At 37.2% G+C, this 57,671-nt stretch carries 60 protein-coding genes and 1 tRNA gene (1 of these 61 running past the window's edge); 50 read left to right on the forward strand and 11 right to left on the reverse strand.

Annotation, left to right across the window (positions count from 1 at the left end; translation table 11 throughout):
- Positions 1–21: 21 nt before the first annotated feature.
- Positions 22–93 (forward strand) — tRNA-Glu (locus tag BLP98_RS02780).
- Between the two features lie 57 nt (positions 94–150).
- Here the strand turns inward: BLP98_RS02780 and BLP98_RS02785 are convergent.
- The 3 genes from BLP98_RS02785 to recX all read right to left on the reverse strand — a co-directional run bounded on the left by BLP98_RS02785 (position 151) and on the right by recX (position 1,911).
- Positions 151–462 carry a DUF960 domain-containing protein gene (locus BLP98_RS02785; protein ID WP_074481811.1) on the reverse strand — a complete coding sequence of 104 codons (312 nt, stop codon included), beginning with the start codon at positions 460–462 and terminating at the stop codon, positions 151–153.
- A gap of 53 nt (positions 463–515) precedes the next feature.
- The gene (locus BLP98_RS02790; protein ID WP_074481812.1) at positions 516–1,049 is read right to left on the reverse strand and encodes a nucleoside tri-diphosphate phosphatase; all 534 of its coding nucleotides are present in this window, start codon (positions 1,047–1,049) and stop codon (positions 516–518) included.
- An 85-nt stretch (positions 1,050–1,134) separates the two neighbouring features.
- Positions 1,135–1,911 (reverse strand): recombination regulator RecX, encoded by a 777-nt coding sequence (recX, locus tag BLP98_RS02795; RefSeq protein ID WP_074481813.1) that lies wholly within the window; start codon positions 1,909–1,911, stop codon positions 1,135–1,137.
- Positions 1,912–1,970: 59 nt separating this feature from the next.
- Here recX and BLP98_RS02800 point away from each other — a divergent pair, with 59 nt between their 5' ends.
- From BLP98_RS02800 to BLP98_RS02810, 3 genes are all read left to right on the forward strand, one after another.
- Positions 1,971–2,873: a tetratricopeptide repeat protein gene (locus BLP98_RS02800; protein ID WP_234792778.1), complete on the forward strand. Its 903-nt coding sequence runs from the start codon at positions 1,971–1,973 to the stop codon at positions 2,871–2,873.
- Positions 2,873–4,225 (forward strand): 23S rRNA (uracil(1939)-C(5))-methyltransferase RlmD, encoded by a 1,353-nt coding sequence (rlmD, locus tag BLP98_RS02805; RefSeq protein WP_074481815.1) that lies wholly within the window; start codon positions 2,873–2,875, stop codon positions 4,223–4,225. Before BLP98_RS02800 ends, rlmD begins: the two co-directional genes overlap by 1 nt.
- A 136-nt stretch (positions 4,226–4,361) precedes the next feature.
- Positions 4,362–4,940 carry a GNAT family N-acetyltransferase gene (locus BLP98_RS02810; RefSeq protein WP_074482226.1) on the forward strand — a complete coding sequence of 193 codons (579 nt, stop codon included), beginning with the start codon at positions 4,362–4,364 and terminating at the stop codon, positions 4,938–4,940.
- Between the two features lie 301 nt (positions 4,941–5,241).
- Here BLP98_RS02810 and pnuC read toward each other — a convergent pair whose 3' ends face one another.
- The 3 genes from pnuC to BLP98_RS02825 all read right to left on the reverse strand — a co-directional run bounded on the left by pnuC (position 5,242) and on the right by BLP98_RS02825 (position 7,775).
- Positions 5,242–5,973, reverse strand: a complete 732-nt coding sequence (gene pnuC, locus BLP98_RS02815; RefSeq protein WP_074481816.1) for a nicotinamide riboside transporter PnuC — start codon at positions 5,971–5,973, stop codon at positions 5,242–5,244.
- Between the two features lie 6 nt (positions 5,974–5,979).
- On the reverse strand, positions 5,980–6,618 hold the full coding sequence (locus BLP98_RS02820; RefSeq protein WP_074481817.1) for a deoxynucleoside kinase: 639 nt from the start codon (positions 6,616–6,618) through the stop codon (positions 5,980–5,982).
- Positions 6,619–7,007: 389 nt separating this feature from the next.
- Entirely contained in the window at positions 7,008–7,775 is a 768-nt protein-coding gene (locus BLP98_RS02825) for a nucleoside phosphorylase (protein WP_074481818.1), read from the reverse strand.
- A 255-nt stretch (positions 7,776–8,030) separates the two neighbouring features.
- On the opposite strand from BLP98_RS02825, the gene BLP98_RS02830 reads away from it, so the two are divergent.
- From BLP98_RS02830 to BLP98_RS02845, 4 genes are all read left to right on the forward strand, one after another.
- On the forward strand, positions 8,031–8,285 hold the full coding sequence (locus BLP98_RS02830) for a DUF1912 family protein (protein WP_004230643.1): 255 nt from the start codon (positions 8,031–8,033) through the stop codon (positions 8,283–8,285).
- A 2-nt stretch (positions 8,286–8,287) separates the two neighbouring features.
- Entirely contained in the window at positions 8,288–8,605 is a 318-nt protein-coding gene (locus BLP98_RS02835) for a helix-hairpin-helix domain-containing protein (RefSeq protein WP_074481819.1), read from the forward strand.
- A gap of 249 nt (positions 8,606–8,854) precedes the next feature.
- A complete protein-coding gene (locus BLP98_RS02840) occupies positions 8,855–9,433 on the forward strand; it encodes a GNAT family N-acetyltransferase (protein WP_074481820.1) in 579 nt (192 codons plus the stop codon).
- A 59-nt stretch (positions 9,434–9,492) separates the two neighbouring features.
- Positions 9,493–12,144: a valine--tRNA ligase gene (locus BLP98_RS02845; RefSeq protein WP_074481821.1), complete on the forward strand. Its 2,652-nt coding sequence runs from the start codon at positions 9,493–9,495 to the stop codon at positions 12,142–12,144.
- A 176-nt stretch (positions 12,145–12,320) separates the two neighbouring features.
- On the opposite strand, the gene BLP98_RS02850 is transcribed toward BLP98_RS02845, so the two are convergent.
- Both BLP98_RS02850 and BLP98_RS02855 read right to left on the reverse strand, forming a co-directional pair.
- Positions 12,321–12,527: a helix-turn-helix transcriptional regulator gene (locus tag BLP98_RS02850; RefSeq protein WP_074481822.1), complete on the reverse strand. Its 207-nt coding sequence runs from the start codon at positions 12,525–12,527 to the stop codon at positions 12,321–12,323.
- 3 nt (positions 12,528–12,530) lie between these two features.
- Complete coding sequence (locus tag BLP98_RS02855) at positions 12,531–12,836, reverse strand: DUF6442 family protein (RefSeq protein ID WP_074481823.1); 306 nt, start codon at positions 12,834–12,836, stop codon at positions 12,531–12,533.
- 157 nt (positions 12,837–12,993) lie between these two features.
- Between BLP98_RS02855 and BLP98_RS02860 the strand changes: the two genes are divergently transcribed.
- The 5 genes from BLP98_RS02860 to asnA all read left to right on the forward strand — a co-directional run bounded on the left by BLP98_RS02860 (position 12,994) and on the right by asnA (position 19,234).
- Positions 12,994–13,557 carry a TetR/AcrR family transcriptional regulator gene (locus BLP98_RS02860; RefSeq protein ID WP_074481824.1) on the forward strand — a complete coding sequence of 188 codons (564 nt, stop codon included), beginning with the start codon at positions 12,994–12,996 and terminating at the stop codon, positions 13,555–13,557.
- A gap of 111 nt (positions 13,558–13,668) precedes the next feature.
- The gene (locus tag BLP98_RS02865; RefSeq protein ID WP_074481825.1) at positions 13,669–15,447 is read left to right on the forward strand and encodes an oleate hydratase; all 1,779 of its coding nucleotides are present in this window, start codon (positions 13,669–13,671) and stop codon (positions 15,445–15,447) included.
- A 72-nt stretch (positions 15,448–15,519) separates the two neighbouring features.
- Positions 15,520–16,602, forward strand: coding sequence for an MmcQ/YjbR family DNA-binding protein (locus BLP98_RS02870; protein ID WP_074481826.1), 1,083 nt, complete (start codon positions 15,520–15,522; stop codon positions 16,600–16,602).
- A 101-nt stretch (positions 16,603–16,703) separates the two neighbouring features.
- Positions 16,704–17,909, forward strand: coding sequence for an MFS transporter (locus BLP98_RS02875; protein ID WP_074481827.1), 1,206 nt, complete (start codon positions 16,704–16,706; stop codon positions 17,907–17,909).
- A 332-nt stretch (positions 17,910–18,241) separates the two neighbouring features.
- Complete coding sequence (gene asnA / locus BLP98_RS02880) at positions 18,242–19,234, forward strand: aspartate--ammonia ligase (RefSeq protein WP_074481828.1); 993 nt, start codon at positions 18,242–18,244, stop codon at positions 19,232–19,234.
- Between the two features lie 109 nt (positions 19,235–19,343).
- Here asnA and BLP98_RS02885 read toward each other — a convergent pair whose 3' ends face one another.
- Positions 19,344–20,183 carry a hypothetical protein gene (locus tag BLP98_RS02885; protein ID WP_081341156.1) on the reverse strand — a complete coding sequence of 280 codons (840 nt, stop codon included), beginning with the start codon at positions 20,181–20,183 and terminating at the stop codon, positions 19,344–19,346.
- Positions 20,184–20,316: 133 nt separating this feature from the next.
- On the opposite strand from BLP98_RS02885, the gene rsmD reads away from it, so the two are divergent.
- The 22 genes from rsmD (at position 20,317) to trpA (ending at position 41,813) form a co-directional block, all read left to right on the forward strand.
- Positions 20,317–20,856, forward strand: a complete 540-nt coding sequence (rsmD, locus tag BLP98_RS02890; protein ID WP_074482228.1) for a 16S rRNA (guanine(966)-N(2))-methyltransferase RsmD — start codon at positions 20,317–20,319, stop codon at positions 20,854–20,856.
- A 31-nt stretch (positions 20,857–20,887) separates the two neighbouring features.
- Positions 20,888–21,385, forward strand: a complete 498-nt coding sequence (gene coaD, locus BLP98_RS02895; RefSeq protein ID WP_074481829.1) for a pantetheine-phosphate adenylyltransferase — start codon at positions 20,888–20,890, stop codon at positions 21,383–21,385.
- Complete coding sequence (locus BLP98_RS02900; RefSeq protein WP_074481830.1) at positions 21,363–22,448, forward strand: SepM family pheromone-processing serine protease; 1,086 nt, start codon at positions 21,363–21,365, stop codon at positions 22,446–22,448. The genes coaD and BLP98_RS02900 overlap by 23 nt, the downstream gene beginning before the upstream one ends.
- Positions 22,449–22,586: 138 nt before the next feature.
- A complete protein-coding gene (locus BLP98_RS02905; RefSeq protein ID WP_074481831.1) occupies positions 22,587–22,835 on the forward strand; it encodes a DUF3923 family protein in 249 nt (82 codons plus the stop codon).
- A 111-nt stretch (positions 22,836–22,946) separates the two neighbouring features.
- Positions 22,947–24,275 carry a bifunctional metallophosphatase/5'-nucleotidase gene (locus BLP98_RS02910; RefSeq protein WP_074481832.1) on the forward strand — a complete coding sequence of 443 codons (1,329 nt, stop codon included), beginning with the start codon at positions 22,947–22,949 and terminating at the stop codon, positions 24,273–24,275.
- Positions 24,276–24,304: 29 nt separating this feature from the next.
- Complete coding sequence (locus BLP98_RS02915; RefSeq protein ID WP_074481833.1) at positions 24,305–24,865, forward strand: YutD family protein; 561 nt, start codon at positions 24,305–24,307, stop codon at positions 24,863–24,865.
- Between the two features lie 20 nt (positions 24,866–24,885).
- Entirely contained in the window at positions 24,886–25,986 is a 1,101-nt protein-coding gene (rlmN, locus tag BLP98_RS02920; protein ID WP_074481834.1) for a dual-specificity RNA methyltransferase RlmN, read from the forward strand.
- Positions 25,987–25,995: 9 nt separating this feature from the next.
- Entirely contained in the window at positions 25,996–26,502 is a 507-nt protein-coding gene (locus tag BLP98_RS02925; protein ID WP_074481835.1) for a VanZ family protein, read from the forward strand.
- Between the two features lie 114 nt (positions 26,503–26,616).
- The gene (locus BLP98_RS02930; RefSeq protein WP_074481836.1) at positions 26,617–28,362 is read left to right on the forward strand and encodes an ABC transporter ATP-binding protein; all 1,746 of its coding nucleotides are present in this window, start codon (positions 26,617–26,619) and stop codon (positions 28,360–28,362) included.
- Entirely contained in the window at positions 28,352–30,097 is a 1,746-nt protein-coding gene (locus BLP98_RS02935) for an ABC transporter ATP-binding protein (RefSeq protein WP_074481837.1), read from the forward strand. The genes BLP98_RS02930 and BLP98_RS02935 overlap by 11 nt, the downstream gene beginning before the upstream one ends.
- Positions 30,098–30,249: 152 nt before the next feature.
- Complete coding sequence (locus BLP98_RS02940; protein ID WP_074481838.1) at positions 30,250–31,128, forward strand: ABC transporter ATP-binding protein; 879 nt, start codon at positions 30,250–30,252, stop codon at positions 31,126–31,128.
- Positions 31,125–31,856, forward strand: a complete 732-nt coding sequence (locus tag BLP98_RS02945) for an ABC transporter permease (RefSeq protein WP_074481839.1) — start codon at positions 31,125–31,127, stop codon at positions 31,854–31,856. Before BLP98_RS02940 ends, BLP98_RS02945 begins: the two co-directional genes overlap by 4 nt.
- Complete coding sequence (locus tag BLP98_RS02950; protein ID WP_180366622.1) at positions 31,853–32,944, forward strand: sensor histidine kinase; 1,092 nt, start codon at positions 31,853–31,855, stop codon at positions 32,942–32,944. The genes BLP98_RS02945 and BLP98_RS02950 overlap by 4 nt, the downstream gene beginning before the upstream one ends.
- Before the next feature lies 1 nt (position 32,945).
- Positions 32,946–33,542, forward strand: coding sequence for a response regulator transcription factor (locus tag BLP98_RS02955; protein WP_074481840.1), 597 nt, complete (start codon positions 32,946–32,948; stop codon positions 33,540–33,542).
- Positions 33,543–33,669: 127 nt separating this feature from the next.
- The gene (locus tag BLP98_RS02960) at positions 33,670–34,827 is read left to right on the forward strand and encodes a permease (RefSeq protein ID WP_074481841.1); all 1,158 of its coding nucleotides are present in this window, start codon (positions 33,670–33,672) and stop codon (positions 34,825–34,827) included.
- A 728-nt stretch (positions 34,828–35,555) separates the two neighbouring features.
- On the forward strand, positions 35,556–36,911 hold the full coding sequence (gene trpE, locus BLP98_RS02965; protein ID WP_074481842.1) for an anthranilate synthase component I: 1,356 nt from the start codon (positions 35,556–35,558) through the stop codon (positions 36,909–36,911).
- Complete coding sequence (locus BLP98_RS02970) at positions 36,908–37,477, forward strand: aminodeoxychorismate/anthranilate synthase component II (protein WP_074481843.1); 570 nt, start codon at positions 36,908–36,910, stop codon at positions 37,475–37,477. Before trpE ends, BLP98_RS02970 begins: the two co-directional genes overlap by 4 nt.
- A 15-nt stretch (positions 37,478–37,492) precedes the next feature.
- Complete coding sequence (gene trpD, locus BLP98_RS02975) at positions 37,493–38,497, forward strand: anthranilate phosphoribosyltransferase (protein ID WP_074481844.1); 1,005 nt, start codon at positions 37,493–37,495, stop codon at positions 38,495–38,497.
- The gene (gene trpC / locus BLP98_RS02980) at positions 38,494–39,261 is read left to right on the forward strand and encodes an indole-3-glycerol phosphate synthase TrpC (protein ID WP_074481845.1); all 768 of its coding nucleotides are present in this window, start codon (positions 38,494–38,496) and stop codon (positions 39,259–39,261) included. The genes trpD and trpC overlap by 4 nt, the downstream gene beginning before the upstream one ends.
- Positions 39,248–39,829: a phosphoribosylanthranilate isomerase gene (locus tag BLP98_RS02985; RefSeq protein ID WP_074481846.1), complete on the forward strand. Its 582-nt coding sequence runs from the start codon at positions 39,248–39,250 to the stop codon at positions 39,827–39,829. The genes trpC and BLP98_RS02985 overlap by 14 nt, the downstream gene beginning before the upstream one ends.
- Positions 39,826–41,028, forward strand: coding sequence for a tryptophan synthase subunit beta (gene trpB, locus BLP98_RS02990; RefSeq protein WP_074481847.1), 1,203 nt, complete (start codon positions 39,826–39,828; stop codon positions 41,026–41,028). The genes BLP98_RS02985 and trpB overlap by 4 nt, the downstream gene beginning before the upstream one ends.
- Before the next feature lie 2 nt (positions 41,029–41,030).
- Positions 41,031–41,813, forward strand: a complete 783-nt coding sequence (gene trpA, locus BLP98_RS02995; RefSeq protein ID WP_074481848.1) for a tryptophan synthase subunit alpha — start codon at positions 41,031–41,033, stop codon at positions 41,811–41,813.
- A 33-nt stretch (positions 41,814–41,846) separates the two neighbouring features.
- On the opposite strand, the gene BLP98_RS03000 is transcribed toward trpA, so the two are convergent.
- On the reverse strand, positions 41,847–43,187 hold the full coding sequence (locus BLP98_RS03000) for an Nramp family divalent metal transporter (RefSeq protein WP_074481849.1): 1,341 nt from the start codon (positions 43,185–43,187) through the stop codon (positions 41,847–41,849).
- Between the two features lie 226 nt (positions 43,188–43,413).
- On the opposite strand from BLP98_RS03000, the gene BLP98_RS03005 reads away from it, so the two are divergent.
- Complete coding sequence (locus BLP98_RS03005; protein WP_074481850.1) at positions 43,414–44,040, forward strand: class I SAM-dependent methyltransferase; 627 nt, start codon at positions 43,414–43,416, stop codon at positions 44,038–44,040.
- 215 nt (positions 44,041–44,255) lie between these two features.
- Here BLP98_RS03005 and BLP98_RS03010 read toward each other — a convergent pair whose 3' ends face one another.
- The gene (locus BLP98_RS03010) at positions 44,256–44,906 is read right to left on the reverse strand and encodes a prepilin peptidase (protein ID WP_074481851.1); all 651 of its coding nucleotides are present in this window, start codon (positions 44,904–44,906) and stop codon (positions 44,256–44,258) included.
- Between the two features lie 136 nt (positions 44,907–45,042).
- Here BLP98_RS03010 and BLP98_RS03015 point away from each other — a divergent pair, with 136 nt between their 5' ends.
- From BLP98_RS03015 to BLP98_RS03080, 14 genes are all read left to right on the forward strand, one after another.
- A complete protein-coding gene (locus BLP98_RS03015; RefSeq protein WP_074481852.1) occupies positions 45,043–45,567 on the forward strand; it encodes a Dps family protein in 525 nt (174 codons plus the stop codon).
- 133 nt (positions 45,568–45,700) lie between these two features.
- Positions 45,701–45,910, forward strand: coding sequence for a YqgQ family protein (locus tag BLP98_RS03020; RefSeq protein WP_074482230.1), 210 nt, complete (start codon positions 45,701–45,703; stop codon positions 45,908–45,910).
- Positions 45,903–46,871: an ROK family glucokinase gene (locus BLP98_RS03025; protein WP_074481853.1), complete on the forward strand. Its 969-nt coding sequence runs from the start codon at positions 45,903–45,905 to the stop codon at positions 46,869–46,871. Before BLP98_RS03020 ends, BLP98_RS03025 begins: the two co-directional genes overlap by 8 nt.
- A gap of 13 nt (positions 46,872–46,884) precedes the next feature.
- A complete protein-coding gene (locus tag BLP98_RS03030; RefSeq protein ID WP_074481854.1) occupies positions 46,885–47,265 on the forward strand; it encodes a rhodanese-like domain-containing protein in 381 nt (126 codons plus the stop codon).
- Positions 47,266–47,448: 183 nt separating this feature from the next.
- Positions 47,449–49,293, forward strand: coding sequence for a translational GTPase TypA (gene typA / locus BLP98_RS03035; RefSeq protein WP_074481855.1), 1,845 nt, complete (start codon positions 47,449–47,451; stop codon positions 49,291–49,293).
- 89 nt (positions 49,294–49,382) lie between these two features.
- Entirely contained in the window at positions 49,383–49,655 is a 273-nt protein-coding gene (locus BLP98_RS03040; protein WP_074481856.1) for a DUF3165 family protein, read from the forward strand.
- Between the two features lie 142 nt (positions 49,656–49,797).
- Positions 49,798–51,153 (forward strand): UDP-N-acetylmuramoyl-L-alanine--D-glutamate ligase, encoded by a 1,356-nt coding sequence (gene murD / locus BLP98_RS03045; protein WP_074481857.1) that lies wholly within the window; start codon positions 49,798–49,800, stop codon positions 51,151–51,153.
- 2 nt (positions 51,154–51,155) lie between these two features.
- The gene (locus BLP98_RS03050) at positions 51,156–52,256 is read left to right on the forward strand and encodes a UDP-N-acetylglucosamine--N-acetylmuramyl-(pentapeptide) pyrophosphoryl-undecaprenol N-acetylglucosamine transferase (RefSeq protein ID WP_074481858.1); all 1,101 of its coding nucleotides are present in this window, start codon (positions 51,156–51,158) and stop codon (positions 52,254–52,256) included.
- Positions 52,234–53,466 carry a cell division protein FtsQ/DivIB gene (locus BLP98_RS03055; protein ID WP_074481859.1) on the forward strand — a complete coding sequence of 411 codons (1,233 nt, stop codon included), beginning with the start codon at positions 52,234–52,236 and terminating at the stop codon, positions 53,464–53,466. Before BLP98_RS03050 ends, BLP98_RS03055 begins: the two co-directional genes overlap by 23 nt.
- A gap of 135 nt (positions 53,467–53,601) precedes the next feature.
- On the forward strand, positions 53,602–54,969 hold the full coding sequence (gene ftsA / locus BLP98_RS03060) for a cell division protein FtsA (RefSeq protein ID WP_074481860.1): 1,368 nt from the start codon (positions 53,602–53,604) through the stop codon (positions 54,967–54,969).
- Between the two features lie 20 nt (positions 54,970–54,989).
- Positions 54,990–56,315, forward strand: a complete 1,326-nt coding sequence (ftsZ, locus tag BLP98_RS03065; RefSeq protein WP_074481861.1) for a cell division protein FtsZ — start codon at positions 54,990–54,992, stop codon at positions 56,313–56,315.
- Positions 56,315–56,989 (forward strand): YggS family pyridoxal phosphate-dependent enzyme, encoded by a 675-nt coding sequence (locus tag BLP98_RS03070; protein ID WP_074481862.1) that lies wholly within the window; start codon positions 56,315–56,317, stop codon positions 56,987–56,989. Before ftsZ ends, BLP98_RS03070 begins: the two co-directional genes overlap by 1 nt.
- 12 nt (positions 56,990–57,001) lie before the next feature.
- Positions 57,002–57,610, forward strand: a complete 609-nt coding sequence (locus BLP98_RS03075; protein WP_074481863.1) for a cell division protein SepF — start codon at positions 57,002–57,004, stop codon at positions 57,608–57,610.
- A 3-nt stretch (positions 57,611–57,613) separates the two neighbouring features.
- A protein-coding gene (locus BLP98_RS03080) for a YggT family protein (protein ID WP_074481864.1) crosses the window boundary here: on the forward strand, positions 57,614–57,671 show its beginning. Its footprint extends 200 nt past the window's final position; the window shows 58 of its 258 coding nt (coding positions 1–58); it begins with the start codon at positions 57,614–57,616; its stop codon lies beyond the right edge, outside the window.

The following is a 57,671-nucleotide window of genomic DNA, read 5'->3' on the forward strand; positions in this document are numbered from 1 at the left end:
CTTGTGCCCATTTCTAAATATGGTCCGTTGGTCAAGGGGTTAAGACACCGCCTTTTCACGGCGGTAACACGGGTTCGAATCCCGTACGGACTATTTTATTTATTTTTGTTTAGAAGGTTTAAAAAAAGAAGGCTTTTAAGCCTTCTTTTTTTAATCTAATTCGTGTGGCAATAGTAGAGTTTCCGTTCCTGATTGATCAATAAGGTAGACAATGTTTGGAAAATAGGGATCGTAAGGGTAGTTGTAGTCAAAAGCAATTGCATTTTGGCGTTTTTGGTCTTGGTATTGTATTGTTAATTTTCCTTGTTTTTCAGTTAATCGAAAGCTGATAATAGAGTCGAGTGAGAAGACTCCCCTGAGATAGTTATCTAGAATATCCCAAAAAGTATCAATAATTTCATGTGGAAGGCTTGTCGCAACGCCAAAACTGGCATATCTTTCTTTACTGATTTCAAATGCCATATAGTAACTCCTTTCTTTAGCGTAAAAGCACCCCTTGTGGAGTGCTCGCAACTTTAACGATTCTTAAGTTCAAGATAACGTTTGTACCAAATGTTAATATAGGCTTCTGAGAATGGTCCTTTTCCATTGTTAATCCAATCAACAAGTATTTTGACATTCTCTTTTAAAATAAAATCAATGTCAGGGGAGTAACCCATCTCTTCTTTGTGTATTTCGTATTCATCGACATCAAGTAGTCTTTTCTCACCGTCCGCAAAGACTTTGACGTCTAAATCATAATCGATATACTTGAGGGCTTCCTCGTCCATGACGTATGGACTAGCAAGATTGCAGTAGTATGAAACACCGTTATCTCTTATCATTGCAATGATATTAAACCAGTATTTTTTATGGAAATAAACAATGGCTGGTTCTCGCGTAACCCAACGTCTCCCATCACTTTCTGTTACTAGTGTGTGATCGTTAACTCCTATAACAGCATTGTCTGTTGTTTTTAGTACCATAGTGTCGCGCCATGTTCGGTGCAAACTACCATCATGCTTATAACTTTGAATTGTAATAAAGTCGCCTTCCTTAGGTAATTTCATGCCTTACCAACTTTCTACAATTAAACTTATCTGTTATAGTTTATCATAATTTTCTGAAAAAGGACACTTAGAAATGCAATTTATTTCACAAATAATCTCTAAGGGCATTCTTGATGTCATCATAGGAGAAGCCTTTTCGAGCAAGAGCTTGTGTCAATCGTTGCTTTAGTTCATAGCCTTCATATTTTTTACTAAATTTCCGATATTGTTTATCAAGTTCTTTATTTAATAGCTCGAATTCTTGTTCTTCATCTTTTTCGATATCAAGTGTTTCAAAGGCATCTTTTGCTTCGGAGTAAGAGAAACCTTTGTTCATCATATTTTGGATGATTTTATCTTTGAGTGTTTTTGTTGAGAGTTTATTTTGGTACTTTCGTAAAAGTTTTTGAGCTGTTTTTTCTGCAAGGTTTGAAAAGTCTAAATCTGCTAATTGTTGGTCAATAAGCTGAGCATCAACTCCTTTTTGAAGTAATTTTTGTTTTAAAACATAGCCGCCTTTGTCACCTGATGTTAAATTTTGTGATAAATAGGTTTCAACATACTGAGCATCATTTATCCAATTTTCTTTTTTGAGATCTTCAATAATTTCTGGAATATATTGGCTATTAATTTCGTGCTTTTCGAGGTATGTTTTTACTTCATTTGCGGTACGTTGTTTGAAGGAAATTTGGTAAAGGGCTAGATTTTTACCATACGAAAATTGAGCGTATTTTTGAATTTCTTTCAAGGTTTTCTCATCAATTTCCATATTTTTACTTAACATAAAGTGAACAATAGTGTCTTCTGTTACGTAAAGTTTATCTTTCTCGTCGATTTCTAAAAGATATAGCCTTTTTTTCTTTTCGATTTTAGTGATTTTCATACATTCATTATAACAAAAATGTTAAAATAGTAGTGATTAAAGTATAGGGAGGTGATGTGGTGAAAGGTAGTAAAATCATTGATTTAGAAGAGTATCGTCTTTTAAAGGGATTTGATGATGAGTTTAGTCACGAAGAAATTGCGAGTGATGATGATTTCTGGGAAGATGAAGAGGCTGAACTAGGCTTTGAAAGTTGGAATTTATATGAGGATTTAACTGAGCTTAGAAAACGTGTTGATTATTATCAAGTACTTTATGAAAAAGATGAAGTTTCAGATAGAGATTACTATTTTTCAAAAGTGAATCTTGGAATGTTATACAAGCAAAATGGTCTTTATCAAAGAGCTCTTGAGCAATTTGAAGAGGTTTATGCGCTTGATTCTTCTGATCTTTTTGCGTGTTCTCATGAGCTAATGGCTCTTTATATTTTGACGTCTCAATATGATAAGGCTCTAGATTTCTTCAAGGAAAAGTCTGATGAACACGATATTTTATTAGAGGTACCTCTATTGGTGGGGGCTATTTTAAGTGGGCATGATGAAATGGCTCATCATTTGTTAGAAATTTTGAATGCCAATGTGAAAGATTTTACTATTTTTTGCCAATCACCTGAGCTTTTAATGGATGATATTATGTCTGTTGGGGCATCCGGAATTCATCAAAAAGATAGTCTAGAAGCAGTATATGTTGCTCTTTATCGTATTTTACCTTTGTTGATGACTGCTGGAAATTATGTACAAGCTTACTTGAATGATTATTTTTCAGAGCATAACGTTGGGCAGTCAGAAGTTGAATCTTTGATCTTTTTAACACAATTCCAAATTGATATTTTGCTAGCACATGATATTTATTATTTGCAAGATTTTCAAGTTTGGACAGAAGCAGAAATATTAGCCCTACCTCAGTTTGGTAAGGCAACTTTAGAAAAATTGAAAGAAGCAGGAGTTATATTTAGTCACTAATGAATTTAAAAGTAAAACAAAAAATTCCTTTGAAAATCAAGCGTATGGGAATCAATGGTGAAGGAATCGGATTTTATAAGAAGACTTTGGTTTTTGTCCCAGGTGCTTTGAAGGGGGAAGATATTTTTTGTCAGATTACCTCAGTTAAGCGAAATTTTGCGCAGGCTAGGCTGCTTACAATCAATAAGAAATCAAAATTTCGTGTGGAACCAAAATGCCCGATTTATCAAAAATGTGGTGGTTGCCAAATCATGCATTTGCGTTATGACAAGCAATTGGAATTTAAAGACGATTTGATTGCACAGTCATTGAAAAAATTCAAACCTGCAGGTTATGAAGACTTCGAGATTCGTCATACACTGGGGATGGAAGTGCCTTATCATTATCGTGCTAAGTTACAATTCCAGACACGTTCTTTTAAAGGAAAAGTGAAGGCTGGGCTTTTTGAAGAGGGGAGTCATCGCCTTGTTGATATCAAGGATTGTTTGGTGCAGGATGAATTGACACAAGCGATTATTAATCGTGTGACAGAGCTTTTAGAAAAGCATCATATTCCAATTTATGATGAACGCAAGATTGCTGGTATTCGAACTGTAATGATTCGTAAGGCAAAGGCAAGCAACCAAGTTCAAATTATTTTTATCACTAGTCGTGATGTTTTCTTGGCACCTGTGATTAAGGCTTTAACAGCAGAATTTGAAGAGATTAAAGGAATCGCTGTGAACTATAATCGTTCAAAATCAAGCGATATTTATGGCGAAAAAACAGAGGTTATCTGGGGGAATGCAGATATTTCTGAAGAGGTATTGAACTATCAATTTAGCTTGTCGCCACGTGCCTTTTATCAATTGAACCCTGAACAAACGCAGGTTTTGTATAGTCAGGCTGTTGCAGCGCTTGATGTAACTGAAAATGACCATGTCATAGATGCTTATTGTGGTGTTGGGACAATTGGTTTTGCTTTTGCTGATAAGGTAAAAAGTGTTCGTGGTATGGATATTATTCCAGAGGCAATTGCTGATGCTAAGAAAAATGCGCAGCGTATGGGATTTGACAATACTCACTATGAGGCTGGGCGCGCAGAAGAGATTATTCCAAAATGGTATAAGGAAGGTTATCGTGCGGATGCCTTAATCGTCGATCCACCACGTACAGGTCTTGATGATAAGCTTTTAGATACTATTTTGAAGTATCAACCTGCTAAAATGGTTTATGTGTCATGTAATACGGCAACATTAGCTCGTGACTTAGTAAAATTAAGTAAAGTTTATGATGTCCATTATATTCAGTCGGTGGATATGTTTCCGCATACAGCAAGGACAGAAGCAGTTGTTAAGTTAGTCAAGAAATAAGAAAATGATGAAACGTAAGGGGCTCCTTGCGTTTTTTAATAATCGTGAATTTGACAAGTGGTGTTATGTTTATTTTGACACTGGGCTACTTTATCGTTATACTAAATTATTGATTATTTTTGGAGGACTTGTGAGAATGGCCATTACGATCCGTTTGTCAAGCTTAGATGATGCAAAAGCTCTGCTTGATATTTATCGTTATTATGTTGAAGAAACAGCTATTACTTTTGAATATGATGTGCCGACTTTAGAGGAATTTACAGCTCGTATGCGTACAATTATGGCTTTTTATCCTTATTTGGTAGCCGAAGAGGATGGTAAGATTCTTGGCTATGCTTATGCTTCAAAATTTCATCCTAGAGCTGCTTATGCTTGGTCGGCTGAAATGACAGTTTATTTGGATAAAGCTGCGCGTGGTAAGGGTGTAGGGCGTCAGATTTATGGGGTCCTAGAAGATTATTTGGCGCAGATGGGAATATTAAATGTGAATGCCTGTATTGCCTCGACAGATACAGAAGATGCTTACTTGACAAATGGAAGCGAGAAGTTTCACCATGCCCTTGGTTATCAGCTAGTTGGAAAATTTCATCATTCTGGTTATAAATTTAACCGTTGGTATGATATGATTTGGATGGAAAAAATGCTAGGAGAACATGAAAAAGATGTTCAGCCTGTTAAATCAATTCATGAGATTATTAAAAAGGGAGTGAGATAGAAATCGGTAATTTCGAAGAAATTCGATTTCTCAGCAAGTCTTAATTTCTTGTTGCTGACCTAAAACAGTTCACTGAATTGTTTTACTCTCACCCCCACATGGCTCGAAAGATTTGGGAAATCTTTCGAGGTGGGAAATCGAGTTAAGTGAAGTTTGATGTCAAAAAGGCTTGTAAAAGTTGATTTTTCAACGCATTAGAACTCACTCAACTAGTGCGTATTACTTATTACAATCGTATAAGCATTAAGGCTGAGACAAAAATGTCTCAGCCTTTTTTGAGTTTTTTAATTTTATAGTGATGTTAAGCTAGGTTTTCTTGAGCTAGACTTTCTTGGCCTTGGCTTTTCTTCCAGATAATAATTCCCACGAAACCTTGTGCCACCATACCTAGGTAACTGAAGGCAACAATTGGGTTTCCGATAGAGAGGTAAAGGATGAAACTGAGCAAATCAACAACTAGCCAAATGTAGTAGCCATCGATGTGACCTTTGACTTGGCGTTGTTGGGCAGTAAAGGAAAGACCATTTGTGATGGCATCAAGGACAATTTTTTGTCCTCCCATCCAGTAAGAAATAAATCCTAAACCAAATGTCCAGAAGAAAACAGCGATAAGAACGTCTTTTAGACTGAATTTTTTATCAACAACTAATTCACCGTCATCATTGCGGCGCTTTTTCCAGTTATAATGTCCGATAAATTCTGTTGCAAGGTAATAGCAACTTTTGAACATTTCACCGTAAACACCTTGAATGCCAGCCACTAAAATCCCAGCAACATTTTGAACGCCATTTGCTTTAAAGGTGTGCTGCCATTGAATCGCTAGTGTCCATGTCCCAATAAAACCAAAGATAGACATGATAATTGAGAGGACATGTAAGATGTTAAGGTCTCCTGAAAAGAGTGTCGGAATCATCCCGTATAGGGTAAATCCGAGAGAGACTAAGAAGGCAAAGATTACGAAAATCTTTTCTTTTAAGTCAAAACGATTCCAAGCGTTGTTAAATGATTCTTTAAGTGAAAGTTCTTTTTTCAAAAAATGTTAATCTCCAATTCCAATTGATTTCATTTCTTGACGGATCATTTGGTACACTTTATTCCAGTCCTCAGGTTTTGTAACATCGAGGTTGTCGGTGTTAATTTTCATTTTTGGACTGTATTGGTAATCTTCATACCATTTTGTGTAGTGCTTGTGAAGGAGTTTGTAGTAATCTGTTAGACCATTTTCGTCATCTGGTTGTTCAAAATCACGTCCACGTTTTTTGATGTTGTTCATGATGTGGTCAAAACTACCTTCGAGGTAGATTAGCAAATCAGGAGCTTTTTTAGGAAGTCCGTCAATTTCCTCCATCATGTTGTCTAGCAATTCCAAATAGATATTGTATTCTTGATCACTGATGCTTCCTTGAAGGGTATTGATATAAGTGAATAAAGCATCTTCGTAGATTGAACGGTCTAAGACATTATTGTCTGCTTCGTAAGCTTCTTTGATTGATTTGAAGCGCTTGTTCAAGAAGTAAATTTGTAAAGCAAACCCATATTTTTCTGGGTCTTCATAATATTTATCTAAAATTGGGTTATTATCAACAGGTTCAAAGAAAGCTGTTGTGCCAAGTTCTTTGGCCAAGAGAGAAGTGTAGGTAGTTTTTCCGACTCCTATCATTCCTGCTAGAATAATCACGATGGTAATGCACCTCCAGTATGCTTTTTTATTTTGTGAATATGTGTAAAATGTTAATGTATGTGTGATAGCTTAGCTATCTGTCTTATGAAAAGGTTAGTAAATGTATGTTTGGGTGAGTATTATGGTGTGGAAATAGGTGAAACATGTCCTCCTTTCCCAATATAATATCTATGTTTGACAAATTAAGGCCTTGCCTTGTCGAGACAAAAGTTTTAGACACAATATCTTGTGCCCGGATAAAATAGTAGCACTATATTTTGTGTTTGACAAGAGCTTAAAACTGATTTTTTTTGATTAAAAAGTCAAATATAGCTAAAAATCAAGCATTAACAGCAATAAAAAAATTTCAAAAAAACTTAGCTAATAAGGCTGAGTTTCTTAGACTATTATTGAAATACTTGAGTTGCAAAGCTTAAGGCAAGGTTTGCAATGCGGTCTTTGGTTTCCAAATCAGCGTCGTTAGCTAGTGTTCTAGCGTCCCATGTTTCGGCATCTAAATTATCAGCTGAGTAAAAGAATTGGAAATGGTTTATTTTTCTAAAGTCAGCAAGTGCAGCAATGGCAGAGCATTCCATATCAACAGCAATAGCGCCTTGTGCTTTCCTGGCTAACATTTTCCCATGTGTTTCGCGGTAAATACCGTCAGTTGACCAGACTTTTCCTTCGGTATAAGAGATATTTAGCTGCTCAAGAAAGCTTTTGAAATGTTTGCGATAAGTATGATTAAGGGCGATTTCATCAGCTGCAGGAGCATAGTGATAACTAGTTCCTTCGTCGCGAATAGCTGTTGTGGGGATAATGATTGACGTTTCCTTGATATTGCTATCAAGTACTCCACAAGTCCCAAAGACAAGCAAATTTTCAGCTCCCATGGCGATAATGTCTTCTAAGATAGCCACGCAGCCACTGGCTCCAACATAAGAATTGAAAAAGGCAACTTCTTGACCGTGAAAGTCTAGTGCATAAACCGGAATTTCGAGATTAGCCACAGTTGTTTTGGTAAGTTTACGGTGCGAAAATTCAGCTAAAATTCTCGCAAAAGTGCCTCTTGCAAAGCAAGTTACAGCGGTTTTTGGAAAATCTGGCAGTGCTTGTACGATATCTTTTGGATTGATAATAGCTTCTTGTTTTGCATCAAATTGCGATAAAATCATTTTAAAACTCCCTTCCAAGAATATCTTGTCAAAATATTTTTAATATTCTATCTTATATGGTAGAAAAAGACAAGATTGTATGAGTAAAAAGTTGTTAAATTTTCAGCTATTTCAATGATTTGACCTATCTTTTCAGAAAAATATCTTGAAAAAGAAGCTGTTTCATGGAAATCATGTTACAAATCCTTTACAAGGCTCTCATTTTCTCAAGGTTTGTGTTATAATATGACCTAGGAAATCAGACGAGAGGTATTTATGACTTACGAACAAGAATTTTTAAAAGAATTTGAAGCTTGGGTTGATTCACAAATTACAGTTAATGAAATGGCAATGGAAGCCAGCCGTAAAATTGTGGAAGAAGATAAGGATGAACGTGCTGCTGATGCTTACATCCGTTACGAAAGTAAGTTAGATGCTTACCGTTATATCCAAGGCAAATTTGCTAATTATAAAGCCGGTAAAGGTTTCCACGAATTACCAGATAATCTTTTAGGGGAGAGAAATTATTAAAAATGGCAAAGAAAAAGAATCGTAAAAAAGAGTATTTATTGAAATTAAAACGTGCAGGTATCATCAAAACAGCTGCTACATCAACTGCTAAAGCTGCTGCTAACGTTGTTTCAAAAGCGACTCTTAGTTTGGAAGAATTTTCAGCGATTTCTGCCGTAGAAGGCATTCGACCAAAACTTGTTGAAACACTTTACAATGAAGGAATCAAATCAGTTTCTGATTTTGCTAACTTCACTGAAAAAGAAGTTTTGGCCTTTAAAGGAATTGGTCCAGCAACAGTTAACAAACTTAAAGAAAATGGCGTAGCTTTCAAAGCTTAATCCATTTGCGTTAGCTGACCAAATCTGTTAAAATAATAACATTCAGAGGTGTCTTGAAGACCATTTGTTACAGGGAGCGGTGCTATTGAGAAATCCGCACAAATGTCGAGGCTGGTTGCTGAAGGTTGTAACTGAATAACAAAGTTGCGAGTGCTAGTCACTCGAATGTGGGTGGTACCGCGGATTTATAAAAGTTCGTCCCTGTCGAAAGACAGGGGCGATTTTTTATGCCAAGATGGAGGAATTGCCGTGATTAAGATTTTAGGTCAGATTAAAGACAATAAACTTCCGGATGTAGAGACAGAACGTCTTTACTTGCGTCAGCGTTTGGTGTCAGATGCTAAGGATATTTTTGATTATGCGAGCTTGCCAGAAGTGACTTGGCCAGCCGGTTTTCCACCTGTCAAAAGTGTGGCAGAAGAGGAAAATTACCTAGAGAATATTATGCCAAAGCGTTGGATTGATCAGAATATTCCAGCTGGATACGGTATTTGTCCCAAAGGCTCTAATAGAGTTATCGGCTCGGTTGATTTCAATCATCGTCATGCTGATGATGTTTTTGAAATGGGCTATTTGCTTCATCCAGATTATTGGGGACAAGGCATTATGCCAGAAGCTGCGCGTGCGCTTTTAGAAGTTGGTTTTAATCTGGTAGGTCTCCATAAAATCGAAATTGAATGTTATAGTTACAACAAAGCTAGCCAGCGCGTAGCTGAAAAACTTGGTTTCACTCTTGAATCAAGAATCCGTGATCGTAAAGATGCACAAGGAAAACGTTGTGATTTATTACGTTACGGATTGCTAAAAAGTGAGTGGGAGAAGTTGTAAGCAGCACCTGATAAATTGAATTGATTAACTTACTGAAAAAATTGTAGAAAGGACATATTATGTCAAAAGAACTTTCACCAAAATATAACCCAGCTGAGGTTGAGGCTGGTCGTTATCAAAAATGGTTGGATGAAGATGTTTTCAAGCCTTCTGGCGATAAGAAAGCTCATCCGTATTCTATCGTTATTCCACCACCAAACGTAACTGGTAAACTTCACCTTGGTCACGCTTGGGATACAACTTTGCAAGATATTATTATCCGTCAAAAACGTATGCAAGGTTTTGATACTTTGTGGTTGCCAGGTATGGACCACGCTGGTATCGCAACACAAGCAAAAGTTGAAGCACGTCTTGCGGAAGATGGCATCTCACGTTACGACCTTGGTCGTGAAAAATTCCTTGATAAAGTTTGGGAATGGAAAGATGAATACGCATCAACAATCAAACAACAATGGGGTAAAATGGGTATCTCTGTAGATTACTCACGTGAACGTTTCACTCTTGATGAAGGTTTGTCAAAAGCGGTTCGTAAAGTTTTTGTTCAACTTTACAAAAAAGGTTGGATTTATCGTGGTGAATTTATCATCAACTGGGATCCAAAAGCTCGTACAGCCCTTTCTGATATCGAAGTTATCCACAAAGACGTCGAAGGTGCTTTCTACCACATGAACTACATGTTGGAAGATGGTTCACGTAGCCTTGAAGTAGCAACAACTCGTCCTGAAACAATGTTTGGTGATGTTGCCGTTGCAGTTAACCCAAATGATGACCGTTACAAAGATTTGATTGGTAAAAATGTTATCCTTCCAATCGTTAACAAAGCTATTCCAATCATTGGTGACGAACACGCTGACCCAGAATTCGGTACTGGTGTGGTTAAAATTACTCCAGCACACGACCCTAATGACTTCCTAGTTGGTCAACGCCATAACTTGCCACAAATCAACGTCATGAACGACGACGGTACAATGAACGAACTTGCTGGTGAGTTTGCTGGTATGGATCGTTTTGAAGCACGTAAAGCTGTCGTTAAAAAATTGGAAGAAATCGGTGCGCTTGTTGAAATCGAAAAAATGGTTCACAGCGTTGGTCACTCAGAACGTACTGGTGTGCCAGTTGAACCACGTTTGTCAACACAATGGTTCGTTAAAATGGATCAATTGGCTAAAAATGCCATTGCTAACCAAGACACTGACGACGAAGTAAAATTCTACCCACCACGTTTCAACGATACTTTCCTACAATGGATGGAAAATGTTCACGACTGGGTTATCTCTCGTCAATTATGGTGGGGTCACCAAATTCCTGCATGGTACAATGCTGAAGGTGAAATGTATGTCGGTGAAGAAGCTCCAGAAGGTGACGGATGGACTCAAGACGAAGACGTGCTTGATACTTGGTTCAGTTCAGCTCTATGGCCATTCTCAACAATGGGTTGGCCTGACACAGAAGCAGAAGACTTCAAACGTTACTTCCCAACATCTACATTGGTAACTGGTTATGATATCATCTTCTTCTGGGTATCACGTATGATTTTCCAATCATTGGAATTCACAGGACGCCGTCCATTTGAAAACGTGCTTATCCACGGTCTTATCCGTGACGAACAAGGACGTAAAATGTCTAAATCACTTGGTAACGGTATTGACCCAATGGACGTTATCGAAAAATACGGTGCTGACGCCCTTCGTTGGTTCTTGTCAAATGGTTCTGCACCAGGTCAAGATGTTCGTTTCTCTTACGAAAAAATGGATGCTGCTTGGAACTTCATTAACAAAATCTGGAACATCTCTCGTTACATTTTGATGAACAATGAAGATCTTACACTTGAACAAGCTAGCGCTAATGTTGAAAAAGTTGCCGCTGGAACAGCTGGTAACGTTACTGACCGTTGGATTCTTCACAACTTGAACGAAACAATCGCTAAAGTCACTGAAAACTTTGATAAATTTGAATTCGGTGTGGCTGGTCACATTCTTTACAACTTCATCTGGGATGAATTTGCTGACTGGTACGTTGAGTTGACTAAAGAAGTTCTTTACAGCGACAATGAAGATGAAAAAGTTATCACTCGCTCAGTTCTTCTTTACACACTTGATAAAATCCTTCGCTTGCTTCACCCAATCATGCCATTCGTAACTGAAGAAATCTTTGAACAAATTTCTGAAGGTTCAATCGTAACAGCTGAATATCCAACTGTTAACCCAGCATTTGAAAATGAAGCAGCGCACAAAGGTGTTGAAAGTCTTAAAGACCTTATCCGTGCTGTACGTAACGCACGTAGCGAAGTGAACGTTGCTCCAAGCAAACCAATTACACTTCTTGTGAAAACAAGCGATAAAGAATTGGAAGACTTCTTTAACAGCAATGTGAACTACATCAAACGTTTCACAAATCCTGAAAAACTAGAAATTTCTTCTGATATTGAAGCTCCAGAATTGGCAATGTCTAGCGTTATCACTGGCGCAGAAATCTTCTTGCCACTTGCTGATCTTCTTAATGTTGAAGAAGAATTGGCACGTCTTGACAAAGAACTTGCTAAATGGCAAAAAGAATTGGACATGGTTGCTCGCAAGCTTGGTAACGAAAAATTCGTCGCTAACGCTAAACCAGAAGTTGTCCAAAAAGAACGTGACAAACAAGTTGACTACCAAGCCAAATACGACGCAACAGTCGCTCGTATCGAAGACATGAAAAAATTGGTGAAATAAGTTTAAGGTTTCTACAAGGATTCGTTAAGATTGCCTTAAGTAAGGAAATCTATACTATAAACAATCCTAGTTAACTTTCTTTTTCACAGATAACTACAAATAACTTAAATCCAATAGTTATCCCAAAAACACCCCCACTTCAAGAAATTGAGGTGGGGGTTTTGGTATGTTAGCCATTAAAAGTAAAATAAGTCTTCAAATTTTTTATCCAGAGCGATGCACAAAAGTAAAGCTAATTTAGCTGTTGGATTAAATTGTCCTGTTTCAATTGAGCTTATGGTATTTCTAGAAACCCCAACTAGTTTTGCAAGAGCTGCTTGTGATAAATGTTGTTCTAATCGAGCCTGTTTAAGATTGTTTTTTAATTCAAGTTTATTAGTCATTTGTTAATATCCTATAAAGAAATAAATTGTAGAAATCAGTGCAATAATAAACATAACAATCGCAAAAAATAAATCTTGTTTATCCTTTAGTTTAGCATAACGATAAGCTAATGTTGTACCGACGGAAGCAGAAACTGTAGCTGTTAAATCAGCTATAGGAAATCCATGAAGAGATTTAAAGAAGCTAAACAGGCCAGCCACAATAACCATAACCAGATATGACCACGTCATTGATTTATCTTTGATATGTAACTCCATTTCATCTCTTTTTTCGCTTTGAGCCATTTTTAAAATATCTTCCTTATTCATAAGTGAGTCCTCCTGCCAAGTTTTGTTGTCATAATAATTATAAAATCGCCAAGAAAACTTGTCAAATGATAACTAGTTTGTGAATTGACTATTGCTTATTTTAAAAGTGAATTTTTCTTTTGTAGTATAATAAAGAAAAGTGATAAAGGGAGAAATTATGACTCAGGTTACGAAGCGGGCTTTGGAAGAGTCTTTAAAGCATTTGTTATTGGAAAAACCACTTACCAAGATTACTATTAAGGATATTGCAGAGGATTGTGGGATTAATCGCATGACTTTTTATTATCATTTCAAGGATATTTATGACTTGGTGGAATGGTCATGTGTTGAGGATGCTCAAAAAGCTTTGGGAAACAATAGGCACTATGATAGTTGGGAAACTGGTCTACTTGATATTTTTAAAGCCGTTAGGGAGAATAAACCTTTTATCATGAATGTTTATCATTCTGTTAGTCGGGAACAAATTGAGCGTTACCTTTATCAGTTAACTTATCAATTAATGATTGATGTCGTTGAAGAAAAAGCAATTGGGTTAATGGTGAATGATAAGCAAAAAGAATTTATTGCTGATTTTTACAAATACGCCCTGGTAGGTTTGATGCTGGATTGGATAAAAAATGATATGAAAGAAAATCCAGAAGACATTGTGGCTCGATTGAGTATCCTTGTACATGGCAACATTGTATCGGCTCTGGAACATTATCATCAAAAAAATAATTAATCAAAAGACTAAAAATGATAAAAAATTTATCATTTGGTCTTTTTTGTTTATTGTGATGACCTCTTTTTGTTATCTATAATGAAGATAACAAAAACGATGGAGGTTCTCGATATGTATTATTCAAGTGGTAACTATGAAGCATTTGCACATCCTTTAAAACCTGTTGGAGTAGACCATAAGTCCGCTTATATCATTGGTTCAGGTTTGGCGTCATTATCTGCGGCTTGTTTTTTGGTCAGAGATGCTCAAATGCCAGGTAAAAATATCCATATTCTTGAAAAAGAGCCTATTTCTGGTGGGGCGTGTGATGGTTATCAATACAGTGACATTGGTTATGTTATGCGTGGTGGTCGTGAGATGGATAATCATTTTGAATGTATGTGGGAGCTTTTCCGCTCTATTCCATCTATTGAGACAGAAGGGGTAAGTGTTCTAGATGAGTTTTATTGGTTGAATAAAGCTGATCCAAACTACTCTCTTTGTCGAGCTACGGAAAAACAAGGGCAAGATGCTCACACAGATAAGAAATTTGCTTTATCTGATAAAGCAGCTTTGGAAATTATGAAACTGTTCTTTACACCAGATGAAGAACTATATAATAAGAGAATTAATGAAATTTTTGATGATGAAGTTTTTAATTCGAATTTCTGGCTATATTGGCGAACAATGTTTGCTTTTGAAAATTGGCATTCTGCTCTAGAAATGAAACGTTATTTAAAACGATACATTAACCATATTAGTGGCTTGCCTGATTTTACTGCTTTGCGATTTACACGATATAACCAATATGAATCAATGATTTTGCCAATGGTTAAATACCTAGAGTCATTTGGAGTTGTTTTCCACTATAATACAAAAGTGGTCAATGTTGTATTTGATTGTCAAAAAGAGAAAAAAGTAGCTAAAAAGATTGAACTGCTTGTAGATGGTAATATGGCTAGTATTGATTTGACTGAAAATGACTTTGTCTTCATCACAAATGGTGGTTGTGTGGAAAATTCTAGCTATGGTAGTCAGGATAAAGCCGCAATCTTTGATAAGGACATCAGAGAAGGTAGCGGTTGGGATATGTGGCGTAAAATTGCTGCACAGGATAAAGCTTTTGGTCATCCTGATAAGTTTTGTTCGTCACCAGAAGAGTCAAATTGGATGAGTGCTACTGTGACTACTTTAGATAGTGAGATTCCATCTTATATTCAAAAGATTTGTAAACGTGATCCATTTTCGGGTAAAGTAGTTACTGGTGGTATTGTCACAGTAAAAGATTCTAATTGGCTTTTAAGTTGGACTGTTAATCGCCAACCGCAATTTAGAAATCAAGCTAAGAATGAATTAGTTGTTTGGGTTTATGCGCTATTTACTGATAAGGAAGGTAATTTCATTAAAAAGCCAATGCGTGATTGTACAGGTAAGGAAATCTGTGAAGAGTGGCTTTATCATTTGGGTGTTCCTGTTGATAAGATTGAAACCTTGGCAAGCAAAAGCGCTAGGACTGTTCCTTGTATGATGCCTTATATTACAGCTTTCTTTATGCCACGTGAAAAAGGAGACCGCCCAGATGTTGTTCCAGATGGTGCTGTTAATTTTGCCTTTCTAGGTCAATTTGCAGAAACTGAACGTGATACCATTTTTACAACTGAATATTCAATTCGAACTGGTATGGAAGCTGTCTACACCTTACTCGGTGTGGATAGGGGCGTCCCAGAAGTATGGGGAAGTACTTATGATATTCGTGATTTGCTACATGCAACAGTAGCTCTTCGAGATGGTAAACCAATTACTGAGATGGATTTGAATTTTGTTGAAAAATTTATCTTGAAACAATTTTTACGAAAAGTTGAAGGAACTGATATTGAAAAACTTTTGCAAGAATATCACCTCATTCAATGATAAAAAGAAAGGGCTGGAAAATGTTATTCCAGTCTTTTTTTGTTATACTTATGCTAAATGAAAGGAGTCCCTATGCCATCTGAATCGGATATTTTTAGAAAAAAGCGCGTGGTATTTGAGCGCTTAGTGCCGTTTGGATTTGTGAAATCTGAGACTGGTTATGATTATCGTGAGAAGATTTTTAATGGTGATTTTGAGGTTTGGCTTCACATTTCAGCAGATGGGCAGGTCGGTGGCAAAGTGATGGATACAGACCTAGGAGAAGAGTATTTAGCACTTCATGTTGCTAGTGCGAGTGGGAATTTTATTGGACAGGTCAGAGAAGCTTATCAAGACGTTCTTGAAAGAGTGGCTGAAGCTTGCTTTGAAGCTCTGCCATTTGCTAGTGACCAAATGAATCGTCTTGCAAATCATCTAAAGGCAACTTATGGCGATGATTTTGACCATCCTTTTGAAAAATATCCTGAGTTCTCTTCTTTTCGCTATCCTGAAAATCAGAAGTGGTATGGTCTTGTGATGACGCTTGCGCGTGGCAAATTAGACCTTGGTGAGGAGCAGTGGTCGCAGGTAGAACTGGAGCAGAAAATTGAGGTTATTAACATCAAGGTTAATCCAGAGAAAATGTCTGACTTGCTTACGACAGCAGGTATTTATCCTTCTTATCATATGAATAAGAAGTCTTGGGTGACTGTGGTTCTGGATGAGACTGTTTCAGATGATTTACTTTTTTCTTTGGTGGATAATAGCAGAGCTTTGGTGGCTGGGAAGTCTTTAGGGAGTGGTAGTGGTTCAGATTATTGGATTATCCCAGCTAACCCCAAGTACTATGATATTGATGCGGAATTTGCAGCAAGTAAAACCATTTTATGGACGCAAAAAGCAAGTATTAAAAAAGGTGATTATGTCGCGATTTACATGACTGCACCGATTAAGGCGGTTCGTTATTTCTGTCGAGTCCTTGAAACTGATATCCCAAATAACGCTTATCGAGATGATACTTCTATTAAGAAACTAATGAAAATTGAATTGGTTCAGTCGTTTTCTGATGATGAAGTAACTTTTGAACATCTAAAATCCTGTGGTGTTAAAGCTGTACGCGGCCCACGACGAATGACCAAAGAATTGATTGCTTACATTAAACCATTACTAAGATAAATCAAACACCGTACGATGTGCGGTGCTTTTTTGAAAATAATTTAAAAGAATATTGCAAAACGACCTTTTCAAGCGTATACTGTCTGAAAAAGGAGGTTTGTATGAAAAAAATTGAGAAGAAAAATACTGGCCTTTTGGTTACGAGTAGTACAATTTCAAAAGTTGGAGATGTCTTATTTGATTATGTTAATAACTCATTTTTGGCTAGTATGAATGTCAAGTCAATGGTTTTAGTGGGAATCTATCAATCAATGGAAAATATCATTGGCGCTCTTTTTAATCTCTTTGGTGGTGTGATAGCGGACCGTTTTCGGCGAAAGAAAATTATTATATTAACTGATTTTTTAAGTGGATTAATCTGTCTGATTCTGTCTTTTATCACTCAACAAACGTGGTTGATGTATGCGGTGATTTTGACAAATGCTTTGTTGGCATTGTTGTCAGCTTTTTCGACGCCAGCTTATAATGCTTTTACCAAAGAAATTGTTGAAAAAGAACAGATTACACTAGTTAATTCTTATCTGCAGACGGTTGCTACGCTGGTTAAAATCATTGTTCCTTTGCTTGCTTTGGGGATTTATCATGTGATTGGCATTAATGGGGCTTTGATTCTAGATGGCTTGTCGTTTTTGTTATCAGCTTTGATTGTAGCTTTTGTTCAACCCATTTTAGAAGAGACGAGTAAGAACGATGATTTTTCAGTCAAGGTCATCTTCGACGATTTAGTTAGTGGCTTTAAGTATGTTATCCGTAATCGTCAGATTTATCTCTTGATTGCTCTATCAGCTGGAGTCAATTTTTTCATGGCAGGTTACAGCCTCCTACTTCCTTATGGGAATCAAATGTTTCCAAAAATCACTGGAGATATTTATGCTACTTTTTTGACCGCAGAAGCTATTGGCGGAGTGATTGGAGCGGTGGTTAGTGGAAAAATGAGACGAAAATTATCAACTGGTCAATTAATGGCTATGTTATTTGTCTTTGGTGGTTTTGTCGCACTTGCTCCTGTACTTTATTTTGTGAAAGCTGAGCTTTTCTTAATGGTTTTATCGCCTGTTGGTTCTGGGATTTTTATGACCTTATTTAACATTCATTCTTTTTCTTTAGTTCAAAGAGAAGTCGCTAGTGAATATTTGGGACGAGTATTAGGAATTGTTTTTACGGTTGCTATTTTATTTATGCCCCTTGGAACAGCTCTTTTTACAATCATTTTTAGTCCAAGTAATCCTGGAAATCTTCTCTATCTTGGCATTTCTGTTATGATACTGAGCCTTATTTTCTTGAAGTTATTACAAAGTAATGGTTAACTGTCTATATTTAAATACTATTTCGACAACGACTTGATTATTAGAAAAAATTAAGTCGTTTTTGTTTGGAGTTTCAATTTTTTTAATCATTCAAGTTAATTTTTAAGTTGAAAAATGCCTATAAATGGCCAAATTTCCATTCTTTGTTAGATTATCTAACATAAAAATCAAAAATATTGCGAAAATTTGCAAAAAAGTGTTTATTTTTTAAAAACATAGGTGTATAATAGCTCTATCGTTGTAAAGCGATCACGAAATACAAAATAAACCTCACTATTACTCACTATCATTTTGGTATTTCAAATTTAAAAAAATTTTTTAAGGAGGAGCATATGAAGAAAAGCTTTATTCATCAACAGCAGGAGATTTCTTTTGTCAAGAATACTTTTACTCAATATTTGATTGATAAACTTGGCATCGTTGAAGTGCAAGGACCTATTCTTAGCCAGGTCGGGGATGGTATGCAAGATAATTTGAACGGCGTTGAACATCCTGTATCTGTGCACGTTAAACGTATTCCTGATGCTGAATATGAAGTTGTTCATTCACTTGCTAAGTGGAAACGTCATACCTTAGCACGTTTCGGCTTCAATGAAGGAGAAGGGCTTTTCGTACACATGAAAGCTCTCCGTCCAGATGAAGAAGAATTAGACCCAATCCACTCTATTTATGTCGACCAATGGGATTGGGAAAAAGTTATTCCAAATGGTCGTCGCAACATCGAATACTTGAAAGAAACAGTTGAACAAGTTTATAAAGCTATTCGTTTGACAGAATTGGCAGTAGAAGCTCGTTTTGATATTGAAGCTGTTTTGCCTAAGAAAATCACTTTTATTCACACAGAAGAATTGGTAGAACGTTACCCAGATTTGACACCAAAAGAACGTGAAAATGCTGCTGCTAAAGAATATGGAGCTATTTTCCTTATTGGTATCGGTGGTATTTTGCCTGATGGTCAACGTCATGATGGTCGTGCACCTGACTACGATGACTGGACTTCTGAATCAGAAAATGGTTACCATGGTCTTAACGGTGATATCATCGTTTGGAACGAAGCTTTAGGTTCTGCATTTGAATTGTCTTCAATGGGTATTCGTGTTGACGAAGAAGCTCTTAAACGCCAAGTTAAAATTACTGGCGACGAAGACCGTTTGCAATTAGAATGGCATAAAGCTCTTCTCAATGGTCTCTTCCCACTTACAATTGGTGGTGGTATCGGTCAATCACGTATGGCAATGTTCTTACTTCGTAAGAAACACATTGGTGAAGTTCAATCAAGTGTTTGGCCAAAAGAAGTTCGTGACACTTACGATAACATTCTTTAATAGAAGAAACCTCAATTTAAGGACTAAAAAAAGTCGGCTGATATTCAGTCGGCTTTTTGATTGTAAAAAAGTCGCTAGAAAAATTCTAACGACCTTTGGATTATGTATTTTACCAAGGTAGACCTGCAGCGGCAATTTCTGCTTTTGAAGCATATTGTCCATTTGGGCGGTGCCATCTACCGCGATAATCTCTTTTATATCCACCAGCGGCTTGTTCTTGTTGTTGCGCTTGTTGAGCGGCAGCAGCGGCTTGTTCCTGTGTTTGACGAGCAGCTTCAGCGGCAGCTTGCTCTTGTGCTTGTCTAGCTTCTTCAGCTTTTCTTGCTTCCTCAGCTTGACGAGCAGCTTCGGCTTCTTTGGCATCAATTGCTGAAACGACGGCATTGATACGGTTATTGAAGGCTTCTTTTTTAGCGGAATCTGCTACAGCATTAACTTTTTTTTTAGCGTCATCAACGTTTTCACGTTTTTGATCGTTTTCTAGTTTTTTAACTGCAGTTTCAGCAGCATTTAAAGCTTCTTGCTGTTTTTTGGTTTCCATTGCCGTTTTGACAGAAGCAATACGTTTTTGCTTTTCCTTAACCTTTGTATCATTAACAGCATTGACTTTGGTTGTAGCTGCATCGAGATTAGCTTGGGTTTGGTCATTTTCTAATTTCTTGACAGCAGCTTCAGCCTCATCCTCGATTGCTTTTACTTTTTGGTATTCTTTTTTACCTAATTCAATGTATTTGGCATTTTCTTTTTTAAAATCACTAAGTTGATTTTGACTATCTTTTAAGTCATCTTGTTTTTGGTTGATGTCTTTATTGAGTTGCTCAATTTTTGATTCAGCTTGAGTAATATCGTTGTATTGACTACCTTGAGCCGAGAAACTACCAATCAACAAAACTGACAAGATTGTGATAGCGAGATTTTTCTTGTCTTTAAAGAAATTTTTAAAATTCATCATAATTCCTTTATCCTAAAAAAACTTTGATAATTAAAAATATCCCAGTCATCATATCAAATCTTATTTTGACTGTAAATACGATTGAAGATTTTTTAAGGCATTTTAGTTGATTTTTGCTATAATGGTTCTTATGAGAGTTGTAGCAGGAAATTTTGGTGGGCGTCCTTTGAAGACGCTCGATGGAAAAATTACTCGTCCGACAACTGATAAGGTTAAGGGCGCTATTTTTAATATGATTGGTCCATTCTTTGAGGGTGGACGTGTTTTGGATTTGTTTTCTGGTAGTGGTAGTTTAGCAATTGAAGCTATCTCACGCGGAATGGACGAGGCTGTTCTTGTGGAACGTAATCGTCAAGCGCAAGCGATTATCACAGAAAATATCAAAATGACGAAAGCTGAAAAGCAATTTCATTTGATGAAAATGGATGCCAATAAAGCGATTGGAGTGGTCAAAGGACCGTTTGATTTGGTATTTTTAGATCCACCATACGCTAAAGAAGAAATTGTCAAAAATATTACTGACTTGGAAGAGGCTGGCTTGTTATCTGAAGATGTCATGATCGTCTGTGAAACAGATAAATCAGTTGATTTGCCAGAAGAGATTTCAAACTTTGGTATCTGGAAGCAAAAAACTTATGGAATTAGTAAAGTAACGGTTTATATTAGATAAACAGAAATGATTTTTCACTAATGGAGGCAACATGGCTAAAATTGGTTTGGTGACTGGGTCTTTTGATCCTGTGACAAATGGGCATCTTGATATCATTGCACGCGCAAGTAAGCTCTTTGACACGCTTTACGTGGGGATTTTATACAATAGAAATAAATCTGGTCTGTTCACGATTGCTGAGAGAAAACAGATGCTAGAAGAGGCAGTAGAACCTTATTCAAATGTTAGCGTAGTGACAGCACATGATTCTTTGGCTGTTGATGTGGCAAGAGAATTAAAGGCTGCTTATTTGGTCAGAGGAATTCGAGATGCTAAAGATTTGGAATATGAAGGGAGTATGGATTTCTTCAATCATCATCTAGCTAGTGATATTGAGAGTGTTTATTTACTCACTTCTCCAGAATGGCATTATGTGTCATCCAGTCGTGTGCGTGAATTGATACATTTTCAGGCTGATATTTCAGCATTTGTCCCAGACAGTGTTGTGAAAAAAGTGGAGGAAAAATATGACAATCTTAAACGCATTTAAAGGGATTTTGAAAAAGTTAGGTCGTATTTTATACCGCTTAAAATGGTGGATTTTAGGGGCTGTGGGAACAGTTTTTCTCATCTTTAGTTTATTTTATCCACTTGATTATTACATTGAAATGCCAGGTGGTGCCTACGATGTTCGTAGTGTTTTAACGGTTAATAAAAAGGCTGATAAGGACAAAGGTTCTTACAACTTTGTAGCCGTGAGTGTGAGTCAGGCAACCTTGGCACAACTAGTTTATGCTTGGTTAACTCCGCATACAGAAATTTCAACTGCAGCTGCAACTACAGGTGGCTACAGCAATGAAGATTATATGCGCATTAACCAATATTATATGGAAACGTCACAAAATACAGCGACCTATCAAGCTTTAACCTTAGCAGGAAAAGATGTTAAATTGGATTATGAAGGGGTTTATGTTTTAAACGTGACCAAAAATTCGACCTTCAAAGGGCTTTTGCATCTGGCCGATACTGTGACTGGTGTGAACGGTAAAACCTTTAAGAGTTCACAAGAACTGATGGCTTACGTTGCTGATTTGGATCTTGGATCTAAGGTTACTGTTCAAGAAACGTCAAATGGTAAAAATAAGGAAGTTTCTGGTAAAATCATTGAACTTCCAAATGGTAAAAATGGTATTGGAATTGGCTTGGTTGACCATACCAAAGTGTCATCCGATGTTGATGTGAATTTTGATACGAGCGGCGTTGGTGGACCAAGTGCTGGTTTGATGTTTACCCTTGATATTTATGATCAGTTGAACAATGAAGATTTGCGTAAGGGACGTAAGATTGCAGGTACTGGTACGATTGAATCAGATGGTTCTGTTGGTGATATCGGCGGAGCTGGTTTGAAAGTTGTATCGGCTGCTAAGTCTGGTGCAGATATTTTCTTTGTTCCAAATAATCCTGTTGATAAAGAAACACTGAAAAAAGATCCTGATGCTAAAACAAATTACGAAGAAGCCAAAGAAGCAGCAAAAGATCTTAATACAGATATGAAAATTGTTCCGGTAACAACAGTTCAAGAAGCTATAGATTACTTGAGAAGCACAAATTAATCATAAAAAACATCATCTCTACTTCGTTTAGGGATGAGTTTTTTTATGGTCTGGTTTAATCGGTTAATAATTTCTTAAGCTTTATTGATTACAATGATTTAAAATAGAGCAGAAAAAATAAGAAGATTGGAGGAGTATATGACAAACTGGCAGAAGCGTTTGATCATAGGTTTTAATATTGCAGCCTTATTTATCTTTTTAGATGTTAGTTTGTTAATCTTTATCAGGTCAGTTGATGGTCATGGTGTATATCAGACCTTAGGAATGAAATGGATAACTTTCTCCGTTTGGGTGCTCTGCTATGCTTCGTTATGGATGTTCCAGGGAATTACCTATATGTTTATTAAAATTGTAAAGGTGGCAAAAAAGCATCAGAATACCCGCTGAGTACAATATCATATCTAAAAGCTAGATGACTTGTCTAGCTTTTTTATTAATCATAGATTTGTAAAACCACTGAAATATCACTATTGAGGCGGAAAATGCTATAATATTTTTATGACAGAAAAGCTAACGATTTTACATCTAAATGATTGGCACTCTCATTTTGAGACCTATCCAAAAATCAAACGTTATTTTCAAGAATATCCTGAAACAGATGAAGTGATCCGTCTTGATATTGGCGATAATATTGACCGCTGGCATCCAATGACGGATGTTAGTAAAGGAAAATGTAATGTTCAGTTGCTAAATGATTTAAAGATTGATTTTGCGACGCTTGGAAATAATGAAGGTATTGGTTTAGCTAAAAACTGGTTAAATCAAGTTTACCAAGAGGCTGAATTTGATATTATTTTAGGAAACTTAGAAGACGATAATGGTCGCCCCGACTGGGCAGTACCTTATAAAATTTATGAGACCAAAGCAGGAACTAAAATTGCTTTTTTAGCCTATACTTTTCCTTATTATTTGACTTATAAACCAGGTGGTTGGACAGTTCTTGACCCTTTAGAGTGTTTAAAAAGAGATCTTGCCATCAAGGAAGTACAGAAAGCTGATTTTAGAATTTTACTCAGTCATTTAGGACTTCCTTGGGACGAGAAAATTACTGCAAAATGCCCAGAAATTGATTTGATTATAGGAGCACACACGCACCATGTTTTTGAAGATGGAGCATGCCTTAACGGCACCTATATGGCTGCAGCGGGTAAATATGGTCAGTTCCTTGGTGAAATTAATCTAAGCTTTGATAATCATGAATTAACAGACATCACCATTCACGCACATGAAACCAGTCATATGGCTAGCAAACCTGGTGATAAAGAGTGGGTAGAAGAGATTGTTTCAGATGGACGTCAGCTTTTAGATGAAGAAGAAATTAAGCAATTTGATGAGGATTTGAGTTTAGAGTCTTCTTGTCAGCTAGTTATGGATGCTATGAAAGACTATGCTCATGCAGATCTTGCTATGATAAATTCTGGTTTAGTTGTCGAACCATTTACTAAGAAAATAACCAAAGATACCTTGCACCATTCGCTTCCGCACCAAATGCGATTAGCAAGGTTAGAAATTACGACTGCTGAGTTAGCAGAAATTTGTCAGGATGTCTATTCGCAAGCAGAATTACTGGCCAGACAACAAATTCGTGGAATGGGATTTCGTGGTAAGGAATTTGGGACCGTTTTAACAAGTGGCTTTGCTTACAAAAACGGAAAAATAGTGTATAATGAAAAGGTTACGAATGAAAAGGACACTGTCAGTCTAGTCTTGGTTGATCAATATTATTTTGCTCGCTATTTTGAAAGCATAAAATCGCATCAAGCAGAGCTGCTTTTTCCTGAATTGCTTCGAGAACTGGTAGAAGACTACCTGAGACATAAAGAATAAGTTTTACGATGGATGAAGAGAGGAGACCGATGAGAAAAGATATCTCTCCTGAAATGTACAATTACAATAAATTCCCTGGTCCACAGTTTGTGGCGTTTTCTGATCGTGTCAAAAGCGATGATATTGAATTGTTGATTTTGGCTAATGAAAAAGATGCTTTTGATGCAACAGCTTTTAGTCAACGTTTTTCAGAGATTTTGCTTAAATACGACTACATCGTCGGAGATTGGGGAAATGAGCAACTGCGTCTAAAAGGTTTTTACAAAGATGACCGAGACGTTAAAAAGGCTAATCGTATTTCACGTTTAGATGACTACCTTAAAGAATATTGTAATTTTGGCTGTGCTTATTTTGTTCTTGAAAATAAAGAACCACGTCCTGTGAAATCTGAAGAAGAAAAACAAGCAAGACGTCATAAATCACAAAAACGTTCATCTGGTAAGAAAAAAGTTGAGCGTTCTGGTAATCAACACTTTACTAGCCAAAAACGTAAAGAAAACAAAGGACGCAGTGAACGTCACCAAAAACGTGAACAACAAAAAGAAATTCAGTCGGCAAAACAATTTGTCATTCGCCGCAAAGAGAAATAGGAAGGAAATAAATTTACAGAATGCAAACAGAAACTAAGGACATGAAGCCCTCTATTTACGGTTTAACACGTGATGAACTTATCGAATGGGCAATCGAACACGGTGAAAAGAAATTCCGTGCAACACAAATTTGGGATTGGCTTTACCGTAAACGTGTCCAATCTTTTGAAGAGATGACTAATATCTCAAAAGATTTTATCGCTATTTTAAACGAAAATTTCTGCGTTAACCCATTAAAACAACGTGTTGTCCAAGAAGCATCAGATGGTACGGTTAAATACCTATTTGAATTGCCAGATGGTATGTTGATTGAAACTGTATTGATGCGTCAACACTATGGTTTGTCTGTCTGTGTGACATCACAAGTCGGTTGTAATATGGGATGTTCATTCTGTGCCAGTGGTTTGATTAAAAAACAACGTGATTTGACAAGTGGTGAAATCACTTCACAAATCATGATGGTACAAAAATATTTTGACGAACGTGGTCAAGATGAGCGAGTGAGCCATGTTGTTGTTATGGGGATTGGTGAACCATTTGACAACTACGACAATGTTCTTCGTTTTGTACGTACCATTAACAACGACAATGGTTTGGCAATTGGTGCTCGTCACATCACTATTTCAACATCTGGTTTGGCACATAAAATTCGTGAATTTGCTCATGAAAGCTTGCAAGTTAACCTTGCTGTTTCTCTTCACGCGCCAAATAATGAATTACGTTCACAAATCATGCGTGTTAACCGTTCATTCCCACTTGAAAAACTCTTTGCTGCGATTGAATACTACGTTGAAACAACTAACCGTCGTGTGACATTTGAGTACATCATGTTAAATGACGTTAATGACTCACCTGAAAATGCACAAGAATTGGCTGATTTAACGAAAAAAATCCGCAAATTATCATATATTAACTTGATTCCATATAACCCAGTATCTGAACACGACCAATACCGCCGTTCAAGTAAAGAACACGTTGCAGCCTTTTACGATGTTCTTAAGAAAAATGGTGTTAACTGTGTTGTCCGTCAAGAACACGGAACTGATATTGATGCAGCATGTGGTCAGTTGCGTTCAAATACAATGAAACGTGACCGCCAAAAAGCTAGCAAAGCAAACTAAGAAGAGATGATGAGAAAGATATTTGATGACAAACTTGAATTGACAAGTTTAGGACGAAAACTGACATTAACTTTAGTAGCCATTTATATTATTGCTCTTTGTTTCTTGTGTTTTAGTCCGCAACCATTTAAAATCGATGGGGTTGAGACACCCAATATCATTTATTATGGACGCTTACGTTTGCTTTTGGTGCCGTTTAACAGTTTGATTGGTATTGGTCAGCTTGATAGTGCCTTTGAAGCATTTTGGGTATTTGCGCAAAATGTCACCAATATGTTTCTTATCTTTCCTTTGATGTTGGGATTGATTTGGCTATTTCCAAAACTACGTCATTGGAAGAGAGCTTGGCTATTTGCTTTTGGAGTGAGTCTAGTGATTGAAACGACTCAATTGCTTGTAGACTTACTCTATAATGCTAATCGGGTCTTTGAAATTGATGATCTTTGGACTAATTCATTAGGTGGCTTACTAGCTTTGGGGCTTTACACAGTTATTTACAAAAAATATCACAAGTAGTTATTTATAGGTCAGGAAAAACTCCTGACCTTTTTCATATGAGAAGCTTAGGGCAGGAAACTTGACTTAGAGTCTACTCAAGGGTGTATAATATCAGCTAGAAAGCAGGTTTTAATGAAAATTATAAAGGATCTCTGGTGGTTTTTTAGGCTGGAGAAAAAACGGTATATTATTGGAATTCTTGCTCTTATTTTGGTGGCAATTTTAAACCTTGTCCCTCCAAAAGTTATGGGCGGAGTTATTGATCGAGTGACATCTGGTGAGTTAACACAAGGGCAATTGCTGATGAGCTTATTCTTGTTGGTTTTATCAGCTTTTGCTATGTATTTTTTACGTTATATTTGGCGAATGTATATCTTGGGAACGTCGTATCGTCTTGGTCAGATTATGCGTTTTCGCTTATTTGATCATTTTACAAAAATGTCACCTAGTTTTTATCAAAAACATCGTACGGGTGATTTGATGGCGCATGCTACTAATGATATTAATGCGCTGACACGTTTAGCAGGCGCTGGAGTTATGTCAGCAGTAGATGCAACAATTACGGCTTTTGTGACTTTGGTGACAATGGCTTTTAGTATTTCTTGGCAAATGACCTTGGTAGCGGTGATTCCTTTGCCATTTATGGCATATGCAACAAGTCGTTTAGGACGAAAGACTCACCAAGCGTTTGGAAAATCTCAAGCTGCCTTTTCAGAATTAAATAATAAGGTTCAGGAGTCCGTGTCAGGTATCAAAGTAACCAAGTCATTTGGATATCAAGAAGATGAACTTCAGTCTTTTCAAGAAATCAATGACATGACTTTTGTTAAGAACATGAAAACCATGAAATATGATGTCATGTTTGATCCTTTAGTGCTTTTATTTATCGGGGCAAGTTATGTTTTGTCATTGTTGATGGGAGCTTTTATGGTATCAGCCGGTCAAGTGACGGTTGGTAATTTAGTAACCTTTATCACTTACTTAGATATGCTAGTTTGGCCCTTAATGGCAATTGGTTTTCTTTTTAATATGATTCAACGCGGTTCTGTCTCTTATAATCGTATTAATCGTCTTTTGAAAGAAACATCTGATGTCCAAGAAAGTAAACAGCCTTTGCAGACTATTCAGAATGGTACTTTGGTTTATGATATTGATTCGTTTCATTATGAAAATGAGGAGACGTTATCAGATATTCATTTTGCTCTAGAACAGGGGCAAACGCTGGGATTAGTTGGGCAGACCGGTTCTGGTAAGACTACCTTGATTCGTTTGTTGTTACGTGAATATGATTTGACTGATGGTCGGATTATGCTTGATGGCAACAATATCAAGGATTACAAGTTATCTGATTTACGCCGTTTGATTGGTTATGTCCCACAGGATCAATTTTTATTTGCCACTAGTATTTTAGAAAATATTCGTTTTGGAAATCCCGATGCCTCTTTAGAAAAGGTTGAAGCAGCAACGAAGTTATCTCGAGTTTATGATGACATTATGGCAACACCGGATGGCTTTGAAACTTTGATTGGTGAGAAAGGTGTTAGTCTTTCTGGTGGTCAAAAACAGCGGATTGCTATGAGTCGTGCCATGATTCTTGATCCTGAAATTTTGATTTTGGACGATTCTTTGTCAGCAGTAGATGCTAAGACAGAACATGCTATTATTGAGAATCTTAAGCAAACTCGTCAACATAAATCGACAATTATCACAGCACATCGTTTGAGTGCGGTGGTTCATGCTGATTTAATCTTAGTCTTGCAAGATGGGCATATCATTGAACGAGGGCGTCATGAGGATCTTATTAAGCAAGGTGGCTGGTATGCAGATACTTATGAAGCTCAGCAATTAGAAATGGAAGGAGATAGTGATGAAGAATAATGCAAATCAGTGGCGTGTATTTAAGCGCCTCATGAGCTATCTCAAACCTTATAAATTCTTAACCGCCTTAGCTCTAGGTCTTTTACTACTAACAACGGTTGTTAAGAGTCTGATTCCACTGATTGCTTCTTACTTTATTGATCATTTTTTGACGGATATGAATCAGACTGCCATGCTGATTTTAGTTGGTTATTACCTCATGTATGTCTTGCAGACGCTTATCCAGTATTTTGGAAATTTCTTCTTTGCGCGTGTGTCTTATAGCATTGTTAGAGATATTCGAAGAGATGCCTTTGCAAACATGGAAAAACTTGGTATGGCTTACTTTGACAAAACTCCCGCGGGTTCTATTGTCTCTCGTATTACAAATGATACTGAAGCTATCAGTGATATGTTTTCAGGCCTTTTATCAAGCTTTATTTCGGCTATTTTTATCTTTTCAGTAACTCTGTTAACGATGTTGAAATTGAATGCGACATTGACAGCTTGGGTTGTGATTTTCTTGCCATTTATCTTTGTTTTGGTTAATCTTTATCGCAAAAAATCGGTAAGTGTGATTGAAAAAACACGTGCATTGTTGTCAGATATTAACAGTAAATTGTCTGAGAGCATCGAAGGGATCCGAATTATTCAATCCTTTAGTCAAGAAGAGCGTTTGAAAGATGAATTTGAAGCTATCAATGAAGAGCATGTGTTTTATGCTAATCGTTCGATGGCATTAGATAGTCTTTTCTTGCGCCCTGCTATGTCACTTCTGAAGTTATTAGCATATGCTATTTTAATGGCTTATTTTGGTTTTCGTGGAATGGAAATTGGTATTTCTGCTGGTTTGATGTATGCCTTTATCCAATACGTTAATCGTCTTTTTGATCCTTTGATTGAAGTGACTCAGAATTTTTCAACTTTGCAAACTTCAATGGTTTCAGCTGGACGGGTGTTTGATTTGATTGATGAACAGCAATATGAACCTGAACAAAATGGTGTGTTAGATTTTGTGCAAGATGGCAATATTGAGTTTAAAAATGTGAGTTTTTCTTATGATGGAAAACGCCGGATTTTAGACAATATTTCCTTTAAGGTTAATCAAGGTGAGACGATTGCCTTTGTAGGATCGACTGGATCAGGAAAGTCATCAATTATTAATGTCTTTATGAGGTTTTACGATTTCCAATCAGGTCAAGTTTTACTGGATGGTAAAGATATTCGTGATTATTCTAAAAAAGCTTTGCATAAAAATGTTGGTTTGGTACTGCAAGAACCATTCTTGTATCATGGTACTGTGAAATCTAATATTAAAATGTATCAGGATATTTCTGATGATGCTGTTCAAGCTGCCGCAGCCTTTGTGGATGCTGATCAGTTCATTCAAAAATTACCTGATAAATATGAGACAAAAGTGACAGAACGTGGTTCAAGTTTTTCAACAGGTCAACGTCAACTTTTGGCATTTGCAAGAACCGTAGCTAGTCAGCCGAAGATTTTAATTTTGGATGAAGCGACAGCAAACATTGATTCAGAAACGGAAAACACTGTTCAAGAGTCTTTGAAGAAAATGCGTCAAGGTCGTACAACCATTGCCATTGCTCACCGCTTATCAACCATTCAAGATGCTGACTGTATCTACGTCCTAGACAAAGGTAAGATTATTGAGTCAGGAACTCATGATGAATTGCTAAGTTTGAAAGGAACTTATCATCGTATGTATCAACTGCAAGCAGGTATGATGGAAAAATAAACTGATAACCAATTTGCTAAAGAGCAGATTGGTTTTTTGTTGCCATAAACATGACAAAAGTCATGTGATGTCATGACATTATAAGCTAAAAAGCTCAGCTATTTTTTTCTAAAATAAAATCATCAAATAAAGAGAAAAATGGAGCTTATGAAATGATTACGGTTGAAAATATCTCAAAGACCATTAAAGGAAAAACTATTTTACAGAACATCTCGTTTGAAGTGGCTGACGGAGATTGTGTGGCTCTGATTGGTCCAAATGGTGCCGGGAAAACCACTTTGATGTCATGCTTGTTAGGAGATTTGAAAATTAGTAAAGGAAAGATTGTCATCAATGGTTTAGCCCCAAATAGTCAGCGATTAAAAGATTCAGTAGCTGTTTTACCACAAGAAAATCGCTTGCCAGAAAAATTGAGAGTATGTGAATTAATTGCATTTTTTAAAGCGATTAGCAAGACCCCTTTAACTGATAAAGAGATTGATTACATTTTGCAATTTAGCAAGGAACAAAAAAATCAGCTAACTGAGAAATTATCGGGTGGTCAAAAGCGCTTGTTGGCTTTTACTTTGTGCCTTATTAGCCAACCCAAAATTCTTTTCTTAGACGAACCAACAGCAGCAATGGATACTTCAACGAGACAACATTTTTGGCAAATTATCCAATCGTTAAAGGGAAAAGGCGTGACCATTATCTACTCAAGTCATTATATCGAAGAAGTCGAACACACGGCTGAGCGCATTTTAGTTTTACATCATGGAAAGTTGCTACGTGATACGACTCCATTTGCTATGAGAGAAGCTGAACATGAAAAACAAGTTACCTTGCCAAAAACATTTTTACCATTTGTTAACGGTCTAGCAAATGGTTATCGCATTAAAGTAAAGAATGACTCAGTTACTTTTATGACAAAAGAGATTGATAGTGTCTGGCAGAAATTACAGAAACAAGGTTGCCAGATTTCTGATATTGAAATTCAAAATAAAACCTTATTAAATACATTATTTGACCAAACACAGGAGAATGAAAAATGATTGCTTTATTAAAAGTTGAATGGATTAAAACGAAACGTACTTGGATAACCTTTGTATTATCTATTGGAATGCCGGTTTTCTTTTTCTTGTTCTTTTCTGGGATGGAACTCTCCCCAGATTTAAAAGAGCAGAAGATGTTGGTGATGAGTTATATGTTAACCATGACAGCATTTTCAATGTCAAGCTTTGGCTTCTTCTCATTTCCGGCTATGCTTGTGGAAGATAAGACTAGCTATTGGTTGACTTATATTGAACATTCTTCGGTTTCAATTTGGCAGTATTATCTATCAAAAGTGATTCGAGTTTTGGTTTGCTTTTTATTGTCTATTTTAGCAACGTTTTTATTTGGTGCGATTTTTCGTGGGGTGACAATGTCGCTTAGCCGCTGGTTGGGTTCAGCAGCCTTATTGTTATTGTCAAGTTTACTATTTCTAGCTTTTGGTTTGTTGATTTCGCAAATGAAATCACAACAGTTAATGACAATTGTCGGTGATATTGCCTTTCTTGGATTGGCTATTATCGGTGGTTCTTGGATGCCAATCGAGACCTTTCCAGAGTGGATGCAAAAGCTAGCCAAAGTAACACCGATTTATCATGTGAATATCTTGGTGACGGACTTTGCTAAAAATGCTCAATTAAATTGGCAGTCCTTGATTATCGTGCTTGGCTATGCCATAATAATAGCAGCGTTAGCGCTTATGATTAAGAATAAAACTGAGGTTAAATGATGTTGAAAAGGATTAGGAATGTTCATCCCTTATTTTATATGCCCTTAGCTTTCTTAGCTTTTCCTGTTTTGGGTGTTTTCTTTTTAGGCTATCCAGTTTGGACTCTGGGGATAACAGCGGCTTTTTTGCTTGGCTACCTTTTTCTTGTCAATTTTGAAGAAAATCCCTTAACCAATTCTTGCTGGTTACTCATGCTATCTTATATTATCTACATGACACTTTGTGTTGATGGTGGCATGATGTGGTTTACTTTTTATTTTAATAGTTTGCTTGTTTTTCAATTTCAAGATGATTATCGCTCATTTCGTTTTATTTCCTATGATTTAGCCATGCTTTTGATGATGTTTGTAGGAATGACTTTGGCAGAGGACATAACGACACGTGTGATGATTCTTCTTGTTCCTGTTGTGAATTATGCCATTTTATTTCACTGGATGAATGCTCGAAAAAATGAAGCACAAGAAAAAGCTATCATGGAAAAGAATCGTACCATTAATTTGTTACTAGCTGAAAATGAGCGAAACCGTATTGGACGTGATTTGCATGATACCTTGGGCCATGTCTTTGCTGCCATGACCTTAAAAACAGAGTTAGCACTTAAGCAATTGGAGAAGGGAAAATACGACCTTGTCAAAAAGCAATTAGAAGAATTAAACCAAGCTAGCCGCTCTTCGATGCATGATGTTAGAAATATTATCAATAACCTCAAATTTAGAACACTGGAAGAAGAGATTGAGCAGTTGGAGCATTTCTTTGCTATGACGGAGATTGATTATCAGTTGAAAAATGATTTGAATTTAGAAGCGATGGCACCGGTTTTGCAATCAACTTTGTGCATGATTTTGCGAGAACTAAGCAATAACGTCATTAAGCATAGTCAAGCTAATCAATGTCGTTTTCATTTATTTGAAAAAGAAGATAAGGTATTTGTCAGAGTAGAAGATAATGGTGTTGGTTTTGGAAAAATAACTGGAGATGAACTTCAATCTATTCGTGGTAGGCTTCTTCTAGTTGAGGGGAATATTCAGATTCTGTCACAAGCTCAACCGACACTTATCCAAGTTGAATTGGGATTAAAGGAGAAATAGGATGAAATTATTAGTTGCTGAAGATCAATCCATGCTGCGAGATGCTTTGTGCCAATTGTTGCTCATGGAAGATGATGTTGACGACGTTTTGCAGGCTGGGGATGGTGAAGAGGCTATTGAACTAGTCAAAACTAACTCAATAGATGTAGCGATTCTTGATGTTGAAATGCCTAAAAAATCAGGACTTGATGTTTTAGAATGGATTCGAGAGCATAAGGATTTGAAAGTGATTATTGTGACAACCTTTAAACGAGTTGGTTACTTTGAACGTGCAGTAAAGGCAGGTGTTGATGCTTATGTGTTGAAAGACCGTTCAACTTCTGAGTTGATGTCAACAATCCACACAGTGCTTGCAGGCAAAAAAGAGTATTCACCGGAATTGATGGAATCTATGATAAGCCAGGATAATCCGTTGAGTCCTCAAGAAAAGCGTATTTTACAATTGATTTCACTTGGAAAATCGAATCAAGATATTGCTGATACTCTTTATCTTTCAAATGGAACGGTGAGAAATTACACATCATCAATTTTTAATAAATTATCAGCCAATAATCGTGTTGAGGCGGCTAGAATTGCTAAAGACAAAGGGTGGTTATAAAGTAAATTAGAACTCGGTCAAATGGGTTCTTTTTTATTTTCCTCAATTAAAAAACGATTTCTGATTTTTGACATTTTGTTTACAGTTCCTGTTTTACAAGATTTCATTAGCATAATATAATGAAGGTATGGAAAATAAAAAATTAAGTATTGTGCTAGATCAGGCAGTTGTCGATCAGTTAAATCTGAGTAAAGGGCAGCAATTAAAAGCTGAATTATACAATGATAAATTGGTTCTTCAAAAAGAGGGAAAACCAAAACAAGGACGTTTATCAAGCTGGGTTTTAATTTTATCAACTGTCATTTTATGTGTCTTATTTTATGCAGTGAGTTCTATTGAGAAGATGGATCAGATTTTGTTGGTTGGGGATTATTCTATTATTACCTTCTTGATTGGTTTTGGTGGGATACTTGGAATGACCATTTTTACAACAACGCTCATTCGCAACCGGACAGTCTTTCTTGGTGGCATCAAAGCGCGAGTTTTTTGGCGCATGCTTCCTGTTATTGTTGCCTCGTTTGCAGTGATTTTACTGTTAGCTCTTCTCGGATTTGGTTGGCTGCTGGAGCAGATTTTCACGGGTGCTTCTTTTGACAAGTTAACTTCGAGTTTGATTTTAGGTGCATCAATCTATGCGGTCAGTCTTTTTTGGGGGCAAATAGCAGAGATGATTAGGGCGACTTGGTTGACAACCGTTTTTACAGTGATTATGGTCAGTGGTGTCTTTGTCGCAATGGCGACGAATCGATCTTTGCAGTGGTGGCATTTCAACTTAAGCTTTTTGGGAACACAAGCTGCTAAGGAAAGTTGGCAATTTAATCTGACTTTGATTTTGTCAGCCTTAGTTTTGGTTGCTTTGGTGGATTACTTGTTTGTCGCTTTAGGTGAAAAATATGGTAAAAACTGGAAATTAAGAGCTATACGTATCATGTTGACCATCTTAGGGATTGATTTGGGAGCAGTTGGCTTTTTCCCGAATGACGCTAGCTCACATCTCTTGCATACCAGAGTAGCAGGGTATCTGGTTTTGATTATCATTGCCTTAATTATCAGTGTTAAATGGCTTTTGCCAGAAGTAACGCGAGATTTCTTGATTATGTCTTATGCTATTGGTGGCATGTTGGTTGGATTAGAAATCGCCTTTCAGGGTATTCATTACTTATCTTTAACAGCTTTTGAATTGAGTGCCTTCTTACTTGCTTTTGCTTGGTTGATTCGATTAATCACCCATTTAGAAGGACTCTTATCCCCTGAAACAAAAGAAATTACTTTAACCCTTGAATAAATTCTAAATCTCTGAGTTTGACTTAGCGTTCTTGCTAGGAAAAACTTAGAGATTTTTTAATTAAATCAACAAAACAATGAAAAATGTTGAATTTTTAGAAAATTCATAAAAAACACTTGACAAGTCAAAATCAGGTGTTTATAATGATAACCAATCAGAAAGTAGCAAGGATTTGCTTACAGGGAGCTCGTGGTTACTGTGAACGAGTAGCAGGTGGTTGTGAAATTGGGCTGATGGTATATTGTTGAAGATAAGAAATATTTTTCAGGTAGGCACCCCTTATCGTGCAACTCCTTGTTAGAGGAGATAGAGATGACGGAGTATGAGTTTTCCGTTAAACTGAGGTGGCACCGCGCTATACATTAGACGTCCTCACACAGAAGTTTTTTCTGTGTGAGGTTTTTTGTTTAGATTCGGTGATTGATATAATACTGAAGAAGATTTCAAGATACAAGTGAGATAAACATCGTGAGTGATGGTAAGTCTCAGGTAGGCACTCCTTATCGTGCAGCTCCTTGTTAGAGGAGATAGAGATGACGAAATATTTTTCGTTAATTGAGGTGGCACCGCGCTATACATTAGACGCCCTCACACAGAAGTTTTTTCTGTGTGGGGTTTTTTGTTTAATTGGGAGGAAATCATGAGAAGAAGAGATAAAGGCTGGCGAAGTAGCTGCTAGAATTAAAAAAATTAATCACTATTAAAAATTCATGTAGAGAGGACATGACATGCGAAAAATTCTAACTGCTGATACTTTAACACCTATTCTTGCTTATATGCGAGTTCAAGGTGAGCATAAGGTTATTCTTGAATCAATTCCACGAGAAAAAGAAAATGCACGTTTTTCAATCGTGGCATATAACCCAGTCTTTGAAATCAAATATGAAAATGGCGAGTTAACCGAAAATGGTCAAGTCATTACTGGTGACCCACTGGATTATCTTAATCACGTAACGGTCAAAGGAGAAGCTACTGATTTGCCTTTTGGTGGCGGTGCGATTGGCTTTGTCGGTTATGACATGATTAGCCTTTATGAAAATATCGGAGAGATTCCAGAAGATACAATTGGAACGCCAGATATGCATTTCTTTGTTTATGAATCTTATTTGATTTTTGACCATAAAACTGAAAAAGTTTACGTGGTTGAAGATAACATCTACAGCCATCGTGACAACGATGCGACACGTCAAGCACTTGGTAAGGTAGTGAAAGATTTGCAGACGCAAGCACCAAACGAATTTTCACCACAGGAATTACATTCTCTTGAGTTTAAACACCACATTGAAAAAGAAAAATTTGAACAGATGGTTGACACGGCCAAGCAATTGATTCGCCAAGGGGATATGTTTCAATGTGTATTGAGTCAACGTTTCTCAAGTCCGTTTGAGGGTGACCCGCTTGATTATTACCGTAATTTGCGCGTGACTAATCCGTCAAATTATCTTTATTTCTATGACTTTGGGGATTATCAAATTATCGGAGCAAGTCCTGAAAGTTTGGTTTCTGTGAAAAATGGTGAAGTAACAACGAATCCAATTGCAGGAACTCGTCCAAGAGGTGCTGATGATGCTGAAGATGCTGCGCTAGCTAAAGACTTGCAATCTGATATCAAAGAAACAGCTGAACATCGCATGTTAGTTGATTTAGGACGAAATGATATTGGAAGAATTTCTCAAAATGGTACGGTCAAAGTAACCAAATATATGGAAGTGGAGTATTTCCGCTATGTCATGCACTTAACCAGTGTGGTTAAAGGGCAACTGTTACCTGGTGTTCAAAGTATTGATGCCTTAAAAACAACATTGCCAGCTGGTACTGTATCAGGGGCACCGAAAATTCGTGCCATGAAACGCATCTATGAATTGGAAGAAGAAAAGCGTGGCGTATATGCGGGAGCGATTGGTTACCTTTCAGCAACTGGTGATATGGATTTTGCCATTGCTATTCGAACAATGATTCTTAAAAATCAAAAAGCATATGTTCAAGCAGGCGCAGGAATTGTTTATGACAGCGTTCCAGAAAATGAATTTTACGAGACCATCAATAAAGCCAAAGCCATGACACGAATAGGGGATAGCAAATGATTTTATTAATTGATAATTACGATTCTTTTACCTATAACCTAGCACAGTACCTTGGGACATTTGCAGAGGTAAAAGTTCTACGAAATGATGATGACACACTTGAAAAAACTGCTCAAGAAGCAGATGCCATTGTTCTATCACCAGGTCCAGGTTGGCCTGCAGATGCTGGAAAGATGGAAGATATGATTCAAGCTTTTGCGGGTCAAAAGCCAATGTTAGGCATTTGTCTTGGGCATCAAGCTATTGCAGAGAGCTTTGGTGGCAAACTTGGTTTAGCTAAAAATGTTATGCATGGTAAACAAAGTGAGATTGAAGTACTGACACAAACACCAGTTTTTGCAAGCTTAGCTAAGAAAATGCCCATCATGCGTTACCATTCAATCGTAGTGACAGATATGCCAGAAGATTTTGAAGTTACTGCAAAAACGACTGATGACCAAGAAATCATGGCTATCCAGCATAAACAGTTACCAATTTACGGCCTTCAATTTCACCCAGAAAGTATTGGGTCACCAGATGGTCTTAAGATGATTGAAAACTTTGTACGATTAGTTGTTGAAAAGTAAAGTGAGGGAAAGATAATGAAAGAACTCTTTAATCAAATTGCTAACAGAGAAGATTTATCAGAAGAACAAGTCGAAGCATTATTTGATAGCATTCTAAATAATACTATTTCAGAAAGTGAAATTGCCGCTTTTCTAATGGGACTTAAGGTTAAAGGTGAAACACCTTCTGAAATTACTGGTATTGTCCGTGCTCTGAAAAGTCATGCCGTTGATTTACCAGAAGATTTTACAGATGCTATGTGTAATTGTGGTACAGGTGGTGACCAATCTTACAGTTTTAATATTTCAACAACAGCTTGCTTTATTTTAGCAGCAGGTGGTATTCGTATTGCCAAAGGTGGTAATCGTTCGGTGTCATCAAAATCAGGTTCTGCTGATGTTCTTGAAGCTTTGGGCATTAATATTGCTGCTTCACCAGCAACATTATCAAAAGCTCTTGATGAAGTTGGACTCGCCTTTATCTTTGCTCAAACCATGCACCCAGCTATGCGCTTTATCGGTCCCGCACGTAAAACACTTGGGATTCCAACTATTATGAATATCGTTGGTCCTTTGGCAAATCCGCTTGACCTTGAAACGCAGTTGATGGGCTTGTATCGGGCAGACCTCCAAGAAACAGCAGCACAAGTCATGCAAAAACTCGGACGCAAACGTGCCATTATTGTCACAGGGCCAAATAACATGGATGAAGCAGCTCTTTACGGCAAAAATACTTATACATTGTTAGAAGACGGTCAAATCACTCAACACAGCTTTACTTACAAAGACCTTGGCATGCCAAGAGTTGAGTTAGATGATATTGTTGGCGGAGATGCTAAGCAAAATGCAGATATTTTAGTCAGCGTTCTTGAAAATCAGGCTAGCCCATATCTTGAAACAACCGTGCTAAATGCTGGTCTTGGCTTTTATGCTAACGGTAAAGTTGATAGTCTAGCAGAAGGGATTGACCTTGCTCGTCAATTAATTGCGGATGGTTCTGCTCTTGCTAAACTTCACCAATTGCAAGAGGTACAAGTATGAGTAAAGAATTTTTACCAACCATTTTAAAGCAAAAAGAAAAAGAAGTTGACTCTCTAGAACTTGAGCCACTGCAACCTCTTCGTGAGACTTATAAGCTCTACGATTACCTTAAAAATAATGCGAATAAGCTGCAAATTATCGCTGAGGTAAAAAAAGCCAGTCCCAGTCTTGGTGACATTAATCTCGAAGTTGATATTGTTAAGCAAGCCAAAATTTACCAAGATAGCGGTGCTGTGATGATTTCTGTTTTGACAGACCCTTTCTTTTTCAAGGGGGACATTGATTATCTTCGTCAGATTTCAAATCAAGTAAAAATTCCAACCTTGGCAAAAGATTTTATCATCGATGAAAAACAGATTATTCGTAGTCGAAATGCAGGAGCAACTGTTATTTTACTGATTGTGGCAGCTCTTTCTGAGACGCGTTTGAAAGAACTTTATGACTTTGCAACAGGATTAGGACTAGAAGTTCTGCTTGAAACGCATAACTTAGCAGAGTTGGAAGTGGCTCATCGCATTGGTGCTAAGATTATCGGAGTTAACAATCGTAACTTGGTGACCTTTGAAACGGATATCAATACAAGCTTGGAGCTATCAACATATTTTAAAGAAGGTCCAGTTTATATTTCAGAGTCAGCTATTTTTACTAAAGAAGATGCTGAGCTCGTTGCTCCATTTTTCAATGGTATTTTAGTTGGTACGGCTTTAATGACCGCTGAAAATGTAGCCGAGAAAGTGAAGGAGTTGCAAATTGACAAAGGTTAAAATTTGCGGACTTTCAACCAAAGAAGCTGTTGAACAAGCGGTTAAAAGCGGAGCTGATTATATTGGTTTCGTCTTTGCCAAAAGTAAACGTCAAGTCGGCATAAAACAAGCTAGCCATTTAGCTCAGTTGATTCCAAAAACTGTCCAAAAAGTGGGTGTTTTTGTAAGTCCGACCCTCTTGGAGCTTCAAGAAGCCATAACTAAAGTGCCTCTTGATCTTGTGCAAATTCATGGTGAGTTTGCTGATGAGGACTTTGAAAAAATTGGAGTTCCAAGTATTCGTGCCATTCCTGTCCAAAAAACACTGGGAGAAATTCATACTAAAGCGGATTTTCTATTATTTGACGCCCCCCTAGCTGGTTCCGGAAAGACATTTGATTGGGAGCTGCTAAAGGATAAAAAAATAGCGAAGCCATATTTTTTAGCAGGTGGATTGAGTGTCGATAATGTCGGACAAGCTATAACTTTCTTTCGACCCTACGCTGTTGATGTTTCTTCTGGTGTTGAGACGGATGGTAAAAAAGATTTATTGAAGATTATGAGATTTATAGAAAGTGTGAAAAAATGAGCTATAACCAACCAGATATTAATGGATTTTATGGAAAATTCGGTGGACAGTTTGTCCCTGAAACGCTGATGACAGCCGTTATTGAACTTGATAAAGCTTACCGCGAAGCAAAAGCTGACCCAAGTTTTCAAGCAGAACTTGATGAACTACTTAAAAACTATGTTGGACGTGAAACACCGCTTTATTACGCAGAGCGCTTAACTAAGCATATCGGTGGTGCTAAGATTTACCTTAAACGTGAAGACCTTAACCACACTGGTGCTCACAAAATCAACAACGCCCTTGGTCAAGTTCTCCTTGCAAAACGCATGGGTAAAAAGAAAATCATTGCCGAAACTGGAGCTGGTCAACACGGTGTGGCAACAGCTACAGCAGCTGCACTTTTTGACATGGAATGTACTATTTACATGGGTGAAGAAGATGTCAAACGTCAAGCCCTCAATGTTTTTCGTATGGAGCTGCTCGGTGCTAAAGTACACGCTGTCACAGATGGTTCACGTGTTTTGAAAGACGCTGTTAATGCAGCTCTTCGCGCGTGGGTAGCAAATATCGAAGATACTCACTATATTATGGGGTCAGCACTTGGACCTGCACCATTTCCTGAAATCGTACGTGACTTCCAATCAGTTATTGGTAAAGAAGCTAAAAAACAATACGCAGAAATCTCAGGTGGTAAACTACCAGATGCTGTTCTAGCTTGTATCGGTGGTGGCTCAAATGCAATCGGACTTTTCTATCCATTTGTTGAAGATGAATCTGTTGCCCTTTATGGTGCTGAAGCTGCAGGACATGGTCTTGATACTGAAGAGCACGCAGCAACTTTTGCCAAAGGTCGTCCAGGCATTTTGCATGGAGCTTTGATGAATGTTCTCCAAGACCGTCACGGACAAATCATGGAAGCTTTCTCAATTTCAGCTGGGCTTGATTATCCAGGTGTTGGGCCAGAACATTGTCACTTTAAAGATATTGGTCGTGCAACATACGATTCTATTACGGATGAAGAAGCGCTTGAAGCATTTATGCTCCTTTCACGCTTGGAAGGAATTATTCCAGCCCTTGAGTCAAGTCACGCCGTCGCTCTTACCCAAAAAGTAGCTAAAGAACTTGGACCAGACAAGTCAATTATCGTTTGCCTATCAGGACGCGGGGACAAGGATGTTGTTCAAGTTAAAGAACGTTTGGAAGCAGAAGGGAAATAATTATGACAAAGACACTTACAAAACATCTAAATGAGATTAAAGCCAGCGGCAAAGGAATTTTTGTTCCTTATATCATGGCAGGTGACCATGATAAAGGTCTTGATGGCTTATTTGAGACGATTGATTTATTGGAAAATAGTGGAGCTTCTGCCATTGAAGTAGGGATTCCATGGTCTGACCCCGTCGCTGATGGCCCAGTTATTGAATTAGCTGGTCAACGAAGTCTTGCTAAAGGCGTTAATTTGACTGCGATTGTTGAAAAATTGCAAGAACAAACTGTCGATGTACCTTTAGTAATCATGACATATATCAATCCTGTTTATCAATATGGCATCGAAAAATTTATCCATGATTTAAAAAATACGTCTGTTAAAGGCTTGATTATTCCTGATTTGCCACATGAACATGAAGATATGATTAAACCATATCTTGACAATACAGATATTGCGCTTGTTCCACTTGTTAGTTTGACAACTGGTATTGAACGTCAAAAAACATTGTGCCAAGGGGCAGAAGGCTTTATTTATGCAGTAGCCATTAACGGTGTCACTGGTAAAACAGGTAATTACCGAGATGATTTGGATAAACATTTGACGAATCTAGAAGCAGTAGCTGATATCCCAGTATTAACAGGATTTGGAGTGTCAACAAAAGCTGATATTGAGCGCTTCAACAAAGTATCTGACGGTGTTATTGTCGGAACAAAAATTGTTAGAGACTTACACGAAGGAAAGACTGCAGACGTTGCAGAATTTGTTAAATACGGTTCATCTTATCAAAAATAAAAGAAAACCACTCAATGAGTGGTTTTTTTGGGTTTAAAACAAATCAATAATTAATTTTAAGTTTAAGACAGTTAAAATGATTGCTACCAGATAGCCTAAAATGGAATTCCATTTACTATTGACGAAGTCTCCCATAATCTTACGATTTGATGTGAAATACACCAAAGGAAAAATAGAGAAAGGAAGCGCAAGTGATAGGAAGACTTGCGAGTAAACAATTAATTGATCAAGGACACTTTCTTGACTACCGTAAAGAAGTGCGATAATCAAGACCGGAGCTAAGGCAACTAAGCGCGTGACTAGTCGGATTAACCATTGAGGTAATCGTAGTTTTAAGAAACCTTCCATGACAATTTGTCCAGTTAGTGTACCTGTGATGGTAGAGTTTTGTCCGCTAGCTAAAAGTGCAATAGCAAAGAGAGTTGATAAAGCGGCGCTGGCAATAGCTCCTGCAATATTCGAATCTTGAAGGGCATCATACATTTGTGAAAAAGCGTTAATGTCATTAGCATGTCCATAAAAGAGCGATGCTCCCAAGATAAGAAGAAGTGAGTTGACCACAAAAGCAATCGTTAATTGAATATTGGAATCCCAAGTCATAAAACGAACCGCTTGTTTAATAGAAGATTGACTGGAATAATCAACTTTACGTGTTTGGGAAATAGCTGAGTGAAGATAGAGATTATGTGGCATTACAGTTGCACCAATAATCCCTAGAGCGAGTGTTAATTTACTATTAACAGCACTTTGGTGTAAATCCATAATAGATGGATGTGGGATGAAGCCATGTAAAATACCTGAAAAACTTGGCTTTGATAACAGGACTAAATATAAGAAAATAACCAAAATCGTTGCAATCAAGGTTGAAACCAAGGCTTCAATTTTACGAAAACCAAGCTTCATCAGGGATAAGAGAATAAAAACATCTAAAATAGTTATCAAAATGGAAAACAGTAACGGCCATCCAAATAATAAGTGGAGCGCAATCCCAGATCCGATAACTTCTGCTAAATCAGTCGCCATCAAGGCTAGTTCAATGATGACAAATAAAAGATAACGTAGCTTTTTTGGCAAATGAGCAGCAGTTGCTTGTGCTAAATCTTTCTGAGTCACAATACCCAATTTTCCTGCCATCTGCTGCAGCTGCATAGCAATCAAAGATGAGATCAATACAACTGATAAAAGTAAATATTTATAGGTAGCTCCGCCGACAACACTAGTAATCCAGTTACCAGGATCCATGTAACCAACAGCCACTAAGGCTCCTGGACCGGCAAAGGCTCGAAGTGTACGCCAAAATGAGGCATTTTTTGGAACAGCAATACTTTGATTGACCTCACTGAGTGACTTTTGAGAATTGACAATAGTTTCCAAAGGCAGCCCTCTTTTCTAAAACTCTTATTCAAGGCCTATTATAGCAGAAGAATTTTAAAAATAAAGTAATTTTAACTATATTTAATAAAAAAATTAAGTGTGCTTAAAATTATATAAAGGCTTAGATATGCTCTAAAAATAGAGTCTTTTGTGCACTTTATCTATGCTAAAAGTTTTTTAGAACTGAGAATTAGTGTATAGTATATGGATATAGGGGGTACTAGAAATGTTAGACAATAAGGGATTTGATTTATGGGCGGATGGATATGATGTTGCTGTTGGACTATCAGATGAAAGTGACACCTATCCGTTTGCTGGATATAAAAAAGTATTGGGTGGAATATTTGAAGAAGTTTTGTCAAAGAAAAATGCTGCTGTTTTAGATATTGGATTTGGCACAGGTACACTTACAACACAACTTTATGAGAATGGTTGCAAAGTATATGGGCAAGACTTTTCGGCGCGAATGATTGAATTAGCTAAAGAGAAGATGAATAACGCAACTCTCTTACAAGGTGATTTTTCAAAAGGATTAGTGCCAGAATTAAAAGATTGCAAGTTCGATTATATTGTTGGTACTTACTCTTTGCATCATCTTACTGATGAGAGAAAAGTACTATTTTTCAATGAGCTATTGAATCAGTTAAACGATGGAGGAAAGTTGCTTATTGGAGATGTTGCTTTCAATACCAGATTGGAACTCGAAAAGTGCAAGGCAGAATCAGGTGATAATTGGGATGAGGATGAAATCTATTTTGTATTTGATGAAATCAGAGATTTCTTTCCGCAAGCAACATTTGAACCTAAATCATATTGTTCTGGAATACTCACAATTATAAAAGAGCAGAACTAGGTGCACAATTAGATTTTGTGAGGACAATGTGAATAGAAGAGTATTTAGATGGATACTGTGTATTTTGAGAATGTACTAACTATAAGAACATATCATGAATTAAGGGATTCCGTTTATTGGAATGTTTTGGTAGTGAATAATCAAAGAAAATATTATCAAAGATTTGATACAGATGACTTTTAAAAGTAAAGTATTTTTATTATATCTACCAAAAATTAAGTGCACTTAAAAAACGACACAAGAAGGTATCCGAAAAAGAGAAAAGGCACAAAAGGGATTCGTTTATTTTTGTGTAAAAGACAAAAAAGAATGCCAGTCAATGATCCAAATTCAATAATCCATAAAATGTCTTGTAAGTCAAAAAAGAGGCTCAATGTTGCAAGATAGAAAAAATCACCGCTTCCCATTTTAATATCAAAAAGCTCAGCTATGATTCCAAGTAAAAGAAGAATAATGGTTAATTTGTTAATAGGAAGAAAAAAGAGAAGAAGTGAACTAGGGATTAACCATATTAATAGTGGAAAGGATTGGTGGTTAAAATCATACAAGCTAAGGGTTAGACTAAAAAAGAAAATGAAAAGAGTTGCTGGAGATATAATGCCATGGTAACAAAAGGCAGTAGCTAAGCCGCAGACAAATTCAAAAAGACCATACCATAAAGGAATTTTTGCTTTGCAAAAATGGCAGCGTGACCGATTGATAATTTGTGAAAACACAGGAATTAAGTCACGAACCTCAAGTTTCTTACCACAAGTCTCACAATGACTAGCTGGAAATAAAATGGATTCTTCAGGAAAACGATCCACGACTAAACCGATAAAAGAAGCAAGCGATGCTCCAAGAAAAAAGAATAATAAAGTGTCCATACTTTATTATTCGAAAAAAATTTAAAATCGTGAGCATATTATTTGCGTCTTATTTAGAATTATTCTAAAATAGAATCATAAAGAAAAGGAACTATTTCCTAAAACCATTGATTTTATTTTTTAGAGGAGGTCGCTTATGACTCAAACAATGACTGAAACAATTTACGCATCTGTAACACATAATATTTCACAAAATACAAAAAATGCTAAAACAAAGGCTGTGCTTAATCAAGCAGTAGCAGATCTTTCAAAAGCAGCATCAATTGTCCACCAAATTCACTGGTACATGCGCGGTGCTGGGTTCTTCTACCTTCATCCAAAAATGGACGAATTGATGGACGGCCTTAACGCTAATTTAGATGAAATCAGCGAACGTTTAATTACAATCGGTGGTGCACCATTCTCAACACTTAAAGAATTTGATGACCATTCTAAATTAGAAGAAACTAAAGGTTCATTTGACAAGACAATGGACGAAAACTTGGCTCGTTTGGTTGAAGTTTACACTTATCTTTTAGCTCTTTATCAAGTCGGTCTAGACGTGACTGATGAAGAAGGCGATGCTCCATCAAATGACATTTTCACAGCAGCAAAATCTGATGCTGAAAAAACAATCTGGATGTTGCAAGCAGAACGTGGACAAGCTCCTGGAATCAAATAATTTTCTGAAAAAAAGTAGGTAGCGGGCTGATAAGCTCGCTATTTTTTCATGAAAACAAATGAAAACGTGAAAATAAAGAAAACGATTGCAATTCCTATTGAAAAACAGATATATTTTTGATAAAATGCTTTGTATGAAAACTTTATTTGACGTGCAGCAACTGTTAAAACGGTTCGGCATTTTTGTCTATATCGGTAAACGTCTTTATGATATAGAGGTCATGAAACTTGAACTTGAGAAATTGTATGAAAATGGGTTGATTGACAAGGCTGACTACCTGAATGCAGAATTAATTTTGCGTCGCGAGCACCGTTTAGAAATGGAGAAAGAAACTAATGACTAAAAAACTTTTAGGGATTGACCTAGGTGGAACAACGATTAAATTCGGTATCCTAACTCTTGAAGGTGAAGTTCAAGAAAAATGGGCAATCGATACAAATACACTTGAAGATGGTAAACACATCGTTCCTGATATTGTTGAATCAATCAAACACCGCTTGAACCTTTATGGTTTGACAAAAGATGATTTTGTAGGTATCGGTATGGGTTCACCAGGTGCTGTTGACCGTGAAAACAAAACTGTTACAGGTGCCTTCAACTTGAACTGGGCACATACTGAAGAAGTTGGTTCAGTTATCGAACGTGAACTCGGTATTCCATTTGCTATCGATAACGATGCTAACGTTGCCGCACTTGGTGAACGTTGGACAGGTGCTGGTGCTAACAACCCTGATGTTGTTTTCGTAACACTTGGAACTGGTGTTGGTGGTGGTGTTATCGCTGACGGTAACCTTATCCACGGTGTTGCTGGTGCTGGTGGAGAAATTGGTCACATGAATGTTGAACCAGTTGACGGATTCGAATGTACATGTGGTAACAAAGGTTGTCTTGAAACAGTTGCTTCAGCAACAGGTGTTGTCCGTGTAGCTCGTCACTTGGCTGAAGAATATGAAGGTGATTCAAAAATTAAAGCAGCTATTGACAATGGTGATGTTGTAACAAGTAAAGATATCTTTGTAGCTGCTGAAGCTGGTGATCACTTCGCAGATTCAGTTGTTGAAAAAGTTGGTTTCTACCTTGGACAAGCAACTGCTAACATCGCAAACATCTTGAACCCAGATTCAGTTGTTATCGGTGGTGGTGTATCTGCTGCAGGTGAATTCTTGCGTAGCCGTGTTGAAAAATACTTCGTTACTTACGCATTCCCACAAGTTCGTAAAACAACTAAAGTGAAAATCGCTGAACTTGGTAACGATGCAGGTATCATCGGTGCTGCAAGTCTTGCAAGTCAATTCGTAGATTAATAAGAGGCAAAAAATGAACTGGATAGTTTTTCTAATTGCTCTAGTCGTTATCGTTGGGTGGTTCGCATGGACATACATTAGTGTACGTCGCGCAGCAAAATTCATTGATAACGCGGAGTTTGAAAGCATGATTCACACTAGTCAATTAATTGACGTTCGTGAAGTAGCTGCTTTTAAAACAAAACATATTATGGGAGCACGTAATCTCCCAGCTAGTCAAATTCAAATGTCATATTCAGCTATTCGTAAAGATAAACCAGTTCTTTTATACGACAGCAGTAGAAGTACTGCTCTTCCACGTGTTATAAAAACACTTAAAAAAGCTGGTTACACAAATCTTTACGTCCTTAAAGACGGCTTTGATTACTGGACTGGTAAAATTAAAGAAGGTTAATAAAAGGAAAGTCTTCGGACTTTCTTTTTTCTTGTCTAAAAAGGAACATTTATGAGCTTTTAATGAATATTTTATAGTAAAAACTAATTCTGAAAACATTTACACAGCTTTTGACGATGTTTTTTCAGGCGAAATATGATATAATTCAAAAGTTAGAATAAATTAAAAATAAATCGAGGAATCATGACTAAATTAAGAGAAGATATTCGTAACGTGGCGATTATCGCCCACGTTGACCACGGGAAAACAACCCTTGTTGATGAATTATTGAAACAATCACACACACTTGACGAACGTAAAGAATTGCAAGAACGTGCAATGGACTCAAACGATCTTGAAAAAGAACGCGGAATTACAATCCTTGCTAAAAACACTGCAGTTGCTTACAACGGTGTTCGTATCAATATCATGGACACACCAGGACACGCGGACTTCGGTGGAGAAGTTGAACGTATCATGAAAATGGTTGACGGTGTTGTTCTTGTTGTCGATGCTTACGAAGGTACTATGCCTCAAACACGTTTCGTGTTGAAAAAAGCTCTTGAACAAAACTTGACACCAATCGTTGTTGTTAACAAAATTGATAAACCATCAGCTCGTCCAGCAGAAGTTGTTGACGAAGTTCTTGAACTCTTCATCGAACTTGGTGCAGATGATGATCAATTAGAATTCCCAGTTGTTTACGCATCAGCTATCAACGGTACTTCATCACTTTCTGATGATCCAGCTGATCAAGAACACACAATGGCTCCAGTCTTTGATATAATCATTGACCATATTCCAGCTCCAGTTGATAACTCAGAAGAACCACTTCAATTCCAAGTGTCACTTCTTGACTATAACGACTTCGTTGGACGTATCGGTATCGGACGTATCTTCCGCGGTACTGTTAAAGTTGGTGACCAAGTTACACTTTCTAAACTTGATGGCTCAACTAAAAACTTCCGTGTTACTAAATTGTTTGGTTTCTTCGGACTTGAACGTCGTGAAATCCAAGAAGCTAAAGCTGGTGATTTGATTGCTATCTCAGGTATGGAAGATATCTTCGTTGGTGAAACAATCACTCCGACTGATTGTGTTGAACCACTTCCAATCCTTCACATTGATGAACCAACTCTTCAAATGACATTCTTGGCAAATAACTCACCATTTGCTGGTCGTGAAGGTAAATACGTTACATCTCGTAAAGTTGAAGAACGTTTGCTTGCTGAATTGCAAACTGACGTATCACTTCGTGTTGAAGCAACTGATTCACCTGATAAATGGACTGTTTCAGGTCGTGGTGAATTGCACTTGTCAATCCTTATCGAAACAATGCGTCGTGAAGGATATGAACTTCAAGTATCACGTCCAGAAGTTATCGTTAAAGAAATCGATGGCGTGAAATGCGAACCATTCGAACGTGTTCAAATCGATACACCAGAAGAATATCAAGGTGCTGTTATCCAATCATTGTCAGAACGTAAAGGTGAAATGCTTGATATGCAATCGACTGGTAATGGTCAAACACGTCTTGTCTTCTTGGCACCAGCTCGTGGACTTATCGGTTACCCAACTGAGTTCCTTTCAATGACTCACGGTTACGGTATCATGAACCACACATTCGATCAATACATGCCAGTAATCAATGCTGAAATCGGTGGACGTCGTCGTGGTGCTCTTGTATCTATCGATACAGGTAAAGCAACAACATACTCAATCATGTCTGTTGAAGAACGTGGTACAATCTTCGTTAACCCAGGTACTGAAGTATACGAAGGTATGATTATCGGTGAAAACTCACGTGAAAACGATTTGACAGTTAATATCACTAAAGCTAAACAAATGACAAACGTTCGTTCAGCTACGAAAGACCAAACTGCTGTTATCAAAACTCCACGTATCTTGACTCTTGAAGAATCACTTGAATTCTTGAATGATGATGAATACATGGAAGTTACACCAGAATCAATCCGCTTGCGTAAACAAATTCTTGATAAAAACTTGCGCGCTAAAGCAGCTAAAAAGAAAAAATCAGCTGAAGAGTAAAATAGTCTGCTAGACTATTTTAGTTCCAAACTTAAAATAAACTCGGAAAACAATACACATAAATTTGAATTGTAGGAAGGAATCATGAAATGTTTTATTTAATTATTGCAATCTTAATTATTTCATATTATATTTTCATGGCTCCTAAAACAATTCGTAATACCCTTGGAATGATTGGCTTGGTTGGCTTAGTAGCTATGCTACTTGTATTAGCGGTAATGAGCTTTGTTAGAATCATGCAATCACCACCAGAAATTTTTCTTGCACTTGCTATGGTTGCCTTGGGATTTTTCGCATTAAGGGACGTCTATCGCTTACCTGTTAAGAAAAATGAAAAGAAGCAATATAGCGAAAGAGGCTGAGTATTTACTCAGCTTTTTTTGTCATAAACACTCTATCAGACATTGCGACACTAAGATTGTCTTAAATGCCGTAGAATGATTGAAAAACACCTTAAATAAAGGTAGAATAATATTATATTTGCAATGTTAGAATGGATATATTATGAAAAAAATTGAAACATTTGAAAATAAAAAAGTCTTAGTTCTTGGTTTAGCAAAATCTGGAGAAGCTGCAGCGCGACTCCTTGAAAAATTGGGTGCCATTGTTACCGTTAATGACGGTAAACCATTTGATGAAAATCCAGCTGCACAATCACTTCTTGAAGAAGGAATTAAAGTTATTTGCGGTAGCCACCCATTGGAACTTTTGGATGAAAATTTCGAATTAATGGTTAAAAACCCAGGTATTCGTTACGACAATCCGATGGTAGCTCGTGCGATTGAAAAAAATATTCCGGTCAACACAGAAGTTGAATTAGCTTATATGATTTCTGATGCTCCAATTATTGGGATTACAGGTTCAAATGGTAAAACAACGACAACAACAATGATTGCTGAAACACTTAATAATGGCGGTAAATCAGGTCTTCTTTCTGGAAATATTGGTTTTCCTGCTTCTGAAGTGGCTCAAACAGCGACAGATAAAGATACTTTGGTTATGGAATTGTCTTCTTTCCAATTAATGGGAACTGATACTTTCCACCCACATATCGCTGTTATCACGAACCTTATGCCAACTCATATTGATTATCACGGTACTTTTGAAGACTACGTTGCAGCAAAATGGAATATTCAAAAGAATATGACTGCTGATGATTTTGTAGTGCTTAATTTTAACCAAGATTTGGCAAAAGAATTGGCTCAAAAAACAGCAGCGCAAGTTGTACCATTTTCTACAACTGAAAAAGTTGATGGTGCATACCTTGATGGCGATACTTTGTACTTTAAAGGCGAAGCCATTATGAAAGCCTCAGAAATCGGTGTTCCTGGTAGCCACAATGTTGAAAATGCTTTAGCAACAATCGCAGTAGCTAAATTATCAGGAATTGCAAATGATGCTATTAAAGAAACATTAGCTCACTTTGGAGGTGTTAAGCACCGACTTCAAGCACTTGGTGAAGTTAATGGTATTAAGTTCTACAACGATTCTAAATCAACTAACATTCTAGCTACTCAAAAAGCTCTTTCTGGTTTTGATAATTCAAAAGTAATTTTGATTGCTGGTGGTCTTGATCGCGGAAATGAATTTGATGAACTTGTTCCAGATATTACTGGTGTTAAATTAATGGTTATTCTTGGTGAATCAGCACCACGCGTGAAACGTGCGGCAGATAAAGCTAATGTTCCTTATGTCGATGCTAAAGATGTTGCTGATGCAGCTCGTATTGCTTATGGTAAAGCTGAAGCTGGTGATGTCGTTCTTCTAAGTCCAGCTAATGCAAGTTGGGATATGTACAAGAGCTTTGAAGTTCGTGGTGATGAATTCATCGCAACTTTTGAAGCCATTAAAGGAGAATAAGCATGGCTAAGAAAATTGTCTTTACCGGTGGTGGTACCGTAGGTCATGTTACTTTGAATTTGATTCTTATCCCGAAATTCATCAAAGATGGTTGGGAAGTTCACTATATCGGTGATAAACACGGAATCGAGCATGAACAAATTGAGAAATCAGGTTTAGATGTCACTTTCCATTCTATTGCAACAGGAAAACTAAGACGTTATTTCTCATGGCAAAATATGCTTGATGTGTTTAAAGTTTCATTTGGTATTCTTCAATCAATTGCTATTATTGCTAAAATTCGTCCACAAGCCCTTTTCTCAAAAGGTGGCTTTGTATCAGTCCCACCAGTTATTGCGGCAAAAACACTAGGTGTTCCTGTTTTTGTTCATGAATCTGACTTATCAATGGGACTTGCTAATAAAATCGCTTATAAATTTGCGACTACAATGTACACAACATTTGAACAAGCTGAAGGCTTGGTGAAAGCAAAACATGTTGGTGCGATTACAAAAGTTGGTAGTAAAGTTGCTTATGATGAAAGCAAAATTGAAGATATTAAAAAACACTTTAACCCTGACTTGAAAACACTTCTTTTCATCGGTGGTTCTGCGGGGGCACGTGTTTTTAATGACTTTATTACAAATACCCCTGAATTGGTTGAACACTACAATGTTATCAATATTTCAGGAGATAAAAGTTTAAACGGATTGAGTCAAAATCTCTATCGAGTTGATTATGTCACAGACCTTTATCAGCCTTTGATGGACATGGCAGATGCTGTTGTGACACGCGGTGGTTCAAATACTATTTTTGAGTTGGTTGCCATGAATAAATTACACTTGATTGTGCCTCTTGGAAAAGAAGCTAGTCGAGGAGACCAACTGGAAAATGCTGCTTATTTTGAGAAAAAAGGCTATGCTCGCCAACTTTCTGAAGACAAGCTAACATTTTCAAACTTAGAAGAAGAGTTAACACAACTTTTTGAACAAGAAAATAGCTATCACACACAAATGAAAAATTCCACTGAAATCAAGTCACAAGAAGAGTTTTATGATCTGCTTAAGCAAGATATTTCTAAGACTGCAAAAAGGAATTTAAATGACAAAAAAGAAAGAGCCTAAAAAAAGTCAAAAAGCTAAATCAGAAAAAAAATCAGCTTTGACGGAATGGCAAAAACGTAATATTGAGTTTCTAAAGAAAAAAGAAGCTGAAAAAGCGGAAAAGAAAAAACGCCAAGAAAAATTACGCTTAGAGCGCAAGCCGAAAGCAATAGATACTGATACCAAAGCTGAAAAAGTCGAAGAAAAAGCTTTGACTGCAGAAGAAAAGAAAAAGGCTAAAGAAGCTAAAAAAGAAGAAGCTAGAAAAGCCAAAGAGGCTAAAAAATTACAAAAACTGGAAGCCAAAAAAGAGAAAACACCTCTTCAAAAAGCGATTCATCATGCGCTACCAGTTATCATCACTTCAGCCGTGCTTTTGTTGGTATCAATTTTTTTGGTAACGCCGTTTAGTAAAAAGAAAATCATTACTGTTACAGGGGCGTCTACTATCAGTCAAGAAGAAGTCATTAAAGACTCAGGAATCAAACCATCTAATTACCTCTTCTCATTGATTTTCCACCATTCGGCTTATGAAAAGAATATTATCACTAAAAATAAAATGGTGAAAAGTGCTAGTTTTGCTTATCGTTTTCCAAATAAGCTAAACATAGATGTCAAAGAGTATAATATTATTGCCTATGCTCAGACCGACGATGGTTACCAACCAATCCTTGAAAATGGGACACGAATCGGTCTTGTAGGGGCTTCTGAATTACCAGATAGTTTCCTAACGATTAATCTATCATCAGAAAAAGATATTCAAAAACTAGTCAAAGCTTTTTCAAAGTTGGACAAAGATTTGGTTAATCAAATTCAAATTGTTAGTTCAGCTGATTCTGCGACAACATCAGACTTGCTGAAATTGGAGATGCATGACGGAAATGTCATTCGTGTTCCTCTGTCTGAACTGACTAAAAAATTGCCTTATTATTTAAAAATTAAGGATAGTTTACCTGAAAATAGTATCGTCGATATGGAAGTCGGAATTTATGCAACTTCTGAGTCTATTGAAGCATCTGTTGCAGCAGACAAAGAAAAAGCTAAAAATGAAAATAAATCAGAATCGGATGCTAAAACTGATGAAGAACAAGCCTCTCAAACGGAATCAACTGAGGATGTGACAGCAACTGAGTCAACCGAGGCTGAAAGCGGTGAAAATCAATCCTCTGAAGCAAGTAACGAAGAGCAGGCAGATAACAATCAAGCAGCTGAACAAGCAGCTCAACAATAAAATTAAGTTTATATAACAAAAAACGTAAAATGATAACATTTTACGTTTTTTTATGATATAATATTTTCTGAATAATTCTGATTTTATGCAGATTTTAGAATAGTAAATGATTGGAAAGATAGTGAGGTCGAGTGAATGGCTAGAAATGGCTTTTTTACAGGATTGGATATAGGAACAAGCTCGATTAAAGTTCTAGTAGCAGAATTTGTTTCTGGCGAAATGAACGTGATTGGTGTGAGTAACGTTCCCAGTACGGGAGTAAAAGACGGTATTATTATAGATATTGAAGCAGCTGCAGAAGCAATCAAAACAGCGGTTGAACAAGCAGAAGAGAAAGCTGGAATGACAATTGATAAGATTAATGTTGGTCTTCCTGCAAACTTGCTTCAAATTGAACCGACTCAAGGTATGATTCCGGTTCCTAGTGAATCAAAAGAAATTAAAGATGAAGATGTTGATAGCGTCGTTAAATCAGCATTAACAAAGAGCATTACTCCGGAACGAGAAGTAATCTCTTTGATTCCAGAAGAATTCATTGTTGATGGTTTCCAAGGCATTCGTGATCCACGCGGTATGATGGGGATTCGTTTGGAAATGCGTGGCTTGATTTATACTGGACCAACAACAATTCTTCATAACCTTCGTAAAACGGTAGAACGTGCTGGAATCAGTGTTGAAAATGTTATTATTTCACCACTTGCTTTGGCAAAATCAGTACTTAACGAAGGTGAACGTGAATTTGGTGCTACTGTGATTGATATGGGTGGCGGTCAAACAACCGTTGCTTCTATGCGAGCACAAGAATTACAATATACAAACATCTACCCAGAAGGTGGCGAATATGTCACTAAAGACATTTCAAAAGTCTTGAAAACTTCTATGGAAATTGCTGAAGCCCTTAAATTTAACTTTGGTCAAGCAAACTTAGAAGAAGCAAGCCTTTCAGAAACAGTTCAAGTTGATGTTGTTGGTAGCGAGTCACCTATTTCAGTTAGTGAGCGCTACTTGTCAGAAATCATTTCTGCACGTGTTCGTCACATTCTAGATCGTGTTAAACAAGATTTGGAACGTGGACGTCTACTTGATCTACCTGGAGGAATTATCCTTGTTGGTGGTGGAGCAATCATGCCAGGTGTGGTTGAAGTTGCTCAAGAAATCTTTGGAACAACTGTCAAACTACATGTTCCAAATCAAGTTGGTATCCGTAACCCAATGTTTGCTAACGTTATTAGCTTAGTTGAATACGTTGGTACAATGAGCGAAGTTGATGTTATTGCTCAACGCGCGGTTTCTGGTGAAGAATTACTTCGTCGCAAACCAGTTGATTTCGAACCACAACCACAAGTACAACCACGAGTAATGTATAACAATGAACCAGCTGTATCTGTTAACGAAAACATGGTACCACAACCTGCTCCGGTTCAACCTGTACAAAGACACGAAGAACCAAAATCAAAATTCAGTGAACGTGTCCGTGGTATTTTCGGAAGTATGTTTGACTAAACAATAAGTGAGGAATAAAAATGGCATTTTCATTTGACACAGCATCAGTACAAGGTGCAGTTATTAAAGTTATTGGTGTCGGTGGTGGCGGAGGTAACGCCATCAACCGTATGATTGATGAAGGTGTTGCTGGTGTTGAGTTTATCGCAGCAAACACTGATATCCAAGCATTGAGCTCTTCAAAAGCTGAAACTGTTATTCAGTTAGGCCCTAAATTGACTCGTGGACTCGGTGCTGGAGGACAACCTGAGGTTGGTCGTAAAGCTGCTGAAGAAAGCGAAGAAGTATTGACTGAAGCTCTTACAGGAGCTGATATGGTCTTCATCACTGCAGGTATGGGTGGTGGATCTGGTACAGGTGCTGCACCAGTTATCGCACGTATCGCAAAAAGCCTTGGAGCTCTTACAGTTGCAGTTGTAACACGTCCATTCGGTTTTGAAGGTAACAAACGTGGAAACTTTGCAGCAGAAGGTATTCAAGAACTTCGTGAACAAGTTGATACTTTGCTTATCATCTCAAATAACAACCTTCTTGAAATCGTTGATAAGAAAACTCCACTTCTTGAAGCTCTTAGCGAAGCAGATAACGTTCTTCGCCAAGGTGTTCAAGGTATCACTGACTTGATTACAAATCCAGGTCTTATCAACCTTGACTTTGCCGATGTTAAAACAGTTATGGCTAACAAAGGTAACGCTCTTATGGGTATCGGTATTGGTTCTGGTGAAGAACGTATTACTGAAGCTGCTCGTAAAGCAATCTTCTCTCCACTTCTTGAAACAACAATCGATGGTGCTGAAGATGTTATCGTTAACGTAACTGGTGGTCTTGATATGACTCTTACTGAAGCAGAAGAAGCTTCTGAAATCATCAGCCAAGCAGCTGGTAAAGGCGTTAACATTTGGCTTGGTACATCAATTGATGACACAATGAAAGATGAAATCCGTGTTACTGTAGTTGCTACAGGTGTTCATCAAGATCGTGCTGAACAAGCAGCTGGTTTCCGTACACAACCAACTCGTTCATTTGCTAAAAACAATGCCCAACAAGCAGCTGGTGCACAATATGCTTCAGAACGTGCTCAACAACCAAGTCAAACTACATTTGAACGTCGTTCAAACTTTGACTATGATATGAGCGAAAATCATACAATGCCAGCTCCGCAACAACCAACAGCTAACCAATCACAACAAAAAGATAATTCATTTGGAAATTGGGATCTTCGTCGCGATAACATTGCACGTCCAACTGAAGGTGAGTTAGATAGTAAATTAACTATGTCAACATTTACAGCAAACGAAGATGCTGACGATGAACTTGAAACACCACCATTCTTTAAAAATCGTTAATGACCGATTTTCAAAAAAATAAAGACCTTGTTTTTGAACAGGTTGCGCAAGCAACAAAAGCAGCCAATCGTTCACAAGAAAGTGTCAAAATTATTGCTGTGACGAAGTATGTTGATAGTGGTGTTGCTGCTCGTCTTATTGACACAGGTATTGAACATATTGGTGAAAATAGGGTCGATATGTTTCTGGATAAGTATGAAGCGTTAAAAGATAGAAATTTAACATGGCACCTGATTGGTACACTTCAGCGTCGTAAAGTAAAAAATGTAATTAATTATGTTGATTACTTTCACGCTTTAGATTCTGTTAAATTAGCTGCTGAAATCCAGAAAAGAGCAGAGCATCCCATTAAATGCTTCCTACAGATTAATATTTCCGAAGAAGAGAGCAAACATGGCTTTAAAGTTTCAGAAATTGATGAAGCTTTAGCTGAAATCTCTGACTTTGATAAAGTGGAAATTGTAGGATTGATGACGATGGCGCCTAAGAATGCCTCTGAAGGTGAAATTGATGACATTTTTGGAAAAGCCGATCAGCTTAGACAAGAATTGCATGCACGACAATTACCTCATATGCCTTTTACAGAATTAAGTATGGGGATGAGTGGTGATTTCCCAATTGCTATTCGCAATGGGGCAACTTTTGTCAGAATTGGTTCATCATTCTTTAAATAACGGGAGAAAAACATGGCTTTTAAAGATAAATTTGACAAACTAATCTCTTATTTCGATACTGATGAGGTAAGTGATGTTGAAGAAACTGTTGAAGAAGAGGTTCAACAGCCTCGTATTCAACAGCAAGTTGAGGCAAAGCCACAGCAAGCACCTAGACGAGCAGAGCAGCCGTATGCATCTGCACGTGCTCAGCAAGTTCAAGCTGGTGGAGCAGTTCGCCAACGTGTGCAGCCTCAACAAAGACGTGCAGTTGATGAGAATCCGCACGTTCACTCATTGAATCAACGTCGTGAAGAACAATTGCAAGTTCGTAACAATCAAACAACAACAACTATTGCTTTGAAATATCCACGCAAATATGAGGATGCTCAAGAAATTGTTGATTTGTTGATTGTTAACGAATGTGTTTTGATTGATTTCCAATATATGCTTGATGCACAAGCACGTCGTTGTCTTGATTTTATTGATGGTGCAAGTAAAGTTCTTTATGGAAGTCTTCAAAAAGTTGGTAGTTCAATGTATTTGTTGACACCATCAAATGTCATCGTTAATCTCGAAGAACTTCCAATCCCAAATGGGGGACAAGATGTCGGATTCGACTTTGACATGAAGAGACGCTAATATATGATTTTTGTATTAATTGTACTATTAAAAACCATTCAATTTTACTCTTATCTGCTAA

It is taken from the genome of Streptococcus equinus, from assembly GCF_900104225.1.
In the GTDB taxonomy this organism is placed as follows: domain Bacteria; phylum Bacillota; class Bacilli; order Lactobacillales; family Streptococcaceae; genus Streptococcus; species Streptococcus equinus_D.

What these genes read in the sequence shown, in the direction of transcription:
- BLP98_RS03055 (WP_074481859.1), top strand. Translation starts at nt 52,234, where the DNA reads ATGACAAAAAAGAAAGAGCCTAAAAAAAGTCAAAAAGCTAAATCAGAA.
- BLP98_RS02830 (WP_004230643.1), top strand. Translation starts at nt 8,031, where the DNA reads ATGACTTACGAACAAGAATTTTTAAAAGAATTTGAAGCTTGGGTTGAT.
- BLP98_RS02910 (WP_074481832.1), top strand. Translation starts at nt 22,947, where the DNA reads ATGACAGAAAAGCTAACGATTTTACATCTAAATGATTGGCACTCTCAT.
- recX (WP_074481813.1), bottom strand. Translation starts at nt 1,911, where the DNA reads ATGAAAATCACTAAAATCGAAAAGAAAAAAAGGCTATATCTTTTAGAA.
- BLP98_RS02865 (WP_074481825.1), top strand. Translation starts at nt 13,669, where the DNA reads ATGTATTATTCAAGTGGTAACTATGAAGCATTTGCACATCCTTTAAAA.
- murD (WP_074481857.1), top strand. Translation starts at nt 49,798, where the DNA reads ATGAAAAAAATTGAAACATTTGAAAATAAAAAAGTCTTAGTTCTTGGT.
- rlmN (WP_074481834.1), top strand. Translation starts at nt 24,886, where the DNA reads ATGCAAACAGAAACTAAGGACATGAAGCCCTCTATTTACGGTTTAACA.
- trpA (WP_074481848.1), top strand. Translation starts at nt 41,031, where the DNA reads ATGACAAAGACACTTACAAAACATCTAAATGAGATTAAAGCCAGCGGC.
- ftsA (WP_074481860.1), top strand. Translation starts at nt 53,602, where the DNA reads ATGGCTAGAAATGGCTTTTTTACAGGATTGGATATAGGAACAAGCTCG.
- BLP98_RS02870 (WP_074481826.1), top strand. Translation starts at nt 15,520, where the DNA reads ATGCCATCTGAATCGGATATTTTTAGAAAAAAGCGCGTGGTATTTGAG.
- BLP98_RS02855 (WP_074481823.1), bottom strand. Translation starts at nt 12,836, where the DNA reads ATGAATAAGGAAGATATTTTAAAAATGGCTCAAAGCGAAAAAAGAGAT.
- BLP98_RS02945 (WP_074481839.1), top strand. Translation starts at nt 31,125, where the DNA reads ATGATTGCTTTATTAAAAGTTGAATGGATTAAAACGAAACGTACTTGG.
- BLP98_RS03070 (WP_074481862.1), top strand. Translation starts at nt 56,315, where the DNA reads ATGACCGATTTTCAAAAAAATAAAGACCTTGTTTTTGAACAGGTTGCG.
- BLP98_RS03030 (WP_074481854.1), top strand. Translation starts at nt 46,885, where the DNA reads ATGAACTGGATAGTTTTTCTAATTGCTCTAGTCGTTATCGTTGGGTGG.
- BLP98_RS02960 (WP_074481841.1), top strand. Translation starts at nt 33,670, where the DNA reads ATGGAAAATAAAAAATTAAGTATTGTGCTAGATCAGGCAGTTGTCGAT.
- BLP98_RS02955 (WP_074481840.1), top strand. Translation starts at nt 32,946, where the DNA reads ATGAAATTATTAGTTGCTGAAGATCAATCCATGCTGCGAGATGCTTTG.
- BLP98_RS02850 (WP_074481822.1), bottom strand. Translation starts at nt 12,527, where the DNA reads ATGACTAATAAACTTGAATTAAAAAACAATCTTAAACAGGCTCGATTA.
- BLP98_RS03075 (WP_074481863.1), top strand. Translation starts at nt 57,002, where the DNA reads ATGGCTTTTAAAGATAAATTTGACAAACTAATCTCTTATTTCGATACT.
- BLP98_RS02905 (WP_074481831.1), top strand. Translation starts at nt 22,587, where the DNA reads ATGACAAACTGGCAGAAGCGTTTGATCATAGGTTTTAATATTGCAGCC.
- BLP98_RS02915 (WP_074481833.1), top strand. Translation starts at nt 24,305, where the DNA reads ATGAGAAAAGATATCTCTCCTGAAATGTACAATTACAATAAATTCCCT.
- BLP98_RS02900 (WP_074481830.1), top strand. Translation starts at nt 21,363, where the DNA reads ATGACAATCTTAAACGCATTTAAAGGGATTTTGAAAAAGTTAGGTCGT.
- BLP98_RS02970 (WP_074481843.1), top strand. Translation starts at nt 36,908, where the DNA reads ATGATTTTATTAATTGATAATTACGATTCTTTTACCTATAACCTAGCA.
- BLP98_RS02925 (WP_074481835.1), top strand. Translation starts at nt 25,996, where the DNA reads ATGAGAAAGATATTTGATGACAAACTTGAATTGACAAGTTTAGGACGA.
- typA (WP_074481855.1), top strand. Translation starts at nt 47,449, where the DNA reads ATGACTAAATTAAGAGAAGATATTCGTAACGTGGCGATTATCGCCCAC.
- trpD (WP_074481844.1), top strand. Translation starts at nt 37,493, where the DNA reads ATGAAAGAACTCTTTAATCAAATTGCTAACAGAGAAGATTTATCAGAA.
- BLP98_RS03020 (WP_074482230.1), top strand. Translation starts at nt 45,701, where the DNA reads ATGAAAACTTTATTTGACGTGCAGCAACTGTTAAAACGGTTCGGCATT.
- trpB (WP_074481847.1), top strand. Translation starts at nt 39,826, where the DNA reads ATGAGCTATAACCAACCAGATATTAATGGATTTTATGGAAAATTCGGT.
- BLP98_RS02825 (WP_074481818.1), bottom strand. Translation starts at nt 7,775, where the DNA reads ATGATTTTATCGCAATTTGATGCAAAACAAGAAGCTATTATCAATCCA.
- BLP98_RS03050 (WP_074481858.1), top strand. Translation starts at nt 51,156, where the DNA reads ATGGCTAAGAAAATTGTCTTTACCGGTGGTGGTACCGTAGGTCATGTT.
- BLP98_RS03015 (WP_074481852.1), top strand. Translation starts at nt 45,043, where the DNA reads ATGACTCAAACAATGACTGAAACAATTTACGCATCTGTAACACATAAT.
- BLP98_RS02860 (WP_074481824.1), top strand. Translation starts at nt 12,994, where the DNA reads ATGACTCAGGTTACGAAGCGGGCTTTGGAAGAGTCTTTAAAGCATTTG.
- trpE (WP_074481842.1), top strand. Translation starts at nt 35,556, where the DNA reads ATGCGAAAAATTCTAACTGCTGATACTTTAACACCTATTCTTGCTTAT.
- rsmD (WP_074482228.1), top strand. Translation starts at nt 20,317, where the DNA reads ATGAGAGTTGTAGCAGGAAATTTTGGTGGGCGTCCTTTGAAGACGCTC.
- BLP98_RS03010 (WP_074481851.1), bottom strand. Translation starts at nt 44,906, where the DNA reads ATGGACACTTTATTATTCTTTTTTCTTGGAGCATCGCTTGCTTCTTTT.
- BLP98_RS02930 (WP_074481836.1), top strand. Translation starts at nt 26,617, where the DNA reads ATGAAAATTATAAAGGATCTCTGGTGGTTTTTTAGGCTGGAGAAAAAA.
- BLP98_RS02845 (WP_074481821.1), top strand. Translation starts at nt 9,493, where the DNA reads ATGTCAAAAGAACTTTCACCAAAATATAACCCAGCTGAGGTTGAGGCT.
- BLP98_RS02835 (WP_074481819.1), top strand. Translation starts at nt 8,288, where the DNA reads ATGGCAAAGAAAAAGAATCGTAAAAAAGAGTATTTATTGAAATTAAAA.
- trpC (WP_074481845.1), top strand. Translation starts at nt 38,494, where the DNA reads ATGAGTAAAGAATTTTTACCAACCATTTTAAAGCAAAAAGAAAAAGAA.
- ftsZ (WP_074481861.1), top strand. Translation starts at nt 54,990, where the DNA reads ATGGCATTTTCATTTGACACAGCATCAGTACAAGGTGCAGTTATTAAA.
- coaD (WP_074481829.1), top strand. Translation starts at nt 20,888, where the DNA reads ATGGCTAAAATTGGTTTGGTGACTGGGTCTTTTGATCCTGTGACAAAT.
- BLP98_RS02885 (WP_081341156.1), bottom strand. Translation starts at nt 20,183, where the DNA reads ATGAATTTTAAAAATTTCTTTAAAGACAAGAAAAATCTCGCTATCACA.
- asnA (WP_074481828.1), top strand. Translation starts at nt 18,242, where the DNA reads ATGAAGAAAAGCTTTATTCATCAACAGCAGGAGATTTCTTTTGTCAAG.
- BLP98_RS03040 (WP_074481856.1), top strand. Translation starts at nt 49,383, where the DNA reads ATGTTTTATTTAATTATTGCAATCTTAATTATTTCATATTATATTTTC.
- BLP98_RS02950 (WP_180366622.1), top strand. Translation starts at nt 31,853, where the DNA reads ATGATGTTGAAAAGGATTAGGAATGTTCATCCCTTATTTTATATGCCC.
- BLP98_RS02875 (WP_074481827.1), top strand. Translation starts at nt 16,704, where the DNA reads ATGAAAAAAATTGAGAAGAAAAATACTGGCCTTTTGGTTACGAGTAGT.
- BLP98_RS02810 (WP_074482226.1), top strand. Translation starts at nt 4,362, where the DNA reads ATGGCCATTACGATCCGTTTGTCAAGCTTAGATGATGCAAAAGCTCTG.
- BLP98_RS02790 (WP_074481812.1), bottom strand. Translation starts at nt 1,049, where the DNA reads ATGAAATTACCTAAGGAAGGCGACTTTATTACAATTCAAAGTTATAAG.
- rlmD (WP_074481815.1), top strand. Translation starts at nt 2,873, where the DNA reads ATGAATTTAAAAGTAAAACAAAAAATTCCTTTGAAAATCAAGCGTATG.
- BLP98_RS03025 (WP_074481853.1), top strand. Translation starts at nt 45,903, where the DNA reads ATGACTAAAAAACTTTTAGGGATTGACCTAGGTGGAACAACGATTAAA.
- BLP98_RS03005 (WP_074481850.1), top strand. Translation starts at nt 43,414, where the DNA reads ATGTTAGACAATAAGGGATTTGATTTATGGGCGGATGGATATGATGTT.
- BLP98_RS02935 (WP_074481837.1), top strand. Translation starts at nt 28,352, where the DNA reads ATGAAGAATAATGCAAATCAGTGGCGTGTATTTAAGCGCCTCATGAGC.
- BLP98_RS02785 (WP_074481811.1), bottom strand. Translation starts at nt 462, where the DNA reads ATGGCATTTGAAATCAGTAAAGAAAGATATGCCAGTTTTGGCGTTGCG.
- BLP98_RS02940 (WP_074481838.1), top strand. Translation starts at nt 30,250, where the DNA reads ATGATTACGGTTGAAAATATCTCAAAGACCATTAAAGGAAAAACTATT.